The following is a 57,671-nucleotide window of genomic DNA, read 5'->3' as shown; positions in this document are numbered from 1 at the left end:
CGACTGGTGTATTGCACAGCTTGCAAAAGAATTGAACAAGACTGATATGGAACAAGTGTATTTGGCCAAAAGTCAAGCTTACCGAAAGATATTTGATCCGGAAAAAGGCTGGTTCAGACCCCGGAAAAGTGACGGATCATGGGAAGAATGGCCCGAGAATGCACGCACTAAAGAGTGGTATGGTACCATTGAAAGTAACCCATATCAACAGGGCTGGTTTGTGCCCCATGATATTTCGGGCATGATCGAGTTGATGGGTGGGAAAGAAAAAACCTTAGCGGACCTAACAGATTTTTTTGAGAAAACGCCTGAGAATATGCTCTGGAACGACTATTATAATCATGCCAATGAGCCGGTGCACTTAGTCCCATTTTTGTTCAACCACCTGAATGCAGCTTATCTAACCCAAAAATGGACCCGTTACATCTGCGACAAAGCATATAGTAATGCTGTAGAGGGGATCGTGGGAAACGAGGATGTAGGGCAGATGTCGGCCTGGTATGTGCTGGCCGCGTCGGGAATACATCCCTCTTGTCCGGGATCAACACGTTTTGAAATAACAAGCCCAATATTCCAAGAATTGTCTTTTCAGCTGGATCCTAATTATTTCTCGGGTAAAAGGTTTCGAATTGTCGCTCACGATAATTCGATGGATAACAGGTATATCCAGCGGGCAAACCTGAATGGAAAGCCCTACGCTAAAAATTATATTGACTTTAAGGATATGGTGGCTGGGGCAACTTTGGAACTCTATATGGGGCCTCAACCAAATAAAGAATGGGGGAACGAATGAAAATGAGACTAATCTATCTAACGTTATTGCTACAATGGACGCTCGCTGGGTATGGTCAGGTATCTGAGCTGTCGCTCAATAGTGATAATCCAGCGATTCGTTGGGAAATAAAACCGCAGTCGGATCTACCTTATTCGGGGCAGGAAATAGCACAACCCAATTTTCGGATCAAAGACCCCGTACGCGGTATTGTCCCGGGGGTCGTCTTCACGGCCTATGTGGATCAGGGACTTGTACCGGATCCCAATTTTGCAGACAACATCTACCGTGTGGATGAACAGTTATTCAACCGTCCGTTCTGGTACCGTACAACTTTCCGCCTGCCCACACAATATAGAAAGGGGCAGCGTGTATGGATTCATTTTGACAATACCAATCGCTATGCCGATTTTTTCTGCAATGGCGTGAAACTATCGGGCACAGCTGGCTCTACCAAAGATGTTAGTGGGCATATGTTGCGCAGCAAATTTGATATCACAGATCTCGTGCGTGTGGGGGAGGACAATGCAATTGCGGTGTTGATTACCGATGCCGACCAGAAAAAAACACGTACGGCGAAAGAACCTTTTGGCGTAACGGCGAGCCCAACGTATCTGGCTGCAGCTGGCTGGGACTGGATGCCTTATGTGCCGGGACGGTTGGCTGGGATTACTGGCAATGTATCGTTGCGGTTTGTTGGCGACGTCAGTATGGATGACCCTTGGATGCGGTCCGACCTGGAAAGCAATGAGTTTGCCTACCTGGACTTTTCAACCGATCTAAGAAATGCGGGTGATCAACCCAAAGAAATAACGCTGGAAGGGATCATCAAGCCAGGAGATATTCGATTTTCTAAAAAAGTAAGGGTCGCCCCGCACAGTGCACAAAAGGTATATATCACCCGCAAGGAGGTGAAGGAATTTTTGATCAAACAGCCTTTGCTCTGGTGGCCAAATGGTTATGGGGAACCGAATTTGTACAGTTGTGCGCTTACCGCAAAAATTGGTGATGAGATCTCAGATCAGAAGCAGATCCAATTTGGTATCCGTAAATATGAGTACCATTATGAGCGCAATAAAGCGGGATGGCCGGTGCTGAATTTCTATATCAACGGAAAAAAGATCTATCTCAAGGGTGGGAATTGGGGAATGAGTGAATACTTGCTCCGCTGCCAGGGCGAAGAGTACGGTGTCAAGGTCAAACTTCATAAGGATATGAACTATAATATGATCCGCTTGTGGACAGGCTCGATCACGGACGATGCTTTCTATGATTATTGCGATCGCTATGGGATTATGGTATGGGATGACTTTTGGCTTTATGTCGCTTATAACGATGTTGCCAATGATGAAGACTTTAAAGCAAATGCGCTCGATAAAGTAAAACGATTGCGAAATCATGCCAGTATTGCGATCTGGTGCGGAGCCAATGAAACGCGTCCGAAACCCGAATTGGATAATTACCTGCGTGCTATTGTGGCTTCGGAAGACCATAATGACCGGCTGTATAAGTCTAGTTCCAATCAGGATGGGCTTTCGGGAAGCGGATGGTGGGGCAACCAACCTCCGCGGCACCATTTTGAAACTTCGGGAAGCAACCTGGCCTGGAACGATCCTCCTTACCCTTATAGCAGCAACTATGGCTATGGCCTACGTACGGAAATCGGAACGGCTACTTTCCCTAATTATGAAAGTATCGTGAAGTTTATTCCGAAAGACAAGCTTTGGCCATTGCCTACGGACGAACAGCTCAAATCGGAGGACGACAATGTGTGGAATAGGCATTTTTTTGGTAAGGAAGCTTCTAATGCCAGTCCTATACAGTATAAAGATGCGGTCAATAAACAGTATGGTGAATCGACGGATCTATCTGCATTTGCTGAAAAGGCGCAATACCTTAACCTGGAAGTCATGAAGGGCATGTATGAAGCCTGGAACGACAAGCTCTGGGACGACGCGGCAGGCATGCTGATCTGGATGAGCCAGTCGGCCTACCCTTCATTTGTATGGCAGACTTATGATTACTATTACGATGCAACGGGCGCCTATTGGGGAGCGAAAAAGGCCTGTGAGCCGGTACATGTACAATGGAATGCATCCAACAACAGCGTCAAGGTCATCAATACAAGCTTAAAGAGCCTTGATTCGGTATGGGTTTCGGCGCAGGTCTTTGATATGAGTGGCAAAGAGATCAAAAAATATGGCCTGCAAACCAGCGCTACCGTACAGTCAAATGTGGCGATGGAGGTCTTCCGTCTAAATTTTGATGGCGAACAAGGAGCTATAGCTTTGTCGGATCTGCATTTCATAAAGCTTACCCTGAAGGATAGAAAGGGCGTTTTGCTGTCTGAAAATTTCTATTGGCGAAATGGTCGTAAAGAGCTGGATTATACCAGCCTAACTAGCTTACCGAAGGCCAAGCTTGAATTTGACTATAAAAAAGAAGCGGGCACCGACGGTATTGTACTCCGGATCGTTAACCGTGGAACGTCGGTATCATTTGGTAATCGCTTGCGTCTGGTCGATGCAGCAACAAATGAACGGATTTTGCCGCTCATGATTTCGGACAATTATTTTACCCTGATGCCGGGCGAGGAAAAGTTTGTCCGGCTTACGGAATCTCATGTACGGCAATTGAAGAATGCGAAGCTGCTATGGAAGCAATACGGTCATGCTGAAAAGGAAACATTGAAATTAAAGAACATCTTTTAAAGATGATACAAATTTAAATAGCTGTAATTATGAAACGAAGATTATGTATTTATCTGACCACGCTTTATGCGATGTTAAGTCAGGTGTATGCGCAGCAGGTAGACCTGGTAAAGTATGTGAATACCCTCCAAGGAACGGATTCTGAATGGAGCCTGTCCTATGGAAATACTTACCCTACGGTAGGATTGCCTTTTGCGGTGCATTTCTTTTCAGCTCAAACGGGGAAAAATGGGGATGGCTGGAAATATCAATACAAAGCAAACAGCATACGGGGGTTTCAGCAGGTTCACCAATGCAGTCCCTGGATGGGCGATTATATGGTTTTTTCTTTGATGCCGGGCCTTGGAAAACTGGAGGTCAATGAGGAGCGCCGGGCGCTCTCTTTTAAGCATGAAAATGAGATCGCCAAGCCACATTATTATGCGGTTAATTTTGATAATGGTATCAAGGCAGAATTGAGTCCAGTGGAAAGAGGGGCGCATATGCGCTTTAGCTTCCCGAAAAAGGAAAAAGCTTTCTTGTTATTGGATGGTTTTTTGGGCGATAGCGAGATTAAGATTATACCCGAAGAACGCAAGATTGTCGGGTATGTACATAATGGTCGTTTTGTGCCCGAGCATATGAAAAATTATTTTGTGCTGACTTTCGATCAGGACTTTAAAGCTTACGGCACTTGGGAAAATGTGAAGGGCACCATCCAGGTTGGGCAGCAATATGATGCGGGGAAAGGTAAAGGTGGGTATCTGGAATTTCGCCCTGGGGCCAAAGTGGAGGTAAAGATTGCTTCATCCTATATTAGTCCGCAGCAGGCAGATCTTAATTTTAAACGCGAACTGGGTGGACACAATACTTTTGAGGTAAGTAAAAAGAAAGCTTTTGATACCTGGAATGCATTGCTGAATCGCGTACGCGTAGAAGGGGGGACGGAAGCGGAGATGGCAACATTTTATTCCTGCATGTTCAGGGCCAATTTATTTTCACGGAAGTTCTATGAAATGGATCCGGAGGGTAACCCCTATTATTTCAGCCCTTACGATGGGAAGATTCATAAGGGATACATGTTTACGGATAATGGTTTTTGGGATACCTTTCGTGGGCAATTTCCTTTGAGCAATCTCTTGCATCCGGGCATGCAGGGTCGTTATATGCAGTCCTTGTTGGATGCGCAAAAGCAGGCCGGATTTTTTCCGACCTGGTCCAATCCGGGGATGTCGGGCGTGATGATCGGCAATCATGCTATCTCGCTATTGGCAGATGCCTGGGTGAAAGGGATCCGAACCTTCGATGCTGATAGTGCTTTGGCGGCCTATTACCATGAAGCGACCAATAAGGGAATGTGGGGTGGATCAAATGGGCGAGAAGGGTGGAAGGCGTATTTTACCAAAGGGTATGTCCCTTATGGCGATATTCACGAAAGTACGGCAAAGACGTTGGAATATGCCTATGATGACTTCTGCGCTTATCAGCTGGCAAAGGCTACGGGCAATATATTCTATGAAAATATTTTTGCCCGCCAGATGTATAACTACAAGAACGTATTTGATCCTAAGGTAAACTTTATGCGCGGCCGGCTAGATAATGGGCAATGGCGCGAACCCTTTGACCCTGTCGAGTGGGGTGGCCCTTTTACCGAAGCGAATGCCTGGCAATATAGCTGGTCGGTGATGCACGACGTGAACGGATTGATCAACCTGATTGGTGGAGTGGATAAGTTTAATGCAAAACTGGATACGTTCTTTACCATGGAACAGCGCGTCAACTATGGTAGCTATAAACAGGAAATCCATGAAATGCGCGAAATGTTGTTGTCAAAAATGGGGCAATATGCGCATGGCAATCAGCCTACGCAGCACGTTCCGTATTTGTATAATTTTAGTGGCCAACCCTGGAAAGCGCAAAAATATACCCGTATGGTGACATCAGGTCTATACAATGCGACCGAAAAGGGCTATCCGGGAGACGAAGATCAAGGGCAGATGTCTTCCTGGTATGTCTTGAGCGCCATGGGGATCTACAGTGTCTGTCCCGGAACGGATGAATACGTTTTTGGAAGTCCGGTATTCGAAAAAGTGACGATTAGTCTCGATAATGGAAAAACATTTATCATTAAGGCGGACAATAATAGTCCGCAGCATGTCTACATCCAATCAGCAGCGCTCAATGGAGCAGCCTACGACAAAAATTTTATTCAATATGAAGATCTGCTAAAAGGAGGGGAGCTTCATTTTGTTATGGGTGATAAGCCCAATTATAAAAGAGGAGTTTCGACGGATTCAAGACCATTTTCCCTGAGTTCGATCGATTAGATTATTTGAAAAATTCGAGGCCAGTGAGCTAGGCTCGCTGGCACAATGATATCATAACCAATTATTTTACTGTTTTACAAAAAATTATGAACAAAAGCCAATTGACATTTTGCGCACTGGCCTTCCTGGCCTGTACGGCTTGTAGTAAACAGGGATTTTTAGATCAGACGCAATCATCAGACCTGAATGAAGAGGTCGTCTTTTCGGATAGTACCTATACCATCAACTTCCTGTCGGGAATATATGGTGATATCGGGTTTGCGACTTGGCCCAAGCGCTTTGGTGGGGGCGGACTTGATGCCAGCACAGACGAAGCAGAAGGCGCTGGACTGGGCAGCATCAATACCTTTATCCAGTTTGCAACAGGTACCGTCAACTCCAATATTATCACCAATGATGCTTGGGCAAAACCCTATACCAATATTCGTAGGGCAAATATTATGCTTAAAAACCTGCATAGGGCACGCTTTGGTACGAATATTAAGGTGCGGGTGAAGGCAGAAACCCGGTTTTTAAGGGCCTATTATTACTTTATCTTGCTGGAACATTATGGTGGCGTGCCGCTGATGGGAGACAGTGTTTACACGGCCAGTGATGCGATCCCTGCCAAGCGGAATACGTTCGACGAGTGTGTGCGCTACATAGCAGCTGAATGCGATGCTGCCGCGCAGGATCTCCCTTGGGAACATGCAGGCGAAGACTATGGACGGATCAACAAAGCGGCCTGTTACGGACTGAAGTCCCGGCTGCTACTATATGCTGCAAGCCCGCTGTTCAATGGTAGCCCGGTGACAACAGAAGGAACTTTGAAGGACGTCGTTGCCTATCCCGCTTTGGATGAAACGCGCTGGCAGCTGGCCGAAGCGGCAGCAGCGGAGGTCATTGAATCGGGTCATTACAGTTTGTATGTCAACAATGATCCTGAACCGGGATTTGGCTTCTATCAGCTGTTTCAACTGCGGAAAAACTCAGAATATATCCTCGCCAGAATGCAAGATTCCAACCGGGATCTTGAAGGTATCTGGAATCCGCCAACTTTTGGCGTAAGCAACCCCGGAGCTTATCCTTATCTGGAAACGGTGGATGCTTTTGGGATGCGTAATGGTTTGCCTATTAGCGATCCGAATGCTGGATACGACCCGAAATCTCCCTATAAAAACCGGGATCCCCGCTTGGCGAATACCGTGACCCGGGATCAGTCTTTGGTCTTCCACCGGGATGGATTGGCCCGGAGACCAGTCAATATCTATATCGATAAGACCAATCCAAATAACGTGACTTCGGGACAGGATGCGATCTACCGGGGCACGCCTACAGGATATTATACCTATAAAATGGTCAATCGGGATGTAGCGGCGGATTGGTTTAATACCTATACGCCACGCTGTCTGCCAATCATCCGATATGCCGAAATCTTGTTGAACTATGCTGAAGCACGCAACGAATCGCTCGGGATCCCGGATCAGAAGGTCTATGCGGCGGTGGAGGCAATCCGAGAAAGGGCAGGATTGGATCCTTTTGTATTGCCTACTGGCTTAAACAAACAAGCTATGCGCGAGATTATCCGGAATGAGCGACAAAAAGAACTGGCCTTTGAAGGACACCGTTTTTTTGATGTACGCCGTTGGAAGCTGGCTGAATCATTGGAAAATAAACAGCTGCATGGCACAGAACCTGTCCGTACGGCATCGGGAACAACCTACAATACCATCAATGTACGAAAACGTGTCTTTGACAAACGTATGTACCTCTGGCCTATCCCGCAATCTGAAGTAGCGAAGTCCTTAGACTTGATTCAAAATCCAGGTTATTAAAAAATTAAACGGATGAAAATATACAAGATACTCTCATGGCCCTTGATGCTGGTCCTATGTTGGGGAATAAACTCCTGTAAGGATGAGCTGGGCAATATCCCCACTGAGGAGGCGGAAAAAGATATTACCGGAAACTGGAAAGTAACACAGCTGACCCGGAATGGAGAAAACCTGAGTAAGCGGTTGAAATTGGAAAACTTTAAGATCGATTTCAATGCCGACGGCACCTATTCCATTGCTGATGATCTTCCTTTTGTGGTCAGCGGATCGGGAAGATACCGTCTGGATGATCCACAATATCCCTTTAGTGTTGTGCTTAGTCCAACGGAGGGCAAAGAAGAGGTGGTCCTCAAATTCCAATTCCCTGTGGTCAATGGCAAACGCCAGCTCAGTTTAGTCATGAGCCTTGGTTGCAGCAGCAACACCTATCAATATGATTGCGAACGTTTAAACGGGGGAATATGAAAAAGAACACACATTATTCGACATATATCTACTGGGCAATGGGTCTCTTTTTGGCTATATTCTTAGCTCAATGTGGCCTTAAAGCCATCTCAGTAGTTGTACCAAAATCTGCAAAGGCAAATCAGCGGGTGACTTTTACGATGCATTGCGGAGCCGAGCCCCGTATCCAGGGGGGAGGTAGTTATAGCACCCAGCTGGTCGCGGGTATCATGGTGCCCAAGGGATGGAATGCACGCAAAAACCTAACCATGTCCTTTACCAGTCCAAAAGGAAATGGCACCATGCGTATTATTCCGGACAGTGAACTGGAACCTGTATCTGGGTTGAGCTGGCATCAGGCCGCCAAGAAGATGTTCGGGATCGGCCCCAATTTGGTGGACGATATGGAATGGATTGTTTTTAGGAGTACGCAGGCCTATTCCTTTGTCAATAACGAAGATATTGATTTTACGGTGAAGGCGGAATGTAACGTTGGCGCCGAAAATATGTTGGTGTCTTTGGGATTCTATATCGGTTCTTCAATCGAAAATCTGCGTCCAGAGGATACAGATTATAAAAAGTTTACGTTCTCAAATGCTTTCGAGGTAACCGATGGTGAGGGCGATCTTATCGATTTTATCAACCCACAGTTGGGTACGGTACAACCGGTCAAAAGTCTGGACAATGATATCATTACGTTGACTTTCGATGGCGGGGTTACCAATACGGTTCTGGATCATGAGTCTGCTGTCTACCTACATGTCAGGGCAATGGATGAATCAGGAAAGCTAATTGCCGAAATCAAGAAACAGACAGCAGATACCAAACTGACGGACATCGGTGGTAAAAAATACCTTATCGACATCTGGCCACGTGGATTTTTTAAGGTCGATAAAGATAGGCACATCGCCCGTCTGGAATACTTCTATACAGACATTACGGGAACTAAAAGTGTCGGCTATGGCAATACGGATGAGCCTTTTAAATATACCTTCCGCTGTGAGTGATTGCTAACCTTATAAACGAATGACAAATGTTTAACCATTATATAAAATTAAGTGTTGTCGGTGTACTGTTGGTGATTGCCGACAAGCAGACCGCACAGGCTAGCTGGTATCCACGGCTCCGTGAGACAGTCTCAGGGAATGAGGAGCGGGCGATAGGGAAATTTCCGAAAATTGTGGATGAATATGGTAAGCCAATTTCAGGTGCTAAGGTCTATGATGCCGGGCAGCAGCTTATCGGTGAGACCGATGAAAATGGAGATTTCTCCCTGGCAGGCCATGTTACGCATGAAGTCTTATGGGTGGAATATCCAGGATATTATAGAAAGCGGATAAAGGGAGGTGCCGAAAAACTAGCGTCTCTGGTGCCTACCGTACTTCAAAGTGCAGACTCCTTGCGTATAGGCTATGAAAAAAAGAAAAGTTCGGAGCTCTTGGGAGCCGTTTCGGTAGTCTATAACAGTCAGATCAAAGATGTGCCAACACCTTTGTATTTGAACGCGCTAACTGGTCGTATGCCGGGGCTGTTTACGCAGGAAGTCAGCGGGTTTCGATCACCGAGCATGACCGCAATTACCTCAAATGATCTGGCAGGATCCCTCCCTTCGGATGCCGTGAAATATCGTTCCAGTATCGGTGACAATACCGAAATTGGCTTTAACCTAAGGGGACAAAGTCCGGTGACTTTAATCGACGGTGTACAGCGGGATATCTATTCCATAGATCCCGAAAACATCGAATCGGTGACCGTCGTCAAAGATGCGCTGTCCAGTATTTTATTGGGACAACGGAGTTCTAGGGGGATATTGCAGGTAACGACGAAAAAAGGACAGGCAGGACCACCAAGGATCAGCTTTACAGCACAAACAGGTATCCAGCAATCGTTGAAAATGCCGCAGCCCTTGAACGCCTATCAGTATGCCTATCTCTACAACGAAGCACTACTCAATGCAGGGCGACAACCCGTGTATAGTTCGGACGATTTTAAGGCCTTTAGGGATGGAACCAATTCCTTGTTCTTCCCGGATGTCAACTGGTATGATGCTGTTGTACGGGACAATAACCCGACCACCAAATATAACCTTGGTGTGAAGGGCGGAATCAAAAATGCACGTTATGCCCTTTCGCTAAGCTACCTGAACCAATATGGTCTATTTAAATCGGATGATAAATTTGACTACGAGACCAACGTACAGAATAAACGTTATCTCATCAATAGTGCAATTGATGTGGATGTAACTGATGACTTAACGATTGGACTACAGTTTTTTGGAAAAATCCAGGATGGCAGACAGCCGGGGGCAAAAACAGGAACGATCTTATCGACCTTGTACAATACACCGAACAACGCGTATCCAATTTTTAACCCCGACCAATCTTATGGTGGCTCCTCGGTGTATCGGAGCAATTTGTACCAGCTTACTACGGGATCGGGCTATCTTTTGGACAATACGAGGGACCTGCTGGCTAATCTGGATTTTAATTACAAGCTTGACAAATTTGTTCCTGGACTGTACGCAAAGGGTAAGCTAAATGTTTCATCAACTTCGTCGAGCCTTATCGACCGAAATCGCCAACAGCCGGTGTATGACTTAAGCTATAACGAGCAGAAAGAACTCGTGTATGTACGTTATGGAACGATAGCGGATCAGCCTAATTCATTTGCGACTACTTCTACAGCAAATTTTTTCTATTTCCAGGGAGCGCTGGGGTATGACAAGCAGGTGGGTGAGAAACATCGTGTCGGAGCCAAACTGTTTATGGACAGACAAACGGCCAATTATCAGTTTGACTTACCTGCCATCTATACCAACTTTGCAGCGACAGCAAACTATTCCTATCAGGATAAATATTTTGCTGAAGTAGCCTTAAACTATTCAGGATTCAACCGTTTTATGCCGGGAAACCAATATGGCCTGTTTTATGCTTTTGGCTTGGGCTGGGATATGTTGCAGGAAGACTTTCTGAAGGAAAAAACGGATTGGCTTTCTCAACTGAAATGGCGCGCTACATTTGGGCGGACGGGAAATACCAACGAGGCCGCCCTAGGCTATTACAGCTGGCGAGCTTCTTATGGACAGGACGGAGCGAACGGCTATGACTTCGGCTCAGAATATGCTTATACCAATAGCTTGATCGAAAAAGGGCTAGCCAACATTGAGGGAACCTGGGAAAAGGGAAATAAATTTAACATCGGTTTGGATGCCGCATTCTGGCGTTCAACACTGAAATTGACCGCCGACTATTTTAGAGATACTTATTTTGACCTATTGCAACAGCGCGGATCGACCATTGACTTGATCGGTATTGGATATCCGAATGAAAATATTGGTAAAAACCGTTATGAAGGGCAGGAAATCAGTTTGACCTATCAAAATAATTTGGGTGAGTTTAACTATTTCATTACCGCTAATGCCTCACGTATGAAGACCCAAGTGCTGTATATGAACGAGGTCTTTCAGCAATATAATTGGAACAGGCGTACGGGAATGCCCGTAGGCCAGACATTTGGTTACCGGGCCGATGGACTAATCCAGACGCAGGAAGAAGCCGATAATGCACCATTGCTATCGGGAAATAAGGTGTATCCTGGTGATGTCAAACTGGTGGACCTGAATGGAGACGGTATCATCAACCAGTACGATCAAACGGCCATTGGTAATACAAAGCCGCTCGTATATTTTGGTACTACCGTGGGATTCAATGTTGCGGGGTTTGATTTCAGCGTATTGCTTCAAGGGGTATTAAACCGTAGTTACCAACAGACGGATTATTCCTTTGGAAATACTGGCGACGGACAGGGATTTGATTACATGCTGGGACGTTGGACACCGGAGACCGGTACTGCTGCAACTTATCCAAGGTTGACGCTGGGACCCGATCCGACCAATACACAAAATATTTCGAGTTACTGGACCCGTTCGGGGGAATATCTTCGGGTTAGGAACCTTGATGTCGGCTATACATTGCCCTTCAATTGGACAAAGCGGGCGAAGTTATCCTCGGTACGCATTTTTGCAAACGCGCAAAACCTGTTCACTTTTACCCCCTATGGACGTCTGGATCCTGAAATCTCATCAGGTACAGCTTATCCAGCACAGCGGATCATAAGCTTTGGTGTAAACGTCAAATTATAAACCTTAGAAATCGACAATGATGAAATACCCCTATTCAAAACACATACATGCTGAGGAGCACGAAGTATCATGCAGATCGTCTGAAATGAAACTTGTGTCCAAAGTGGACCGGGGCTTCCGGATGCCCTTTAAATTACAAATCATTTGTATGAAGTATGATCAGCTAAAATGGATGCTCGTAGTCGGAGTTGCGATCGGGATCTTCTCCTGTAAAAGCGACCTAGAGGAAGAGCCTATCGAGCTGCAGACACTGGACCAGGTGTTTGACCGCCGGGATTCGGCCGGCGTAAATGCAAACCGGTTTCTGACCGATTGCTACCGTTATCTGCCCAGCCTGGGAAATCGGGTCGGTGGAGATTTTCTGGACGCAGCTACGGATGATGCTGTTTCCTCCAATCCGACTAACACATCGGTACAACAGTTGGCAACAGGTTCATATACTTCGGATAATTATCAGGATAACCTTTGGGCATCTTGGTATCAGGGGATTCGAAAGACCAGCATTTTTATCCAAAATATTGATCGGGTACCGGTAAAGGGAAAACTGGAGAATGGTACACCCATGCCGCGTGTATGGAAAGCCGAAGCAAAATTTATGCGTGCCTTATTTTATTTTGAATTGGTCAAGCGGTACGGCGGGGTGCCGTTGATGGGCGATAAGGTATACCAGCTGAATGACGATATTGAGCTGCCACGGGCAAGCTTCGAAGAATGTGTCAACTATATTGTGGGGGAATGTGACGCAATAAAAGACAGTCTACGTACCGATCCATTTAATCTGGCTTTTTATGGAAGGCCTACGAAGGCGGCGGCCATGGCGCTAAAATCCCGTGTGCTCCTATATGCTGCCAGTCCATTGTTCAACGGTGGAAATAGCAATGGACAGAATGTTCTTACGGGGTATACGGCATTTTCCGCTGGGCGATGGCAGTCTGCCGAAAATGCGGCCAAAGACTTGATGGACCTAAACCTGTTTAAGCTTGAACCTCAGTTTAAAGATGTCTTTATCACACGCAACAATGAACGGATCTTTGCGAAGCAAGGCGGCAATAATACCAGTTTTGAAAATAACAATGGCCCCGTGGGCTATGCCAATGGGGTGAACAATGGGCGCACTAGTCCGACCCAGGAACTTGTAGACGCCTTTGGGATGAGTAACGGTTTGAAAATTACAGACGAAAATTCAGGTTATGATCCAAACGATCCTTACACAGGGCGCGACAGCCGCTTTTACGCAACTGTTTTTTATAATGGCGCACCTTGGTTAAATCGGCCTGTACAAACCTTTGAGGGGGGATCCGATAAACCAGGTGGATCCAAGCAACAGACAAAAACGGGCTATTACCTCCGCAAGTTTATGGGGAACTTTGAATCCCTTACAAATTATAGTAATGTAAACCATGACTTTATCCTGTTCCGTTATGCTGAAATATTGTTGAATTATGCTGAAGCACGAAATGAACGTCTGGACAGACCTGATGTCAATGTCTATCGTGCTGTTGAACAAATACGACAACGGGCAGGACTAACTCCCTATCAGCTTCCCGAAGGATTGACCAAAGCAGAAATGCGGGAGCTGATCTACCTCGAACGGAGAAAGGAACTGGCCTTTGAGGAGCATCGCTTTTATGATGTGCGAAGGTGGAAAATAGCCGAAGAGGAGTTTAATAAGGAGCTTCACGCCACAGTCATTTATCAAACGGGAACTGGGGCGATCAGGCAGTCACTTCCTATTCTGAAAATGACATTTGATACGAAGATGTATTTGGCTCCCATTCCATTTTCGGAAGTGATCAAAAATCCAAAAATGGTACAGAACCCCGGCTGGTAATTGGCTTATTTACGTAAGCCGAAGAAGGCTGCGCGAATGGTTTTAATCATGAATAAATTAAATATAAGCGGATGAAAAAGAGCATATATCTGTTAACAATAATGGTTTTGACGCCATTTATACTATTGGCGCAATCCATTGTGAATGGTATTGTCAAAAATAGTTCGGGTCCCTTGGTGGGTGTATCGGTGCAGGAGAAAGGAGGGGGAGCCACACAAACAGATCAAAATGGACGGTTTAAATTGGCCTTACGTGGTACTAAGGTCTTAGTATTTACAAGTGTGGGATATAATACCCAGCAACGAGACGTGAAGCAGGGTGAAAATATCGAAGTGATTATGCAATCAAGTAGCCAGGATATTGATGAGGTGGTGGTGGTGGGATTTGGTACGACGAAAAAGCTCACTAGCACGGGCGCAGTCAGTTCAATAAAGGGGGCAGATATCCGTCAGGTACCAACGTCGAGCGTACAGAATGCATTGGCTGGAAGATTGCCGGGATTTGTGTCGGTACAACGTTCTGGCCAACCCGGTAAGGATGCTTCGGATTTTTATATCCGTGGTGTCAGTTCGCTAAATCCAGAAGGAAACCAGCCGCTGATCATTGTCGATGATATTGAATATACCTATGAACAATTGTCGCAGATCAACGTCAACGAGATCGAAAGTATTTCGATCTTAAAGGATGCATCGACGACAGCAGTCTTTGGTATCAAGGGGGCAAATGGTGTATTGGTTGTCAAAACGCGACGCGGTGAATCGGGACGGCCAAAGATCAATGCGCGTGTCGAATCAGGTATGCAGAGCCCGGTTACAAAATTGAAGTTTTTGAATGCCTATGAAAGTGCGCTCTTATGGAATGAAGCGATAGCAAATACGGTAGGAGACAATTCCAATCAACCCTTTAGTGAAGCCGACTTGGCACATTTCCGTTCGGGGGACGATCCTTATGGCCATCCCGATATCAATTGGTATGATCGGATCTTTAAACCCTCGAGCCAACAGTATAATACGAATATTGATATCACTGGCGGTGGTGAAAGTATTAAATATTTTGTGTCGGGTGGTGCTTTCTCCCAAAATGGAAACCTCTACAATTTTGAAAATGAGGGCGACAAGGTTAACAATAATTATTATTATCGTCGTTTCAATTTACGGTCGAATCTGGATGTACAGGCGACAAAGACACTCAAATTGCGTTTGGATTTCCGGGCAAACTTCAATCGCATTAATTCGCCCAGGGCGGGAAATATTGTTGGTGAGGTGTTCAATTTTAATAAGATAAGACCCTGGTCAGCACCTTTTATCAATCCAAATGGTTCATTTACCTATGCCAGCGATACGCAGGAGTTGCTTCCGACCATCAATGCACGACTGGCAGCGGCTGGCTATAGCTTGGATCGGCGCAACGATATCAATATTTTATTTGGCGGGACTCAGGAACTCAATGCTTGGTTAAAGGGACTTTCTTTCTCGACTCGTGTAGCCTATGCCAGCGTCGAGTCAAACGGCCGTGAACAGGCCCGTGATGAAATCCCAGTCTATCGTTATGACCCAAGCTCGGGCAGTTATCTGCTGAAAGGTGGGGCACCTTATGTGCTGGGTAATTATACCCTGCGCGCGTATCAGGGGGATTATAACAGTCGGGTGAATGTTCAGGCCAACTTCAACTATGCGCGAACTTTTGGGGATCATGCGGTGACAGCACTCTTACTGTATAATCGGGAATCCTATAAAACAAAGGGCGATAAGAAAATCAACTGGATTCCACAGAATTTTGAGGGCTATACCTTTCGGGCAGGATACAACTTTAAAGAGAAGTTCTTGTTGGATGCGACGGCGGCATACAATGGGTCGGACCGTTTTCAGGCGGCACAGCGTTATGGTCTTTTTCCGGCGGTGTCAGCTGGTTATAATCTAGCTAAGGAATCGTTTTTCAAAGACGCCTTTAGCTTTGTGGAGCTCTTTAAATTGCGGGCTTCCTATGGAATCGTTGGTTCTGACAAGGTTGCCGGTGATCGTTACTTGTACCAACAAGTATACAATGAGGGTGGAAATTATTCGTTTGGTGAAACCCATCAGCCTTCACTGATTATCACGGAAGGAAATCTGGGAAATAATAATGTCACTTGGGAAAAACAGAAGTCATTTGATGTTGGGCTTGATGTCAATCTTTGGAAAAACAAATTTTCCATGACCATTGACTATTTTAATAATTTACGGTATGATCAGCTCGTTACTTCACAGTCGCTTTTCCAGCATATCGGTGTAGGGGTCTCACCATCAAATATTGCTAAGGTACGGAATAGGGGGGTGGAATTGGAACTGAATGTAAACAACAATATCGGTGCGTTTAATTATAATATCAAAGGGGTATTGACTTATTTCAAAAATAAGATCTTGTTTCAGGATGAACCGGCACCAGCTTATCCTTGGTTGCGGCTGACCGGGCAGCAGATCAATCAACCATTGGGCTATCTGTACGATGGTTTTTATACCGAAGAAAATATCGGTACAAGTCCCAAACCATCAGGAGGATATGAGGTGCAGCCTGGTGACCTGCGGTATAAGGACCTCAATAACGATGGTGTAATTGATGACTATGATCGAACGGTGATCGGTAAACCCAATATTCCGAATACCAGTTTTGGGCTTACCCTGGGGGGAAGTTACAAAGGGTTTAGTTTTAATGTGTTGCTGCAGGGAACTACTGGGTACAGTTTTAGCGTTCAGGGAAGCGGTATTGAGCCCTTCCAAAGCCAGTTTCAACCGATCCACCAAGAGCGCTGGACTGCGCAAACAGCGGCTACAGCTAAATTTCCACGCTTAACGACTAATCCGACAACGATTAATAGCCCATCAACCTATATGTCTGACTTCTGGCTTATTGATGCAACCTATTTACGTTTGAAGACAGTTGAACTGGGCTACCAGTTGCCCAATAAATGGTTACCATTTAAGATGAACAATGCGCGCTTATATCTGAGCGGATATAATCTGCTGACTTGGACGAATTATTCCTTATATCAGCAGGATCCTGAGGTGACCTCCAACAGTGCTGGAGATGCGTATCAGAATCAACGTGTCGTCAATCTGGGTATACAGATCGGGCTTTAACAGTAAGTGATCAGGTTTAAAAATAATAAGCTTACAGGTTTAAAAATAATAAGCGGGACCAAATAGTTTTGGTCCCGCTTATTATTTTGATGGCAATTTGGCGGATCCGGATTACCCGCTTATAATCTTTCAATAGTTGGATTATTGGTGGTAATTGATCGTGATATCCTTAATCTCGAATCCTTCTGGTGCCTTTACAGTCGCAGTACTTCCAACCGGAAGGGTAATATCTAGCTTTAATTTATGCTTTTTGATGGACCAATCTACTTTAACCTCGCCATAAGGAGTCTCAATGGCTGTTTTTGCCCAAGTAAGGCCTTTGGGAATCTGCGGATTAATTAGGATATGTTTATAGCCTGGTTGTTTTTCATCAACACGGATTCCACCGAGAGCTTGGTAAAACCAAGTTCCGATACCATTATAACAATTATGGATCCGGCTGCGCTCTCCACTCCAATATTCCCAGGTCGTGGACGCACCGTGGTCAAGCATAAAAAGGTAGCCGGGATAATCCCGCTGCTTGAGCATAGTATACATAAAGTCAACAGCATTGTTGTCCGTGGCCCATTGCGTGAGAATTGGTACGCCAACGAGCCCTACAGCGATATGGTTGTTGTATTTTTCGGCACTTTCTCTTAAGAGCTGTTGTTTTACTGTCGTATAGGAAGCTTTGGGCGTGATTCCGAGCAGCATGGGATAGCTCATGTCAAGTTGAGAGCCTGTAGCATATTGGTTTGTCTCTTCATTAAAAAATACCTGATGGATCAAAGTGTCCAATTTTCCTTTTCGTGTGGCAAAGTCCTGTGCTTCTTGTGGGAGCTGGAGGACTGTGGCTATTTTCTCCATCGTAGCCAAGCATTCGCTCACGACACAATTGCTGACTAGGTCGACCGAGCGAGCAGCTCCCGCATCTACGCCAGCTGGGGCAAGCCAGTCTCCTAAAAACCAATCGCGGTATTTGGTATCTGGCCAGCGTGTAAGGAGCCCTTCTCTGCTATAGCGCTCTACATAAGAGAGCCATTGTTTCATGGCAGAATAGTGGCGTTGGATCAACCGCGGATCTTGATAGTTGACATAAGTACGCCAGGACGCCATAATGAAAAAGCTGCACCAATAAGGCCCGCCGCCACCTGCACCAGGATTGGGTGCTACATGTGGTAGGCTGCCTCCCTCGCGCATGCTATCCGACCAGGCCTGTAGCCAGTTGACAAATAGTGGCGAACTTGCAAACATGGTTTGTAAGGTATTGGTGGATGAATTTCCGTCGCCACCATATCCGGCCCGTTCCAAATGTGGGCAGTCGACCATATATCCACTGAAAGAAAGACAACGCATGGTGTATTGGATCATCGTGTGGATGGCATTGAGGTCCGGATCCGAACAGATAAAAGAAGAGGTCTGGCGAAAGTCAGTATGGATTAAATGCGCTTTAACGTCTTTCTTTTTGGGGCTATGTCCGAGGTTGGAAATTTTGATGTATTGGAATGCATGGTGATTGAACTTGTTGCGAAAAGTTTCGCGATGAAGTCCCAATGCAATGTAGCTATCCTGTTGTCCCTGAGGTATAAAATTACCAGCAGTGTCCAAGGCATCGCTATAATCGAAAACAACGGTCTGATCTTTCTTTAAACCAGTCATCTCCAGTTCGAACCATCCATTTAGTGCTTTTCCGATATCAATCAGCCAACTGCTATCGCTGAGCTGTTTGATTGAGGTGGGCCGGTAGGTCGCTTGAATGCTATTGGGCTCGGTCATTTGTGGGCTAGCCTGTATATCGGGAAGTGCTATCGTGGATACTGGCGACCAGGAGCGATGGTCTAAGGCAATAGCGTCCATATCTGTTGGATTTAGGCTCGCATGGACACGCTCGCCTCCAAATTGCAGTGCCTGCCAGGGCCCTGTATCGGCATACCCAGTTACTGAACCTTGCCAGGAGGAGTCGGAGACAAATTTTGTTTGCCAGTGACCCCTGTTGCGAATGTCGAGCTGAGCCCGGACTAATGCGCCATCGAAAGCAACGTTAAAACCTGTGGTTTTCTTGTACCAGCCCGTGCCTAGCCAAAGTACTATGCTGTTTTCACCCTTACGAAGATAGCTGCTGATGTCATACGTATTGATCAATGAACGATTGTTCAAATGGGATACGGCAGGAGAAAGTACATCTGAGCCCACCTTTTTCCCATTGATATATACTTCATAGTATCCGAGCGAATTGATATGTAAAAAAGAGAGTGCCACGGCATCCAGATGAAAGTTTTTTCGGAGCAAAGGGCTCTGCACACCTTTTAATCCAATATACTCACCTTGCATAGGCTGATCCTTCAGAAGTCCAATTCCAAACCGTTGGATATCACTCCAGTCGGATTGCTCGCCTTGGTTGCTCCATATCCTCACTCGCCAATAGCAAAGGGATCGAGACGCAAGGGGCTTGCCTGCATAAGGCACCATGACGGATGCGTCGGAGGCTATCTTATTTGATTGCCAGAAATCTGCTTGATGATTTTCAAGTAAGGTTATGCTATCGGATGCAACTTGAATTTCGTAAAACTGTTGGCTCATTTCTCCTCCGTGGGACTTTATTTTCCAACTGAAATGGGGACTGGTATTATCCAATGCATTTGGATTGATCAGGTTCTCACATCGAAGATCGTATAACTTGATGTTTTTGGATTTGCCGTAACCAACAGAGGTCAATACACTAAGTAGGCATAACGATAATAGGGCAAACGAATTGGTCATTTGAGGTCTAGTATTTGGTTTCCATAAAGGTAGTGAGCAAAGTGAGTGTTTTTCAGTAGCGTAAATCTGTTGGTAAACTTTTTAAAACTTCTTGTTGGTTTATATTGTTGTTAGTTAGGGTTTTATAGGTGTTTTTGATTTTTGGTTTGGTAGATGTATGTATTCTTTTTTATGCTGAAAATAAAAACAAAATGCTGGATCTGTAAGGTTAGTTCTTGTTGAAAAGTTTGGCTAAAAATTGTTGTCCATCAATTTTTAGCTATCTTTATAAGAGTACTAAGCTATTGGATCTTACGATTTAAGAAAGGATATGTTTTGAACGCTCAACGATGTAAACAATGAAAAAGATCGAATTTATTCCACTTGTAGGAATTCATATTGAAGACTTGGGGCGAGTACCCTTCGGCATGGACCAAGCGCAGGTACAGGAATTTCTGGGTGCGCCATCAGACGCCCTTGACGGCCAGTATTATTATGATGAGCTCGAATTAAGGTTGGATTTCAATGACCTGGGGCAGCTTGAATTTATCGAAAGCATTAATGGCCCTTATCCCCAAAAGACCGAAGTCAGCATCTACGGGGTTAACCCCTTTCAGGTGGAAGCCGACGAACTGCTCCATATATTGAGTGAAAAAAACAGTGGACCTGTCGATGATGCTGAGGCGGCTTATTGTTATGCCTTTTTGAATAGCTCAGTCGGTGTTTGGCGACAAATGACTGTAGAGGATATCCAGGAGGATATTGAAGCGATAAAGGCTGAAGGGGAATACGAAGAGAATGTGGATATGCTGCTCGAAGACTTGGAGAAAGCGAAGTTTTTTTGGACAATCGGAATTGGTGTTGAAGGATATTATGCCGATTAATGGCATCGCTAGAATAGCAAAGACTCAAGGCTCTAACGGTCTATGGATTGGAGGAAATAGCCTAAGATCGATCGGTTTTTCCAGATCATGCGAGCAAACTGGTGAATACGGATGATCTGGATGTTTGCAAGCCGTACTTATTGAAAGGCCTGCCTAAATTCTACGGGGCTCTGTTGCGTGTTTTTCTTAAAGACTTTACTGAATGACTGCGGGTGCTCAAAGCCTAGCTCGTATGCTATTTCGCTGATCGATAAGGCGCTGGTACTCAATCTTAGTTTGGCGTATTCGATCATTTTGTGTTGTATATGCTGCTGGGTATTTTGCTGCGTATAGATACGCAGTAGGCTACCGAGATAGTTTGGGGAAAGATTGAGCTGCTGGGCAAGCACGCTTACTGTTGGAACTCCTTTTGTGATCAGGCTGTCGTAGCTAAAATGTGCCGATAGTATATTTTCGAAACGGGTCACCAGCTCCTGAGTGGATTTTTTTCGTGTGATAAATTGACGTTCGTAATATCGTTCTGCATAGATGAGCAACCGTTCGATCTGTTTGATAATCAGTTCGCGGCTGAATTTGTCGATGTTGGATTGATATTCTTTTTCGATATTCTGGAGAATGTCTACAATTACCGCCTCCTCCTTTTCGGAAAGAAAAAGTGCTTCGTTGACTTCGTATTGGAAAAAATCGTATGTATGGATATGCTTCGCCAGTTCGCTGTTCCACAAAAAATCGGGATGTATCAAGAGAATCCAGCCACTTGGTTGGGCACGGACCTCTTGATTAATCTCTACTTTCAAGAATTGTAATGGTGATATAAAAGTAAGTACACCCGAATCAAAGTCATATTGTTGCTGCCCATAATTGAACCTGGCATTTACATTTCGCTTTAAACCAATCGAATAAAAATGCTGTATCCAACTTAATTTGCTGTCATTAATAGGATAGTGCACTTGACTATAATCAACCAAACTGATTAAGGGATGCTCTGGTTGGGGCAGCCCGCAAAAGCTGTGGAACTCCGAAAGGGAATGAAAGCGAAATGTATTCTCCATAATTGTAAATTTAGTTATTTTCTTTTTTTTAATGTTGCTGATTTTTCCTTGCTGTCAGTTCTAACTTTAGGCTATTGTGCAGTCTGTTCAAAACCTGTGGATACGGTATAGCTCTTCCATTTTTCGATCTCGGCAGTCAACGTGTTAATCTTGTTTTTGGCTAGTTCAAAGGCATCTTCACCCATTAGGAAATGGACTGGCGGGTGCGCCAAAGTGCTGAGCTCGATCAATAAAGTAGCTGCTTTTTGCGGATCGTTTGTCTGATTGCCATGGATCTGGTGTAAGTGCGCAGCTTCATTTTCCCTTGCAGTGACATAAGCTTCGATGGGATTGGCTGCGGTTTGGATTGATCCATCGGATAAAAAATCCGTTCTAAAATAACCGGGATAAACCAGGGTCGTGTGAATACCAAAAGGCTGCATTTCAACAGCGAGCGCTTCCGTAAATCCGGATACAGCAAATTTTGTGGAACAATAGATTCCAAAACCCGGAAAATTGCCGGCAAGGCCACCAATGGATGCAATGTTAAAAATATGTCCGGATTGCTGACGTCGCATATGTGGTGCGATATGCCGGATAGCATTGAGTGATCCAAAGACATTCACGTCAAAATTGCGTCGGGCTTCGGAGTCGCTGAGTTCTTCGACACTGCCTGTCTGCCCGTACCCTGCATTGTTTACCAGGACGTCGATCCGCCCGAAATAATCAATTGCCGACAGTGCTGCCCGTGCGACGTCCGCATCATTGGTGATGTCGACTTCAAGGGGAAGGAAATTTTCATTTTCACCGATTTCTCGTTCCAGGGCTCGTTTCGTACGCGAGGTTGCTACAACAAGATAATCTTGAGCTAAAAGTTCCTTTACCAAACTTAACCCCAGTCCTTTGGAGGCACCGGTAACAAACCATACTTTTTGTGATTTCATGTGTTTTACTTTAAAAATAAATTGATGCTACAAAGTTGATGATTTGGTATTTTTGGGATGTAGGCAGATCGACGGATCTCGTAGCCAAATCGTGGGTTTGATGTTTTTTTATAAAATTGTATTTTCGATAGGCAATCCCTACGACCTGTACCGATGAGAGAAAAGATAGATAGCCGGCATAAGTATATCCCGGTTGTGTAAATGTAAACTTTTAACAAATAATAACTATGGAAAATCAGGGAGCCTCTGTCGTTATAACACATCATATTTTAGATGACAAGCAATTGGAATACGATCAGTGGTTAGCGGAGGTTGTTCCGCTCACCAAACATGCGAGAGGATTTATAGACTTACAGATCATTCGTCCTATCCCGAAATTGACGTTTGTCTATACGGTAATTATCCGGTTTGATACTGTCGATAACCTAAAAAATTGGATGAAATCGGACACGCGTCGAAGCATGATCGAGCAAGCTGCTCCCTTATTTCGGAAGCAAGACCGCTATCAGATCAAATCAGGCCTCGAGTTTCTTTTTGAAACAGCAGAGCAAGCCCATCAGGTGCCGCGGCGCTGGAAACAATATCTTGTTACCTGGTCAGCAATTTACCCGCTGTCATTGATCATACCAATAATTCTACTGCCTGTTCTCCGGTATTTTCATATTCCTCAAAATCATTTTTCTGATGGTTTATTGATCTCCGGATGTATCGTTTTTTTGATGGTTTATCTGGTCATGCCCAATTACACGAGGATGATCCGTAAATGGTTAAACAAGTAACCGAGAGGATGGAATACAGCTGAATTGGGGCGTAAAATTGAGCGGCTAACCTGCACTGTATTTATTTGGTCGCAAAGTAAATAAAACAATTTTTCCTTTATAACACTTTGTTTATAGGTAGGGGCCAATGCGATAAATAGCTAAATCGGATTGCGAGCCTGGGTAATGGTTAAATTTTAAATATCTTAATATGCTACAGAAAAATGATGTTGCGCCTGATTTTACCTTGTATGCGACTCCAGATCAGAAAATTAAATTGTCGGAATTTAAAGGCCATAATGTAATCCTTGCTTTTTATCCTGCTGACTGGAGCCCGGTATGTAGTGATCAAATGGCACTTTACAATGAAATGCTTAAATATTTTAAGAAATATGATGCAGAGATATTAGGTATATCTGTGGACAGCAAATGGTGCCATCTTGCTTTTGCACAATCCAGAAAATTGCACTTTCCACTGCTGGCGGATTTTGAGGCAAAAGGTGAAGTCGCGAAAAAATACGGGGTGTATGATGAGGAGGAAGGAGAATGTAAACGTGCTCTTTTTGTGATCGATAAAGAGGGTGTTATTCAATGGAGCTACCTGTCGCCAACAGCAGTAAATCCAGGAGCAGATGGGATAATAGAAGCATTGGAAAATCTTAAATAGAAATTTATGTCATTAAAGCCAAGAGTAAACGATAAGGATCATATCCAGGGTAATGGCAATGCAGAGGTAACGATTGTCGAATATGGGGATTATCAATGTCCACATTGTGGCGCTGCTCATCCCATATTGAAAAAGATGATGGCCGAATTGGGTAGTCAAATCAGGTTTGTATTTCGCAATTTTCCACTGTCAGAGATGCACGAATATGCGCGGCCAGCGGCACTTGCCGCCGAAGCAGCGGGGCAACAAGGTAAATTTTGGGAGATGCATGATGCAATCTATGAAAACCAATCAAGCCTGAGTACGAGGTTGTTTATGGATCTCGCCGAACAACTCGGTCTCGATGTCGACAATTTTAAAAACGCTATGCAAGACCAACGTTTGGACGAAAAAGTAGAGGGTGATTTTGAAAGTGGTATGATGAGCGGGGTAAATGGCACACCTACATTTTTTGTCAACGGCGAGAAATTCGATGGTGGTGCAGAGGATCTTGTCCAGATGCTACACGAAAATTGATAATTTAATTCTTGCCTGACTTAGGATTGAGCTGATAAGGTAAAGCCTGTCGCAAGTGTTGGGAGGCTCGGGGACAACCGATCAATAAATTAAACAATTAAAAATATAAATTATTCATCATGGCAACATTCAAAGTTCAAGACGGAACTGAAATTTACTACAAAGATTGGGGTACAGGGCAGCCTATCGTTTTCCATCATGGTTGGCCTTTGTCAAGCGACGACTGGGATGCACAGCTGATGTATTTCCTTGACAAAGGTTATCGCGTAATTGCGCATGACCGTCGTGGTCATGGACGCTCTACACAGACTGACCAAGGGAATGACATGGATACGTATGCTTCTGATGTAGCACAATTGGTAGCAGCATTGGATTTAAAAGATGCGATCCATATCGGCCATTCCACCGGTGGTGGGGAGGTGATCCGCTACATAACCAATCATGGGACCTCACGGGTCGCAAAAGCGGTATTAATCAGTGCCGTAACACCGATAATGGCTAAGAGCGAAACAAATCCTGACGGTGTACCCATGGACGTGTTCGATGAAATCCGATTGAATACAGCGACACGCAGACAACAATATTTTCAAGACTTTACCCTTGCTTTTTATGGCTATAACAGGGATGGAGCCAAGGTGCAACAGGGCGTGATGGATAATTGGTGGCGACAAGGAATGATGGGGGGAATAAAAGCGCACTACGACTGTATCAAAGCATTTTCTGAAACAGATTTTACGGAAGAACTTAAACAAGTAGCGGTTCCTGTTTTGGTCTTACATGGTGAGGATGACCAAATTGTACCGCTGGATATTACCGGTAGAAGAGCAGCACAATTGGTGAAAAATGGTACCCTGATCACTTATCCTGGATTCCCGCATGGAATGCCGACAACTGAAGCAGAAACAATCAATAAAGATATCCTGGCTTTTATCACAAAATAAAATGTGCCACGGATTAAAAATAGTTTTTAAATAGTAGTGGGGCTGTTCTTTTTTAGGAACGGCCTTTTTTGTGTTTATTCTTTTAGGGATATGAATTTCTTACTTATACCAAGCTTTTTCATTTTGGATACGCTGACATACATAATATGCTTCTACAGGCTATTATGAGGTTTAGAATGTTTGTAAGTTAATTTTTTATTAAGTAAAAGTATGTTAAACCTCTTTAGTAGGAATTCAGGTGGTTATTAATTAAATATTTCTTAATATTAAGGTAAATTATAAACCAAGTGAAAGCATCAACTTTGGTGCTGAATTCTAAACCAGACTAAAAATGCAGAAAACATTACTAATCAGTATGGCATTGGGTCTCTCATATCCCACGTGGGCGAATGTAGAGCGTAATTATGTCAAATTGAATGAGAAAACGCAAGCTATTGCGATTCAGTCTACCGTGAGAGGTGTGATAAAAGACAAAAACGGTGCAGCTATGGCCGGTGTCACCATTACCAATCTATCCAGTCAAAAAACGACATCTACCAATGCATCCGGAGCGTTTAGCATCGAGGCTACTATTGGCCAAAAACTGAAGCTTACTCTTGTAGGGTATAGCGAACAGGTGGTGACCGTAAACGCAACCCAATTACAACTTGTGATCGAGTCGAAAGATACCGAGTTAGAGGAAGTTGTCGTGGTGGGGTACGGAACCCAGAAGAAAGCAAATTTGACAGGGGCTGTGGATCAGGTGGGGTCAGAAGTGTTTGAGGGACGTGTTCTTGGCAATGCGAGCCAAATGCTCCAGGGTGTTGTCCCCAACCTGAATATCATCCCTGCCGATGGTAAACCAAATCGTTCTCCCAGTTTTAATATTCGGGGAACAACCTCGATTGGGCAGGGAGGAAGCGCCCTGATTTTAATAGATGGTGTCGAGGGCGATCCCGGTTCGATCAATCCAAATGACATTGAAAGTGTGTCTGTACTCAAAGATGCTTCCTCTGCTGCAATTTATGGTTCCCGAGGTACTTTTGGAGTAGTATTGATCACAACGAAACGGGCCAAATCGGGAAAGACCTCGGTGAACTATTCAGGGAGTGGATCTTTCCAAAAACCGGTTACAATACCAAAATTCGTAACAGATGGTTATGAATACGCTTCTCATTTCTTTGAGGCATACAACGCCTGGAACAACTATACCTTAACACCTAGTAAACTGAATAAGACCCAGATTTTCACCAAAGAGTGGTTGGACGAATTTAAACGTCGCAAAGAACAGGGTATAACAGAAGACGTGACTGTCGATAAGGATGGTAACTATGTTTATTATGGTAATGAAGATTATTATGGCACTTTGATAAAGGACAATACTTTTGTGCAGGACCATAATCTTTCGATCAGCGGAAACACCGAAAAGTTAGATTATTATATCTCGGGGCGTGCTTATGATTACAAGGGTATGTACCGTTATAACACAGACAAATATCAAAACTACAATACGCGGGCTAAGGCCGGACTGCAAGTGACGGATTGGTTGCGGATTGCTAATAATATTGATTTTAGTTATGCCAAATATTGGGATCCTTCCACTGCAGGAGAAGGCGGTAATATATGGCGGAATATTGCGGATGAAGGACATCCCTCGTCGCCAATTTTTAACCCGGACGGCTCTCTGAGTTTCTCTGCTGCGTATACCGTAGGCGATTTTATTTATGGTAAAAATGGAACCAAAAGTGGTAATCAGGATCTGCGGAATACAACCTCGTTTGAATCTAAGTTTTTTAATAATACGTTTCGTGTAAAGGGTGATCTCACCTTCAGAAGCCGTGATCTTAATTCACTGCGTGTTAGGGTGCCAGTACCTTACAGTACAAAGGAAGGGGAAATCGTCAAACTGACGACAAATATGAACGATAACCTCTATCAGGTCAACGAAAACTGGCGCTATTTGTTCGGCAATATCTATGGTGAGTATGAAAGGACGATAGGAGATCATTATTTCAAAGGTTTGCTGGGCTATAACTATGAGCAACGTGCTTATAATGCGAGTTATATCACCAAAAACGGCCTGCTCAATGATAACGTGGAGAATATCAATCTTGCAGTGGGTCAAAGTACCACCGCAACGGCCAAATACAATAAATATCGAAATGTAGGTGTGTTTATGCGGGGCAACTATATTTTTAAAGACCGTTATCTATTTGAATTTAATGGCCGCTATGATGGATCTTCGAAGTTTCCGATCAACCAACAGTGGGGGTTTTTCCCTTCGGCTTCGGTAGGCTGGCGTGTTTCGGAGGAGCCTTTCTTTCAGGTGGATAAGAAAGTCTTGTCTGACTTAAAGCTACGTGCTTCTTATGGTTCTTTGGGAAATGGTAACGTAGACCCTTATTCGTATCTTGATCTTTACGAGATCAAGGTCATGGACCGTTTATTAAATGGAGAAAAATCGACCTACACTTCGGTGCCAAAAGTTATCCCTGACAATCTGACCTGGGAAACAGCGCGTACGGCAAATATTGGACTTGATTTTTCATCAGTCAATGGAAAATTGACTTTTACTGGTGATATATATCAGCGTAAAACGTTGGATATGTATACTTTGGGTATGGCGCTACCGGAGATATTTGGTGCGGAATCACCAAAAGGAAATTATGCTGATATGACAACCAAAGGTTTTGAAGTCAGCCTGGCGTATCGCGATCAATTTGAACTCAGCGGAAGTCCCTTTAACTGGTCTGTCAAAGCGACATTAGCAGATTATAAATCGAAAATAGATCGCTACGATAACAAGGAAGGGATCATTAAGGATGGATACTATTATGAAGGTCAGCAAATCGGAGATATTTGGGGCTATGTGACACAGGGATTGTTTCATAATCAGGCGGAGATTGATGGTGCGGCGAAACAAAAGTTGATCAAATCATCCAATAACGGAACGATTTATCCTGGAGACATACGTTTTGCAGATCTCAATGGAGACGGGGTTATAGATTATGGTAACAATACCGTTTATAGCCACGGTGACCGAACAATTATCGGGAATTCCGAACCCCGTTATATTTATAGCTTTAATATTAACCTGGACTGGAAAAATGTATATTTTTCTACTTTCTTTCAGGGAGTGGGCAAGCAAAATTGGTATCCGAATAATGAATCTCTATTTTGGGGACAATATAATAGACCTTATAACAACCTACCGGAATGGCACCTGAATAACTATTGGACAGAAGATAACCCAGATGCTTATTTCCCGCGCTACGCTGGTTACAATGAGTCACTAAAAGTGACACCACAGACCCGTTTCTTGCAGAATATCGGTTATCTCCGGATGAAAAATATTCAGATCGGCTATAATTTTCCAAAATCTGTAACCTCTAAACTGAAAATCCAGAATCTACGTGCTGGTCTTTCTGGTGAAAATCTACTGACATGGTCCCCTTTTTATAAACATACCAGAGACTTGGATGTCGGTAATGTGGGGAAATCAGATCCTACTGTAGAAACAGGTACACGTGATGGATTTAACTATCCGATCATGAAAAGTGTGAGTTTTAACTTATCCATTGGTTTTTAATATTTAGTATAATGAAAAAGATATTTTATTTATCGGTTTTAACCTTGTTGTTCGCTTCCTGTGAATTGAAGGAATTGCCAAAATCGGAGGCAACTGAGGAGGATATTTTCGGAAGCGAAAAGGGACTGAAAAACTATAGCAATTCTTTTTATCGGAATATTACGTCAGGTAGCGATGCCTACAAAGGGGATGCTATGGCCGATTATGCGGCTGTGAATCGGGTGAATGACTTTATAATCGAAGGTGCATATAGCAAAGAAGTGGAGGAATTAAAGGGACTCTGGACCTGGACAACACTGCGTAATATCAATCAGATGATCGCCAAATGTACAAGCCCCAATTTAAGCGATAAGGTTAAGAATAATTACATTGGTTTAGCTCGTTTTTTCAGGGCCTGGTTTTATTACGAGAAGGTGGTTCGTTTTGGTGATGTGCCTTGGGTGGACCACCCTTTAACAGTTGATGAAACGGACATTTTAAAAGCACCCCGCGATTCGAGAGAAGTGGTCATGAAACATATTATGGAAGATCTGGATTTTGCGTATGAGCATATAACAGATGCTCCCGGTGATGGAACGACGGTAAACAAATGGACTGCATTGGGACTGAAAACACGGATCGCTTTATTTGAAGGTACTTTTCGTAAATACCATCAGCTGAATCTGCCAACAAAGCCCGAAACTTTTTTTCAATATGCTGTGGACGCTGGTAAGATCCTGATGGAAACGGGGCCTTATCGCCTTCATATTGCCGCTGATCCTAAAATTTCACAACGTGAGCTTTTCATTAGCGAACAACCAATGAAAGACGAGGTGATGCTGGCTATTGCATTTAGTAAAAATCAGGCTTTGATGAATGATGCAAACTGGTGGTGGACTTCGGCCACGTATGGTCCGCGGCTGAGCCTGGTACGCCCATTTATCAATACGATTTTGAACGCTGATGGGTCATCTTATACCGATCGTCCAAATTATGAAAAGGAAGAGTTTTATGAGGAATGTCAAAACCGGGATTTGCGTTTAGCCCAGTTGATCCGCACTCCAGGCTATAAACGGGGCGGTAAGGCTGCGCCACCCAATTTCGCAAGTTATACTTATACCGGCTATCAACCAATCAAATATGCGCTGGATGATCCTTATTATGACAATGGTGGATTCAATACGAATGCCTTACCTTTGATGCGGTATGCAGAGGTGTTGCTGAATTATGCCGAAGCAAAAAAGGAGTTGGGGACATTTAACGATACAGACTGGGCAAAGACCGTCGGCGCGCTCCGTACACGCGCAGGGATCTCCGCTGGGGCTAATACACTTCCAACCAAAGTAGACACCTATCTGAAAAATACATTTTTCCCCAGTATCTCTGATCCTGTTCTCTTAGAGATCCGCCGCGAAAGACAGGTCGAATTGGCGTTGGAAGGATTTCGTTTTAATGATCTGAAACGATGGAAATCTGGTGAACTGATGGCTAACCTACAATGGACGGGTATTTATATACCTGCTTTGGAAAAACCAATGGACCTGGATCGTGACGGTACTCCTGATGTATTGTTTTATGATGCTAGTAAGCCCGAACCTACCGTACAGGGAGTCACCAAGGTCAAATTGGGTGGAGACAAAAACTCCCAGACGATAACGACGGATAACCATTTGCAATGGGGGAAAACCATGAGTCGAAAATGGTATGATAATGATAGACAATATCTCTATCCCATTCCTTCTTCAGCGCTTGTCTTAAATGGTAAGCTAGGACAAAATCCGGGCTGGGAATAGGATATAGCCTTAATTAATCTATATACCGAAAACGGGGACTGGAGTTTAGCTCGAGTCCCCTTTTCCTTTACCGCCTTTCTTGGTAAAGACCCACTTCATGTAGGACGGCACGTTTATTTTTGGGTTGGATGCTGAAACGTAATTTTTGCCCCACCACCTCATCAAAACGAAAAATCTTGATGCGTCCCTGTACAACTGGTGTCGTCGAAAGCGTATACCATTTGCCATCTTTGAGATAAGTGACCGTATAGGTGGCAGGATTATCCTTGCCTTCGGTGATAACAATGGTGTTAAATGTCTTACTGCGTTCAAAATCCAGTTCATACCAGACTTCGCCCATAGCCGAGGGATTGGATACCCAAGCGCTGCCGAAATTGTCATCATTGGCGAAATCCATAATACTCATATCTTCACTCCAACTGCTATTGGAAGGGACCTGGCTGGCGATATTGTGGTCTAGGATGGGGGCTTGGTAGCTTGGTAAAGCGTTGTAATTTGGCGTTTTCTTGTAAAGAGTACCGATGGTTTTTAGCGCTTCCAATGCGTTTTCATCCATCTGGCCATCGCTGTTGGGGGCCACATTGAGCATGAAATTACAATAGGCATCGTTGTAGGGAATAACGAATTTCTCTACAAGTTCCTTCACATCTTTGACTGCTGTTGTGGGGAATGATTTTTTCCAGAACCAATTTTGCTGCAAGGGCAGACAGGCCATAGCTGGTAACTTGTTATGCTCTTTGGAAATAAATTGCCCTGCACCTTGTTCGTAAGATTTTATATCGGTGTAAAATAGCGCATCACCGGGATATTTTGCCGAATTAAGATCCATCAATAGGCATTTGGGTTGCAGGGATTTGACCAGGTGATAAATGTCATCAAAGGGAATATCATCATAGGAAATACGTGACCAAGGGGCATCCCAACCGTCGATCACCAGCGCATCAATCTCACCATATTGCGTCAGCAATTCCGTTAGCTGATCTTTGATCAATTGGATATGGGCTTTGGTAATCGTATGTGGACGTATCCCCTGATGCATGTCAAGGATGGAATAATAGAGCATCACACGTAAGCCATTCTTGCGGAATGCTTCTGTAAATTCCTTGACCACATCGCGGTGCAATGGGGTGTTCATGACGTTGTAATCCGTGGTTTTGGTGTTCCAAATGGGGAAACCGCTATGATGTTTTGTTGTGAGACAGCCATAGGTCATATTGGCTGATTTAGCCGCCTTCGCCCATTGATCCGCATTGAGTTTCGGTGATTTGAATAATTCCAAAGGGGCATTGGGATCGGACCAGTCTTGTTCCATAAAGGTAGGCATGCCATAATGGATAAACATACCAAACCCTAGGTTGACAAAATCAAGCTGGCGCTGCGCAAGAGTTTTAGAGGAATTGGACTGTGCAAATAGGGCGTTGTTCAGTAACAGGTAACCTAAACTGTAAAGTAAGAAAAGAGAAATTCTGGACATAATCTGATAATTTGTTATCTGATAAAGGTACGATGTCAAAGACATCAATGTGCTTAATGGAAACCTAATGAATGCCTAATAAAAGCTTAATGCTTACCCCGAATACATAAATAGATGTTAATTTTAAAATATGAACAGCGCCGATAAAAATATGCACCCCTGGGCATTTGGAATAAGTTTTTTGATTTTGACGGTCGTGATCGGTTTCTTGATCTTCAAAACCTACCAGCTCGAAGATAAGAATTATCAGATCGGACAGCTCAATTTGATCCAGAATGCTTACGGTGCCGCGATCATGGACGACAAAATCTTCCCGGGTGGGGATTCGGTATTTCAGACGGCATTGGTGCCTTATTTACCTGCCTGGTTTAAGAAGGTAATGAATAAATCGCCGGAGGCGAAGCTGTATGGTGAGCAACGGATGCAACTGTTTCTCGAACGCTTGCGCGAACAGCAATCGTTGGATAGTATCTTTGAGCAGATCGTCCACCAGCAGCAGCTCGATCCGGCGTTGCTCTACTTGTTCCATTTTGATAAGCTAGAGCTCTACAATCCGACCGATAGCACATGGAAGGTATTTTATGATAGCTCTGGTGGTAATAAAATGACGAGCATCAGTGGCTCGCTCAAAAATCGCTCGCCCAACAATCGCGTGTTCCAATTGGCTGTCAGCGATAAGCTCCCGATCCCTTACCGCTTTACCTATAGTCTCTATGTGGATTATGAAAATCGGAATTGGCGGATCATCCAACAAATGGTACCGGTATTTTTGCTGTCCTTGACCTGCATTGCTGTTATTGTACTATTGAGCTACCGAACGTATAGAGATTGGGTCAACCAACGCAAACTGATCGATCTGAAAACGAGTTTCCTAAATCACATGCGACATGAATTTAATACGCCCTTGACAACAATTCTAGTCAGTGCTCATAGCCTTATCGACCGGGATGATGGCCCTGACAATAAAGAGGTGATTCAATTGGGACGCATCGTGGAACGTCAGGCTAAACGCCTTAAGGACTATTTTGAACAGGTAATGGGATCTGTCGCTTTACAGGAACAGCAGCCTGCAATCGTAGAGGTTCCTGTTGACTTATTCACCGAAGAGATCTTGGAGGCACTACGCATGCGCTACCAAGGGGAAATTGAAATCTGCTATTCGCCACTTGGCAGGGATGTAACGCTGCGGTTGGACGAAGCTTATTATCTCTCTATTTTGGATAATCTAGTCTCCAACGCTATTAAATTTAATGACCATACAGCCAAGACCATTCGATTGACCTGGGAGCAGACCGTTGATCGACATTGTCTCAAAATTGAAGACAACGGTTATGGGATTGCTCCGTCGGAACGGGATGCGCTATTTACCGCATTTTACCGTGGACAGTCTTCGGAAGGTAAGCCAGGACTGGGATTGGGATTATATTATGTAAAATTGTGTTTGGATCGCTTAGATTGGACAGTTCGCCTGGAAAACGGAGCAAGTGGTGGTACTATTTTTTATATTTACATTGACAATGGGTCTTTTAATATCAAAGAACAGAATTGACATTCTGCTGATCGAAGACGAACCCGATCTAGGTGAGGTTTTCTCGCGCTATCTCCGCTACAAAGGATTTAGTGTCGTTTGGGCGTGCACAATGAAAGCTGGCTTGGAAGCTTTTGAAGAAAATGGGGCTAAACTGGTAATTGTTGACGTGCAATTGCCGGATGGAAATGGATTTGATCTTGCTCATGAAATTTTGCAGCGTAAAGCCGGACAGCCCATTTTCTTTTTGACAGCGCTACACCAACGGAATGCGCGCCTCAAAGGTCTTTCTATGGGAGCGGTGGATTATATTGCCAAACCTTTTGATATGGATGAAATACTACTCAAGATCCGTAACTTATTGGCCGTAGCCGCAGCTTCTACACCTGATACAGTGCCCAATACCGGATTACGGATCGGCCAGCTGTCATTGGATATGGCGCGCTATAATCTGACCGATGGTCAAGGAAGAGCACAAAAGCTGACCGTTCGTGAAGCGGAACTGCTCGGGCATCTGATTCTAAATAAAAATCTGCTAGTCAATAAGAAGGATCTCTTATTGCTATTTTGGGGAAATACAGATTTTTTTAATGGGAAAAGCTTGGAGGTTTTTATCTCGCGTATTCGTAAATTGCTCCAGGCCGATAATAAGCTCCATATAGAAAGTATCTATGGGCTGGGTTATATTTTACATGAAAATAGGTAGGTTTAATAAATAATATGATGTACGAAAATATCCTTAAAAATGTATCCAAGTGTATAACGCTGACGCAGGAAGAGACAGAGCAGTTCACCGAGTTGCTGACGACGCGAAAAGTACCAAAGAAAACCTTGCTGTTGCAGGAAGGGGAAGTCTGCCAGTTTGAAGGATACCTCCAAAAGGGATGTGTACGCATCTATTATCTTGATGAAAATGGATTTGAGGTCACGCTGGCCTTTGCGGTCGAAGATTGGTGGATCAGCGATATTGCCTCTTTCCATTACCATACTCCTTCGAGCCTGTATATGGAGACATTAGAAGAAAGCGAATTCCTTATGCTGACACCCGAGACCAAAGAAAAATTACTGGACACTGTCCCGAAATTTGAACGTGTATTTCGCATGCTGGTGCAGCGTAGGCTCGCCGTTCTACAAAACCGCCTGATCCATACCATGGCGAAACCTGCTGCTGAACGGTACCTTGAATTTATCGACTTATATCCGACAATATCGCAACGGGTACCGCAGTATTATATCGCATCATATCTTGGTGTTTCGCCCGAATTTGTCAGCATTATACGTAAGCGGCTTGCAGCAAAAAAATAAATGTTAACCTTGCTAAAGAAAAAACGATGATGAAAATCGATGAAAAAGATTTTGGAAAAGCTTTCTTGTATTCCTGTTATGTGGAGAAAGTTTTTGGCCATGAACAGTTTATTCCTGAGCATGTAGTCCTGTTTCAGCTATCTGGAGAAACACATTTTGACCTGGAAAAGGGAAAGTTGACCACCAGAGCCGGACAGATACTGGTCGCACGCAGAAATCAATTGGCAAAAGCGTTTAAATATCCTTCGGAGAATCTGGCTTATCAGTCTATTTCAATCATGCTGCATGCGGATCGGCTGAAAAAGTACGCGCTGGACCATCAGCTCTCCGCGGATAGAAGGCAGCAGGCGGACACAAATATTCTCCTAGAAGGAGATGTCTTCATCAAAAGTTATTTTGAATCGCTGGCGCCTTATGCAGAGGCTGCCGACCGGGTCAGTCCGCAGATGGAAACCATCAAAATCTATGAATTGATTACTTTATTGCTGGAAAGATATCCCGCTCTGAAAGATCTTTTGTTTGATTTCTCCGAACCGCATAAGATAGATCTCGAGGAATTTATGCTAAAGAACTATAAATATAATGTCCCTTTAGAAAATTTTGCCAAATTATCCGGTCGTAGCTTGGCTAGTTTTAAACGTGATTTTGAGAAGATGTTCCGCACCTCGCCCCGTAAATGGTTGAAGGAAAAGCGTCTTTCCGAAGCTTATTATCTGATCGAAAATAAACGGAAAAGACCTGCGGAAATCTACTTGGATCTTGGATTTGAAAACCTTTCGCATTTCTATGCTTCCTTTAAAGAAAAGTTCGGAATAACGCCAGCGGCAATCAATTCAATCGCTTAATCAATTTTTCCACCAATAGCTGGGAGCGTTGTGAGCAAGATCGAGATCGACAACCTCACCGATGCGTGGTGTGATCAATGCTTGATGCTGCCTCGATGCTTCTTTTGAGATGCGCTCCAAGGGTTCGTACCAGGCATGGTTGGCAAGGACAAATTTGGAGGAGTGAACGGGTAATAGCTTTGCAGCCTGCAGATCTTTTGTAGCTTGAATGACTTCTTCGGGCATCATGTGGATGTATTTCCAACTGAGGTCATATTGACCATTCTCAAGAATAGCCAAATCAAATGGCCCCAGTTTATCGCCAATTTCTTTAAAATGGGTATCATAACCACTGTCACCGCCAAGATACAGCTTTTGGGTCGGTGTTTCTAAGGCATACGAAGCCCAGAGGGTATTGGCAGACCATATGCTGCGGCCTGAAAAATGCCTGGCCGGTGTGACCGTAACATGGAATCCATCGCCTAGGTCTATTTGTTCCCACCAATCTTTTTCGATAATCTGATCATCTCTGTAGCCCCAATATTCCAGGTGTTCACCCACGCCAAGTCCAACGATAATCTTGCCGACTCGGGGTTGTAGTGTTTTGAGCGTTTTATAATCCATATGATCGTAATGATCATGTGAGATAAAAAGGTAGTCGATGGCTGGTAGGGCATCAGCTGTTGTGACCTCGGATCCGGCAAAGGCTTTACCACTGCCTGGTATGGGAGATATACTGCCACTTAGCACCGGGTCGACAAGGATTGTTTTGCCATCTGTACGCAACAGATAGGAGGAATGCCCCAGCCAGATCAGACCATGGGATTTAGCAAATAGGCTATTCCAATTAACAGGAACAGAAGAAATCTTGTTTTTAGGACTGGTCTCGGTAGATCTTTTACAGAAAAAATCTGTTAGGGCCACCCTCCAGCTTTGTGTCAATTGTGGCGTCGGGTTGCTGTTACGAAATTTGCCGTCCTTGAATTGTTTTGATTGTTCAATACGCTTAAGCCTTTCACCGGAAGGCCGCTTGCCAAATTGGGGATGCATCATATACAGGGAGATTAATCCAATGACAACAATAAGCACCAAGGCTGACCATTTCAGAAACCGCAAGAAACCTTTAACCTGGTGTTTTGTTTTCATCTTAAATTGTTTATAGGACAAAGATAGGCGGGCGGGATAACGATTTTTTTTGTAAAAAGCTCAAAGTTTATGTTGTGTACGGCTCAGGTGATGAAAGTGCGCCTTCGTGAGGTTATCAAATCAATACCGATGAAGGTAAATTTGAGCAAAAAAAATTAACTTTAAGGACGAAGCGGATATTTTGTCCTTAAACCATTAATCACTTAATCATTCAGCATGCAAAACAAAAATATTAAATTGAAACCTAAAGCCTTCTTACGGACCATATGCTGTTGTTCTTTTTTGATAATCTTTTTGCTAAAAGGTTTTTCTCAGACTAAAAAGTTAGAGAACTTTGTTGATTATGTCAATCCCTATATGGGCAATATCAGCCATTTGTTGGTGCCAACATATCCAACCGTTCATTTACCAAATAGTATATTACGGGTCTACCCCGAAAGAGGGGATTTTACCTCTGACCGCCTGTATGGTCTTCCGCTTATCGTCACGAGCCACCGTGGATCGTCCGCTTTTAACCTGAGTCCAATGCTGCAATTGCCTACCGATCTTAAGCCAGTGCAGTTGTACAGCTATGATCAGGAGGAGATCAAGCCTTATGGCTATTCCGTTGTGTTGGATCAGGAAGATATCCAGGTGTCATATGCTTTGTCGCACCAGTCGGGAATGTATGCCTTTACTTTTCCGAATGCAGAGACAAAATATTTGCAATTCAATTCCCGTGACGGAGCACTAAAGTGGGACGGACAGGCACTTTCTGGAATACAGGAAATTGGCAACGGCACACGTGTGTATATCTATGCTGTTCCGGAAATCAAACCTAGCGCTGTCAGCACGCTCCAAGGGCAACAGCTAGCAAAAGGTATGGAAGCAAAAGGCAGAAATGCTTGTCTTGTGCTGCAATTTGACCAGGCTGGGGTCAATTTAAAGATGAAGTACGGTGTTTCATTTATTGACGTCACACAGGCTAAAGCAAACCTGAACCGTGAGATTGTTGATTTTGATCAAAAGAAACTGGCAGAAAATGGCCGTAAAATCTGGAATCAAGCACTTGGAAAGATTGCTGTGGAAGGCGATAGTGAATCGGATAAACATGTTTTCTATACTTCCTTGTACCGCACCTATGAGCGTCCGGTCAATATCTCCGAAGATGGGCGGTATTTCAGTGCATTTGATGGCAAGGTTCATTCGGATGAAGGCAAACCTTTTTTTACAGATGATTGGATCTGGGACTCCTACCGCGCGCACCACCCACTGCGCGTGTTATTGGAGCCGGCTGCTGAATCGAATATTCTCCATTCCTTTGTACGGATGTCGGAGCAGATGGACAAACCTTGGTTACCGACTTTTCCGGAAATCACAGGAGATAGCCGAAGGATGAATTCAAACCACGGTGTTGCGACCTTATTGGATGCTTACCGCAAGGGGATCCGGGGCTTTGATATTCAAAAAGCCTATTTGGCTGCAAAAGCAGCGATTATCGAAAAAACCTTAGCACCATGGTCGGATAAGCCCGCTGGAAAAATGGATCAATTTTTTAAAGAAAAGGGATATATCCCGGCTTTGCACCCTGGAGAACAAGAAGTTTATCCGGAAGTGCATGGCTTTGAAAAACGTCAGCCAGTAGCTGTTACGCTAGGCACCTCCTATGACCTGTGGTGTCTGGCACAATTGGCTAATGAATTGGGCTTAAAAGCGGATTATGATTTGTTTATGAAGCAATCTTTCAATTACAGAAATCTATTCAATGAGCAAACCAAATTTTTCCATCCCAAAGATGAAAAAGGTAACTTTATTATGCCTTTTGACTATGTATTTGCGGGCGGGCAGGGAGCTAGGGAATATTATGGTGAAAACAACGCTTGGATCTACCGTTGGGATGTACAGCACAATATTCCTGATCTGATCAAATTAATGGGCGGAAACCAGCTTTTTATACACTATCTCGATGAAATGTTCCAACAGCCGCTGGGACGTTCCAAATTTGATTTCTATGCACAGTTGCCGGATCATACGGGCAACGTTGGGCAGTTTTCTATGGCCAATGAGCCGGCGCTTCATATTCCCTATCTGTATAATTATGCAGGACAGCCCTGGATGACACAAAAACGTATCCATAAACTAATAGGCGAATGGTTTAGAAACGACCTGATGGGTGTACCGGGTGATGAAGATGGTGGTGGTATGTCGGCTTTTGTCGTTTTTTCACAGATGGGTTTTTATCCTGTTACACCTGGACTGGCATCTTATAGTATTGGATCACCATTTTTTAGGAAAACGACGATAAGCCTGCCAAACGGGAAGTCTTTTGTGGTTATCGGAAAGAATGCTTCTGCAAAAAATAAATATATCCAATCGGCCACGCTCGACGGAAAGCCGCTAAACAGTACGCAGCTGAACCATGCAGATATCCTTAAAGGTGGTACGCTTGAATTTGTGATGGGAAACAAAGCTCAAAAAAACTGGGGAAATTAAAATAAGCCGGTTTTTGCTCAATGATCAGGTGATACGGCATTGGTTTTTAAGACCATGATGTATTCGAATCCCTTTCTGCTTCAAAAAGGTCCGTTGGTCGATAGATCAACGGACCTTTTTTGCATCTTAGCACGATTTGATGGATTGCCTTAATGCTATAAGCCGTTGCACAGGCGGGCGTCATTTGCATAGTCAGGTTAATCGAAAACTCTCCGTGCGATCTTGGTAATACACAGGAGACCGAGTGACATAAGTTTCATTTTCCTGCATTAGACAATCGATTGCGTGAACAGCGCAATCGATTTCGTTTGTCCAATACTTTTTTTCCAAGGGATATCCCTCTAATTTAAGGGACTGAACTAGTCAATCTTAAACTGAAAAAACTGACTGACTAAATAATAACTAACTATTTAATTATGATTTCAAAATTTACAAGTAACCAAAAGGTAAGCCTGCTTGCTATTGCTCTTCTTGTGGCGTCTTCGCAACATACATTTGCGGTAGATCGACCAGCTGTATTGATGAATATAGGGCATGTCGTCGAACAAAACCCAATTGCAGGTAAAGTCACGGCGGAGGACGGACCATTGGCGGGGGCGACGGTTTCTGTGAAGGGTACCTCAGTATCGACATCCACGGATGCAAAGGGTGGATTTTCGATCAAGGCAAAGACCGGTGATATTTTGGTTGTAAGTAGTGTGGGCTATAAACCCAAAGAAGTGACTGTTAGCGGGAATACAATTTCCATTCAGTTGGAAAGTGATAATTCGGCGTTGGAAGAAGTCGTCGTGGTCGGTTTCGCTAAACAAAAGAAGGTAAACCTCACTGGTGCTGTACAGGCAATTACGTCAAAAGATTTACAGGATCGCCCCGTGACGAACGTATCATCGGCTATTCAAGGTAAATTTTCCGGTGTAACCATTACACAGAATTCTGGTCAGCCGGGTAAAGACAATGGCACAATACGGATTCGCGGTCTGGGTACGATCAACAACGCCAATCCCTTAGTGATTGTGGACGGAATCGAAAGTTCGATGAATAATATCAACCCAAATGATATTGAAAGTGTATCTGTATTGAAAGATGGCCCGAGTGCGGCAATCTATGGTTCGAAGGCGGCAAACGGAGTCATTTTAATTACTACTAAAAAAGGCGGTAGTGGCAAACCGCAATTAAATTATACAGGATACGCTGGTATTCAGGATCCAACACGTCTGCCGGAATATATGAATTCTTATGATCATGCCGTGATCCTTAATGAAGCGCTCAAGAATGAAGGAAAAACGACTCGCTTTACAGCGCAAGACCTTGAGCTTTTTAAAAATGGTTCGGATCCAGATGGACATCCCAATACAGATTGGTTAGGCTTATTGTACAAGGGCTCGGGCTTCCAACAAGCGCACAACTTGCAAGTGACGGGTGGCACAGAAGATGTGCAATACATGGCTTCTGGTGGTTACTTGGGACAAAAAGGTGTGATTAAAGTAGCAGGTTCAGACCGATATAACTTGCGCACAAATGTAGGGGCAAAAGTATCGGAAAGATTACGCTTTGATCTGGGATTGGCCTACAATTATCAACGTATTACTGAGCCAGTAAACCCGTATACCGGTGATATGGCACAGATCTTTAGACAAGTCAACCGGATTCCAAATTTTATTCCCTATAAATATAGCAACGGTGTGTACGGCCGTGGCAGCGATGGTAATCCCATTGCTTGGATGGACATGGAGTCTAAAGATAATATGACCTATAAACATACACAGGTAAATTTCTCGGGTGAATTTAAAATCTTGGAGGGATTGAAAGTGAAACAAGTGATTGGATTTCAGCCCATAGATAATATGTCGTCTAAGTTTGTTAAAGATATTCAATACTACAATCAAAATGGCGAACCTGGCCCTAAACAGGGGATAAATAACTTGACAGTTTATAACTTCCAATCAGAACGATTGACTTTTCAGACTTTATTGACCTACGATAAAAAGATTGGAAATCACCAGTTCAATGTTTTGGGTGGCTTTATGGATGAGACTTTTAGAGCTGACTATTCAAGCGCTTATGCGCAAGGTTTTTTAAATCATGATTTTCCGGAACTCAATTTAGGTAGCAGAGATGGCATGAAAGTAGACGGCGGTGCCAAAAAGCTGATCTTACGTTCATTCTTTGGCCGGATCAACTATGCTTTTGCAGACAAATATCTTTTAGAGGCCAATGTAAGACGTGATGGGACTTCGCGTTTCTTTGGGAATAATCGCTGGAGTACTTTCCCTTCATTCTCTGCAGGATGGCGTATTTCGCAGGAAGATTTTTTCAAGGAATCCGCGTTGGCTGAAGGAATATCAGAATTGAAATTAAGAGGAGGATGGGGTAAATTGGGAAATCAGCAGTTGTCTGCAACATCAGACAATTTATACCCAACGGGAGATGCATTTTATCCAGGAATATTTACAATTGCTCCAGGATTTAATTATCCTTTTGAAAAAGATAAAGTGAGCTCTGGAGGAGCTACAGCACAATCGGCCAATCCATTACTGCGTTGGGAAGCGACCACAAGTACCAATATTGGTTTGGATCTGAACTTGAAGAATAACCTAGGTTTTGTATTTGAATATTTTGACCGTCGTACCGATGGAGTACTCTTAAAATTGCCTGTTTCAAACCTTTATGGTCTTCCGGCACCTTATCAGAATGCGGGGAAAGTACAGAATAATGGGGTAGAGTTACAAATCAATTACCAAAATAGTATCGGGGATTTTAAATATAGCATCGCTGCTAATGGATCCTATATCAATAATCAGATTAAAAAATGGGCAAGCGATGAACCACAAGTGAATGGAACGTTTTATGTCTATGAACAAGGCAGCCCCATTCGTTCATTCTACGGCTATGAGAGTATTGGGATCTACCGCTCTAATGAGGAATACACGAATAGTAAAATACAGGGTGTAAATGATAAGATCGGTGCTGGAGATCTGATCTATAAAGATCAAAACGGAGATAAGAAGATTGACGGCAACGATCGGGTATATTTAGGATCGCCAGATCCAAAATTCATCTTTGGCTTAACCTCAAATATGAGTTATAAAAACTTTGATCTGAGTCTTTTTTTCCAAGGAGCAGCAAAGGTACAGGGATATCTATGGGGCGAAGCCATTGGCGGGATCTCCGGATCGGATAAACCGACTACCATCTACGCCGATCGATTTAATGCCGAAACCAATCCAAATGGATCGATGCCACGCGCATTAACGAGTTGGACACAAAATAGCCCTTCGGGTACCCCTTCGGACTTTTGGATTCAAAACGCGAGTTACGTACGCCTAAAAAATATCACTTTTGGCTATACGCTGCCAAAAACATTTACGGATCGAATTGGAATCAAGGGGGCCAAACTTTATTATAGTGGTCAAAATCTGTTGACATTCACTGGATTTGCTAAAGGATTTGATCCAGAGGCGCCAGCAGACTCACGCGGTAATTACTATCCGCAAGTAAAAACAAATGTCTTTGGTCTTAACGTAAACTTTTAATTGTAAATCATGAAACTTAAAAATATAACCATAGCACTAAGTGTTGCGACACTTTTATTTTCGTGTCAGAAACTGGATCAAGAACCTTTAGATGCCTATAATGCTGATAATTTTTGGAAAACAGAAGCGGAGGCGGACTTTGCTGTGACTGGATTGTATAGTGGAACAAGTGATGGGGACGGAAAAATGAACGAGGGTTCTGCCTGGGAAGATGGAACGCAAATCTTTTATATGGACTGCACTTCAGATAATTCCAATAGCGATTTTCCATGGGAGGGCTTTCAAGGTCTAGGAAACGGTACAGCAACACCAACAAATTCTGGAAATGCCGAAGCAAGGTATACCTATGAGCATATTCGTCGTGCAAATTATATTCTTGAGAATATTGATAAAGCACCGATGGCTGTGGAAAAAAGAAAAAAGTTGATAGCCGAAGTTCGGGTGATCCGTGCTTACAGATACTTTGATATGGCCACCTTATTCGGCGCTGTGCCAATCATTACTAAAACATTAGCTAAAGAAGATGCTTACATTCCAGCGAATACCCAAAAAGAAGTGCTGGAATTTGTGGAAAAAGAATTAAAGGAAGCTGCTGCTGATTTGTCTTACGCAAGAGGCGGTGCGCGAATGTCCAAAGGTGCTGCCTTAGGGCTTTTGGCTCGTTGTTATGCCTTCCAGAAAAAACATCAGGAGGTAATCAATACTACCGAAGAAATCATTTCTGCAGGAACCTATAAACTTTTTGATGACTATGCTACTTTATTTGAGGAGGCAAATGAAAATAACAGTGAAGTGATGATGAACATTGAGTATATAGCCAATGTACAAGGGTATACCATGCTTGGCATTATGCTCCCCAATTCCATGGGGGGATGGGGATCAATTGTGCCTACCCAAAGTCTGGTAGATGCATTTGAAACGGCAGATGGAAAAACCATTAGTGAATCGACAAATTATAATCCTGCAAATCCTTATGAAAATAGGGACCCGCGCCTGGGAGCAACTATTGTTTATCCTGGAGCCTCGTACAATGGCAAATATTTTGATCCGCTGAACCCAAAATCAGACGATTATCCTTCCGGTCCTGATAATGCATCCAGTACAGCTTATAATTACAAGAAGTATATTCAAAATCCAAGCAGTTACATTAACATATGGAATGTAGGAACCAATATTATTGTCATGCGTTATGCAGAGATGTTATTATTAAATGCTGAGGCAAAAATCGAACTGGGAAAGATTGATAACAGTGTATATGAAAATATAGATCTGGTACGCGAACGCGCCAAAATGCCAAAAGTTGATAAGGCTGTATATGCCGGTCAGGGCAAATTACGTGAATTGGTACGCCGAGAACTCCGCGTCGAACTGGCGGGTGAAGGACGCCGTCGTTTTGATATTATCCGCTGGGGAATAGCGAAAGATGTGTTGAACGGTCCAGTGAATGGTGCTTTGTCAAAAGGAACGGTTGATCCAGAAACAGGCAAGGTAACCTACACTTCGCTGACTGACCGCTTTTTCTCCGAAAACAGAACATTCAAAGCTGACAAAAATGAATTATGGCCAATTCCACAGGCTGTCATCGACAACAGCAAGGGAACGCTGAAACAAAATCCAGGTTATTAATCGCACATTTGACACGATTTGGGAATACCTTTTGAGTGTGGCGATGGGTTGATTGAAAACGGTTAAACACTAGTTGCTTAACCGTTTTTTTTATTTTCGAGTTATTCTATATCTCTTTTGCAGATTTATTTATGGAAATGATAAAAATTATCATCTTATAGTAAAGGTGTGTGAAATAACGTAAATTTTAGATCTATTTCCACTAATATAAACCGAATTAACATGAAGGATGAAACGTATACTTCTCGCAATAATAATGGCCATAGCCATTATTTTAATTTTTAATACGCTTATTTATGATGATCGACCTATGCTAAATGGCCAGGCATTGCGTAGGGAAATAGATCGTTATAAGCATGTAATTAATAGTATTTCGATGAGTGATACTAATTTTTTGGAACTGACTCTAATCGACAGTATTTTAAAAAATAATCGGATATTGATGCTGGGTGAGATGAGGCATGACGATGGGGAAACCTTTCGGGCTAAATCGAGGTTGATTCGTTATTTGCATGAAAATTTAGACTATAATATCGTTTTGTATGAAGCAGGACAATATGATATGTGGGTGATGAATGGGGAAATGGATAAATCAACCATGGGGTTACCGAAAGCAACAATGGCAGGCCTGGGTTTGTTTGATTTCTGGTGGCGCAATGAAGAAACCAATGCGCTAATAGATTATTACCATAAGTCGAAATCAACACATAAACCAATGACACTGGGTGGATTTGATATTCAGTTTTCGGGTCGAATACTTGCTAATAAACGTGCAAAACTACTAACAGACTTTTGCGATAAAAATAAAATCGATTTAAAAGATTATCCCCAATTAACAAAGCAGCTTACTAAGCTGGAGCAATTAACCTTTGCAGGCAATGTCAACAGAAATCTCGAACCAACGGAAAAGAAGCAATTATTAAATGAGTTAAACAAATTGGAAAATGCGATAGCGGCTTTGGGCGGCGGAGAGGAACAGCAGGTATATAGCCGGTACCTCAGGGATATAAAAGGGAATTATGAAAAATCTTGGTTGTTTGCTCCGGGAACGATGCAGAGCATGCATCGACGTGATTCGCTGATGGCCCAAAATCTGCAGTACCAAATAGACTCTTTATATGCTGGAAAGAAGATTATCGTGTGGTGCGCTAATATCCATACTTTTTCCACAGCATATAATAAGCAATACCTTCCCTTGGGTGCTTACATGAAAAGAAGATACGGTCATCAGGCTTATGTGCTTGACTTTAGTTCTTATGGACGAAAAAATGAAGATGGAAAAATAGTGGATAAACCGGGCAGATTGGCAATTGAAAATATATTCCATGAAACAGGATCACCTTACTTCTTTTTGGATATGCGGGGACTGCCAGATACTGCTCTGCTCATAAGAACCTTTGTCTCAACCATCAATCAGGGCATGGAAGAGGAAAGAAAATGGAGTGATTATATTGATGGCATTTTTTATATAGATATAAATAAAAGACCGACCTATCTCGAACGCTAATGGAAAGTATCCTAACACAACAACTCAACTTTAAAATTGGTTCAAAAACCATTTTAAATAACATTGACCTTCATGTTCCAGACAAAAGTATCTATGGTTACCTTGGACGAAATGGTGCCGGAAAGTCCACAACAATTAAACTCCTGCTTGGCCTTTTGCAAGAAAATGCCGATGCTATTTTTATTCAGGGACGAAGTTTGAAGACCAAGCGTAGTGATATTTATGCCCATGTCGGCAGTCTCATCGAAGCCCCATGCTATTATACGAAATTGACTGTTTTTGAAAACTTAAAATATTTAGATATTATTCACAAAAAAGGAAACAAGCGAATAGATACTGTACTCGAAATGCTGGGTTTGGGGCAGGAGAAAAAGAAAAAGGCCAATGCGCTATCTATGGGAATGAAACAGCGGCTTGGAATTGCCATGGCTATTTTTCATGATCCGCAGCTGCTGATTTTGGATGAGCCGTTAAACGGGCTTGATCCACAGGGAATTGTGGCGATGCGAAACTTGTTTCGTTTGCTCAATGACCAGGGGAAGACGATTTTCCTCTCTAGCCATATTCTGAGCGAACTTGAAAAGATTGCTACGCACATTGGTATCATTGAAGGTGGAGAAATGATCTTTCAGGGAACTAAAAGCGCGTTGCTGCGTCAGGTGCAACGCGAGGCACTATTGCGGACTTCAAATGCTGCGCGGACAAGCATGGTTTTAAGTAATGCTGGGTTTTCGGTGTTAAGAGCAGAAGGTCAGGTAGCTGTAGTGAGAATTTTAGATGACAACCACTTTGATCAGATGATTAAATGTTTGGTACAAAACAACGTTGAAATCTATGAGCTGGAGTCCAACAGCGCAGATCTAGAACAAATTTTTATAAATTTAATTGCACGTCCAAATGACTAATACATTTTATACGGCTTTCTTGTCTGAAAAATACAAACTGTTTAGAAATAGGCAGCTTTTTGGTGTCCTTATTGCCCCGGTATTGCTTATTTTAGCGATTGATGGATACATTATTTACGATATCATCCGATCGGAAACGGTAAGCGCTGTACCAAATCCCTGGAAGGTAATACTAGGAAGATATGTATTTCAGTTTTTTTATTTGTTGTACCCAATTCTTGTAGCACTATTCGTTTATGCCTGCTGTGATGTTGAGTATAAGAATAATAACTACAAAATACTTTTTACATTACCGCTAGACAAGTCAAAAATTTTCTTTTCAAAAGCTGTGTTTATGCTGCTTACTGTACTTTTTTCCATATTGTTTGCTTACGCTGCCTTCTTGATTAGCGGCTATATACTAAGTGCGATCTATCCGGTAATTGGCTTTCAAAATCACGATTATAGGTTGGTGATTTTCTTTACGTTCTTGAAGCTTTTTATCACGCTGTCGGCTATTGCAATGATTCAATTGGCATTGAGTCTAATCTTCAAAAGCTTTATTTATCCCATTGGCGTTTGTATGTTTATGTTGGTATTTTCGGTATTTGTGGCTCAAAAGAGTTTTTCAGACTTTATTCCATTTACCGGTGCCTACCACGCGTTGACGAATATTCTGAGTGAAAGCGACAGCTTTACACGACTTGATTATAGTAACATGCTGATGATTGTCTTATTTATGTTTGTCAGCTGCTATCTTTTCAAACGTAAAGGCAAGTTTTAGCTAGCCGAAATCTTATTTTCTATCCAGCTCTTTTTTAAAAGTGCTTGGCGATTGTCCATATCTCTTTTTAAATGCTGAAGCAAAATAGGAAGCCGATGAAAAACCGACACTGCTAAAGATCTCATTGATATGGAGGCCATCTGCCATCAGGCTTTTGGCTTTTTTGAGCCTCCTTTCGACAATATATTCGCTGATGCTACAGTCGAGCAACTGTTTAACCTTTCGATAGAGCTGTACGCGCGATAAGTGGAGTTCGCTGGCAATATCGTCGACGCTCAGCCTTGAATCGGATAGCTTTGATTCGACAATCGTCGAAAAACTATTGAGAAAGCGTCTGTCGTTGTCGTTAATGCTGTCAGACTGCGAAGTATCAAATTGCTCCACAGTGCTGCTATATTTTTCTTTCAGCTGATGCCTCGATTGTAGGATATTGGCAATCCGAACCTTAAGGAGGGCTGCATTGAATGGTTTGGTGATATAGTCATCTGCCTTTAAAAGGCTTCCCTCAAGGATAGTCTCTTCGTTGGCAAGTGCACTCAACAGAATGACTGGAATATGCGCGGTCTGATAGAAGGTTTTAACATCTTTGAGGATATCTAGGCCACTGCCGTCAGGCAGCATAATATCGGTGAGTACCAAATCCGGGAAATGCGTTTTCATAAAATTATTGGCTTGACGCGAATCTCTGGCCAATAATAAATTGTAGTCCCTTTCTAAGATAGATCTGAGGTAGTCCCTGATTTCATCGTTATCTTCGACAATCAGAATACTTTTTGATTTATCAGAATGAAAGGAAAGATTCTTTTGGGGGGACTTGATCTCAGGCTCCAGATATTCTTGCTGCTTGAATATGGGTTTTATGCCAGATTCATCTTTTAGGAGCTCTTCTTGCTCGTAATGGGCATTGCCTATGGGCATCCGTAGTGTAAAGATCGAACCATGGCCTAATTTGCTGCTGGCCGTGATCTGGCCATGATGTAGCTCGACAATCTGTTTGGCGTAAGCAAGACCAATCCCAGAGCCATTCCTGCTACCTGTTCCTTGATAGAAAGGATCAAAAATATGCTCTATATCAATAGGGGCAATTCCTAAACCATTGTCCAATACGCGTAAGTAGAAGTAATCTTTGAAGCTATTTTCTTCCAATGAAATTTCAATTCTTCCACTGGCTGCAGTATGTTTTATGGCATTGGAAAGGAGGTTGGATAGCACCTGTTCCATCAGGTATTCGTCAATCCATACTTCTTTTAATATACTTTTGTTAACGTAGCTGACGGATATTCTGCTTTTTTTGAGCAGCGGCTTGAAGCTGTTGATTACCTGTTGTATAAAAGGGTCAATCTGTACTGCTGAAACTTGAAGCTTGATCTTTGCTTTGCTGATGCGATGGATATCGATGAGATCGCTTACCAGGCGTTGCAATTTTTTCGCACTTCGTTTGACACGTGACAACTGATCTTTGATATCGTCGGCAAGATCCTTCCGTGTTTCGAGATCCTCTATTGGCGCCAGGATAAGGGTGAGGGGAGTTTTGAACTCGTGGGAGATGTTGGTAAAAAAATTGTTTTTAATTTCCGCTGCCTGCTGAATCTGACTGTTCATCTCAACGATTTGTTGCTGCTGGGACAAGATTTCGCCATTTTTGATTTCGAGATGTTTGTTTTTCTCCCAATTGCTTTTGATGACAATGACGGAAACACCGCCAAAAACGACTGCGAGCACCAGACTGACAACAAGGACATTGAGTACAGACTTTTGATTCTGATAAATACGGTTCTGTTCGGTAATAAATTCCTGTCTTTTGTCGATATCTATTTGTTGCTGTTGGATCTTATGGGATTGCAGTGCGAGTAGTTCTGCATTTGTTTTGTCAATAACGGAGGTAGCAAGGATGTTCTCGCGTTTATAAGGCTGATTGTTGATAATCGCTAGCGCTATTCGGATTGCTTCAGTGCCGCCTGTGGGGTACAGCATGGAAGCGTACATATGGCCTTGCATAATCTGTTCCAAACCATTGCCTGGTCCGGGCAGCGCATCTACACCGATGATTTTAATATCTTTTTTGGACTGCGCTTCGTCCAGGGCTTTTTTTACGCCCATGGCCATTTGGTCATTGAAAGTAAAAATGACATCGCTTTGCGCCATCTGACTGATGTGCTTTCGCGTTTCGGCATAGGCAGTATTTTTTTCCCATCCCCCGTGGATAATACCGTTTATTTGCAGGCCAGATGCTGCCAAAATACTTTGTTTAAAGCCCTTTTCACGCTCGATGGAAGCCGATGTCCCCGATAGTCCGGTCACTAATCCGACCTTGCCTTTGCCTTGAAGGACAGTTTGACTATATTGACCTGCAAGTTTACCAATAGCCAAGTTGTCTGCCCCTACGTATGCATTATATTGACCCGAAGAGGTTTTGCGGTCGGTTACGATCACAGGGATATGAAGCTGGTATATGGAATCAACAATGGGAGTAAGCGGCTCGGCCTCATTGGGTGAAACGATCAAAAGGTCGATATCTGCTTTGGCAAGTTCGCGTATCTGGTCAATTTGCAGCGCATTGTTGCCATGGGCATCCCGGTATAGGAATTCAATGTCGGGATTAAAAGAAAGTTCGCGTTTCATTTCCTCGAGCATAGTCTGTCTCCAGGCATCATTCCCAATGCATTGCGAAAAAGCGATGACCCGCTTCTTTTTTTGGCTTACTGATTGACAACCCAAAAAAAGGAATAGGATCAATAGGCCATAAACGGTGTGTCTCCCCATGATTTTTTTTCCCTTTACAATCCGAATATACATCATTTCACTTTTTTTAGATAATCAGTATATGGTTCGTGTATTTATTACACTAAAACAGATTGAGATAAATATGTATCATTTTCTATAGGATATGTCCAAAAACTAAAAGTTTGAAAAGATGAATTTACTATAAAATATTGATATATAAGTATTTAATGTATTTTTAAAAATGTTACATAAATACATGTTTTTGCTGTGTCCAAATTTAAGTTAGCATGAATCCTGAGTTAAATTTGAGTTAATCAATTATAGGGAAAACATGAACAAAAACACCGTATTAGCCTGGTCATTTGTAGTGGCGTTGGGCGGATTCTTATTTGGCTTTGATACAGCAGTGATTTCTGGGGCCGAAAAGGCAGTACAGGAGCATTGGCATTTGAGCGAGTTTCAGCATGGGCTTACAATGGCTATCGCTTTAATAGGTACTGTTGTCGGTGCTGCATTGGGGGCGTTGCCTTCGGATAAGCTTGGTCGGAAGAATACATTATTTGCTGTGGCGGCACTTTATTTTATTTCCGCCATTGGGAGCGCATTGGCGAATGACTGGACTGTATTTATTTTATTCCGTTTTTTGGGGGGAATCGGGGTCGGTGTGTCTTCGGTGACGGCGCCAATTTACATTTCCGAAATTTCCCCTGCGGCTTCAAGAGGCAAGTTGGTGGGCCTCTTTCAGTTTAATGTGGTATTGGGAATTCTGATTGCCTACTTATCCAACTATTTTATCGGACAATTGGGGGAAGAGTCCTGGCGCTGGATGCTGGGTGTGCAATGCTTTCCGTCGCTCTTGTTTTTTATATTGATCTTCTTTATTCCCGAAAGTCCGAGGTGGCTGTTATTACATAAAAATAATTTGTCCGAAGCAACGAAGATCATGAAAAGAATAAATTCTGAAGGTTACGAGCTTGAAATCGAGAAAATCCAGGAATCTAACGATAGGATGGCGGGCGAAGGTAAATTATTTATACGTGAAAATGCCAAACCGATTTTGTTAGCCCTCTGTTTTGCGTTATTCAACCAGCTTTCGGGTATCAATGCGATTATTTATTATGCGCCGCGTGTCTTTGAGATGGCTGGCCTCGGCTCGCAGAGTTCGCTGCTATCCACAGTCGGTATCGGTGTTATCAATTTTATTTTCACCTTGGTGGCGATCAATTTTATTGATAAGGTAGGACGCAAAAAATTGATGCTTGTGGGTTCTCTGGGTTTGATCGTATCGCTAGCATTGGTCTCGCAGGCTTTCTACACCGAACAGACAACAGGATTCGCCATTACCATTTACCTGATGAGTTTTATCGCTTTTTTCGCCTTCTCGCAGGGAGCAGTGATCTGGGTGTTTATTTCCGAAATTTTTCCAAATGATGTAAGGGCCAAAGGGCAGACATTTGGTAGCCTGACGCATTGGGTGATGGCAGCAATTATCACTTTTTGTTTTCCAGCACTGACGGAGATTCTTGGCGGTGGTGGCACCTTTCTGATGTTTGCCCTGTTTATGGTATTGCAGCTTATTTATGTAGTGAAATTTATGCCCGAGACAAAAGGACGGTCTTTGGAAGATATGGGGCAGACCATCAATCTGCATTAAATAGGTATTTGTAAGGGAAATTAAAATAATCAATTCGGTACACTGTTTTGGCACTCAGCCAAAGCGCTGTATAAAAAAGAGTAAATATGAGAAACGGAGATAAATCAATACAAGGTATTTGTTTTGGAGAGGTTCTTTGGGATAATCTACCTACTGGCAAAAAATTGGGTGGCGCTCCTTTGAATGTAGCGTATCACCTGAATAAATTGGGCGTTGTGACGCGTATGCTGACACGCATAGGGCGTGATGAAAATGGAAGCGAACTGCTTTCTGCGTGTGAGCAACTGGGAATTCCGACAACATTTTTTCAGTTTGACGACAGTTTACCCACCTCAACGGTCGAGGTTACGATTGATGCGGAACGCAATGTACAATACGAGATCGTTTACCCTGTTGCTTGGGATAGAATTGCGGTGGATACTGTTGTGCTGGAAGAGGTTGCAGCCGTAGATTTTTTGGTATACGGTAGTTTAGCCTGTCGGGATGAGGTAAGTTTTCAAAGCTTGTTGTTGTTACTGGAAAAAGCACGTTTCCGCGTGATGGATGTCAATTTGCGCGCTCCATATTTCGGTCCTGAAAAAATACATAGCCTTTTAAAATATGCTGATTTTGTGAAAATGAATGCCGAAGAACTGCACATTATTTCGGACTGGAATGGTGCTACAGCTACCTCTACTGATCAGCAGCGTGTAGATCTAATCATGGAACGTTTTGCAATTCAGGAAGCTATAGTAACGTATGGTGCAGACGGAGCAGTGTATCATTTTAAAAGAGACAATATAAGTTATCATTTTCCGGCATTGAAGGTTCAGGTAGAGGATACGATTGGAAGCGGGGATTCATTTTTGGCAGCTTTCCTGGCCAAGAGGTTTCAGATGCAGAATGGTGTTCAACTTGAGGAAGTACTGGAATTTGCGGCTACGCTCAGTGGTTTTGTGACGCAGAGCAGCGGTGCATGCCCCGCTTATAGTCCTGAAGATATCAACCGCTTCCATTGGCTGAATCCAATCTTTCGCGATAGTGACCTAAGCTGAAACAATAGCTGTTTATGACACGAAAAAAATAAAATAACCAACAGCAAGACAAATAATCTAATTAATAATCTACTTATAATAACCAATTATGTTTACAAGACAGCAAGTTATGTTGCTCCCGTCTTTGGCGCTCTTTTCGGTAGCTGCTTTCGCGCAGCAGACAGAAATTCGGGGGCGGATTTCGGACAGCGGAACAGCAGCTCCCATCGCTGGAGCGTCATTAGTGGTCAAGGGAACCACTCAGGCAACCAAATCGAATGAAAAAGGGGAATTTGTGTTGCAGGTATCGGGTAACAAAGGTACTTTGGAAATAACCTATGTAGGCTATGAACCTCAGACTATGCTATTGGGTGATCGGAAATTTCTGGATATCCGATTGATCAGCACCGAAAAGGGACTTGATGAAGTGGTTGTTACAGGCTACCAGACCGAGCGCAAGAAGGACCTGACTGGGGCGGTAAGCGTCGTCAATGTGACAGAAATGATGAAAGCGCCTGAAAACAATCCAATGAAAGCACTTCAGGGACGCGTAGCAGGTATGACGGTAACCTCTGACGGTAGTCCCAGCGGAGCTGCCACGGTACGGATGCGCGGTATCAGTTCGATCAACAGTAGTCAAGATCCGCTCTATGTCATCGATGGCGTACCTACACAGGGTGGAATGCATGAGCTTAATGCTAACGACATCGAGAGCATTCAAGTCCTGAAAGATGCCTCATCAGCAAGTATCTATGGATCACGCGCAGCAAATGGCGTTATTGTGATTACAACCAAAAGAGGAAAACCCGGCGCACCAAAACTTACGGTTGATGCCTATGCAACCAGCACACATTTTAACAACCGCATGAAGGTGCTGAATGCCCAGCAGTATGGACAGGCGCTATGGCAGGCTACGATTAATAGCGGTGGTAATCCGAACAGCAATAATATTGGTTATCAGTTTGAGTGGAACAATGACGCCAATGGTCTGCCACAGCTAAACAAGGTCGTTATACCACAATATATCGACCGCGAGCATACCATGTATGCCGCAGATACGGATTGGTTCGATGAAGTTTCCAAACCAGGTCTGCTCCAATCCTATAATGCCACTTTGAGTTCGGCAACGGATAGGTCGAGTTCATACTTCTCCTTGGGTTATCTGCGTAATAACGGAACTCTTCGTTATACGGATTTCCAGCGCATATCAGCTCGGATGAATGCCGATTACAAACTTTTTGATGGTAAGCTGGTTGTCGGGGAGAATTTTACGGTGAACAATACAGGCGAAGTACAGGTACCCGGAGATGTGCTTGATCTATCCCTGAAAGCATTGCCTATCATACCGGTACATACTGTTGATGGCATTGGTTGGGGCGGTCCAGCGCTGGGAATGAACGATCGCCATAATCCGGTACGCCTGCTGCATGACAACAGAAATAATAAATACAACTATTGGCGGTTATTTGGGAATGTCTATGCCGATTTGCAGCTTATTAAAGACTTGCATCTCCGGACAAGCTATGGGATAGATTATGGTAATTATTATAAACGTAACCTGCAAGTTTCCTACCGTTCGGGTTTTATGAACAGCGATAGAAGTGCTGTCAATATGGAACAGTCACATGGAATGAAATGGACTTGGTCGAATACGGCAACCTACCGAAAAGAGATTGCTAATCATACGATAGACCTATTGGCTGGTGTTGAAATGAATCGTCAGAATGATATTAATTTTAACGCTTATACCGGTGGTGATGGGGCTTTTTCTATCGAAACACCTGAGTATATGTGGCCTGGCGTAAGCACTGGAATTGCTGCCGTCAGTGGTACCTCGACAGGCTTTTCACTCCTGTCATATTTTGGAAAAGCAAACTATTCTTTTGATGACCGTTATTTGGCTTCCTTTACAGTGAGACATGACGGCTCTTCCCGTTTTGGCAAAAATAACCGCTTTGCAACCTTTCCGGCTGTAACAGCAGGCTGGCGGATTTCATCCGAACGTTTTATGGCGAATACCAAAGATTATATTTCTGATCTTAAATTACGTGTGGGCTGGGGGCAGACTGGTAATCAAGGGATTGGTAATCTAGCGACTTATGCACTTTTTGTGCCTGAGTATGGAGTCGGTGACCCAACATGGAATATCATCGACGGTACGGCTTATGATCTTTCGGGTTCGGGAACTGGAATCTTACCTTCGGGATACCGGAAAATTCAGACAGAAAACAACGACCTAAAGTGGGAAACTACGACGCAGACCAATATCGGTTTGGACTTCACGCTGTTTGGCCAAAGTCTTTACGGGTCGGTTGACTGGTATGTCAAAGCAACAAAAGATATGCTGATTAATCCCGCCTATATTGGTGTTGTAGGTGAGGGGGGGTATCGCTGGGCCAATGGGGCTTCGATGGAAAACAAAGGCCTGGATTTTACTTTGGGATACCGCAATAAGACCGCTTTTGGTTTGGAGTATGATGTGACCGCTGTCTTATCGTCGTATAAAAACAAGGTAACGCACTTGCCTGTAGCCGTGGAAAACTCCTACGGTGGACGCCAGGGGGATAATATTATTGGTAGGCCGTTGGGTTCGTTTTATGGTTATGTAACCGATGGGATCTTTCAAAATCAGATGGATGTTGACAATCATGTCAACCAAACGGGGAAAGGGATCGGGCGATTGCGCTACGTAAATGTATACGATGCAGATCAGCAAATTACAGACATGGACCGTACCTGGATTGGAAACCCACACCCTGATTTTTCCTATAGTTTGAATATCGCACTGAAATATAAGGGCTTCGACCTTTCAGCCTATTTTCAGGGGGTGCAGGGGATAGATGTTGAAAATTGGCTAAAAAAACAGACTGATTTTTGGAGTGTAGATGATGTAAACTCCAACAAGGGTGTGCGCCTGCTCAATGCTTGGACACCGCAGAATCCAACTTCGACAATTCCAGCATTGCAGACGACAAACAATAATGATGAAGGCCGACTGTCTAATTATTTTATTGAAAATGGATCCTATATGAAACTTCGAAACCTGTCCATTGGATACACGTTACCCACCGCAACCGCTTCTCGTTTGCGGATGAGCCGATTACGCGTCTACCTTACTGGACAGAATCTGTTTACTGTCAAATCGAAGAATTTTACAGGTGTAGATCCGGAGAATGTAGGCTGGGGCTATCCTATCCCTACGACATGGACCGCGGGAGTAAATATTGGCTTTTAGCAAAAAGAAACCGGGAATCCTTAAATAATGGACAAAATAACCAAAAGAATAATCCATCCATATGGAGCATGTTAATAAATAGAATTCCAATGAAAAAAATAACCAATAAACTAGCGATAATAATGATGCTGTCAACCGGTCTACTGTCCGGATGTACTAAGTTTCTGGAGCAGACCCCGAATGCTGTACTCAGCTCCGACCAGGTAAAGGAACCTGAAAGATTACTGACGGCTACGTATGCTGCTTTGGGCAATGACCATTATGATGTACCTTTTAGCCTCTGGCCTTATGGTACAGTAAGGTCTGATGATGCGTACAAAGGTGGTTCGGGGCCGCAGGATATACAAACGTTCCATTTTTTGGAGGTATCCAGCAATATTACGACCAATTTTGCGGAGTTGGATAAACTATGGTTTCAGCTGTATGTAGCCATTTCACGTGCCAATACGACGATCAAAACGATTCAGGAAATGAATGGTTTTGAAGGAAAGGAGGAGAAATTGGCCGAAGCAAGATTCCTGCGTGGGCACTTCTATTTTATGCTTAAAACGCTCTTTAAGTATGTGCCCTATATCGATGAAAATGTGCCGATAGATAATTATGAAACGGTATCAAATCGAGCGTTGAGCAACGATGCACTTTGGCAAAAAATTGTCGACGACTTTCAGTACGCGGTAGATCATTTGCCGACCGCGCAAACGGAAATTGGTCGTGCCAACCGAATTGCTGCTGCTGCGTATCTTGCGAAAACATACCTGTATAAAGCTTATCGTCAGGACAATGCCGAGCGACATGCCGTAACAGGAATTAACTCGGACGATCTGAATAAAGTGTTGGAAAATACAGACATTGTACTTGCCTCAAATCATGCACTTGAAGCGGACTTCGCTTTCAACTTTTTGCCCGGGAAATATGAGAACGGTACAGAAGCAATTTTTTCAGTTCAATTTTCAAAAGATGATGGAACTAAGTTTGGCCGTGTGAATTTCTCGGATGTGCTCTCTGTGCCAATGGGTGTGGGCTGCTGC

Annotated in this window: 36 protein-coding genes (2 of these 36 running past the window's edge); 30 read left to right on the top strand and 6 right to left on the bottom strand. The window is 43.5% G+C overall.

Annotation, left to right across the window (positions count from 1 at the left end; all coding sequences use genetic code 11):
* From B4A24_RS09945 to B4A24_RS09905, 9 genes are all read left to right on the top strand, one after another.
* Nucleotides 1-793: the 3' portion of a GH92 family glycosyl hydrolase gene (locus B4A24_RS09945; protein WP_293944631.1), read on the top strand. Its footprint begins 1,547 nt before the window's first position; only the last 793 of its 2,340 coding nucleotides appear in the window; its start codon lies beyond the left edge, outside the window; its stop codon occupies nucleotides 791-793.
* Nucleotides 790-3,483, top strand: coding sequence for a glycoside hydrolase family 2 protein (locus B4A24_RS09940; RefSeq protein ID WP_293944630.1), 2,694 nt, complete (start codon nucleotides 790-792; stop codon nucleotides 3,481-3,483). Before B4A24_RS09945 ends, B4A24_RS09940 begins: the two co-directional genes overlap by 4 nt.
* 29 nt (nucleotides 3,484-3,512) lie before the next feature.
* Nucleotides 3,513-5,789 carry a GH92 family glycosyl hydrolase gene (locus B4A24_RS09935; RefSeq protein WP_293944629.1) on the top strand — a complete coding sequence of 759 codons (2,277 nt, stop codon included), beginning with the start codon at nucleotides 3,513-3,515 and terminating at the stop codon, nucleotides 5,787-5,789.
* A gap of 86 nt (nucleotides 5,790-5,875) precedes the next feature.
* Nucleotides 5,876-7,603, top strand: coding sequence for a RagB/SusD family nutrient uptake outer membrane protein (locus B4A24_RS09930; RefSeq protein ID WP_293944628.1), 1,728 nt, complete (start codon nucleotides 5,876-5,878; stop codon nucleotides 7,601-7,603).
* Nucleotides 7,604-7,615: 12 nt separating this feature from the next.
* Nucleotides 7,616-8,068, top strand: coding sequence for a DUF5004 domain-containing protein (locus B4A24_RS09925; RefSeq protein WP_293944627.1), 453 nt, complete (start codon nucleotides 7,616-7,618; stop codon nucleotides 8,066-8,068).
* A complete protein-coding gene (locus B4A24_RS09920; RefSeq protein WP_293944626.1) occupies nucleotides 8,065-9,054 on the top strand; it encodes a DUF4961 domain-containing protein in 990 nt (329 codons plus the stop codon). The genes B4A24_RS09925 and B4A24_RS09920 overlap by 4 nt, the downstream gene beginning before the upstream one ends.
* A 26-nt stretch (nucleotides 9,055-9,080) precedes the next feature.
* Nucleotides 9,081-12,188 (top strand): SusC/RagA family TonB-linked outer membrane protein, encoded by a 3,108-nt coding sequence (locus B4A24_RS09915; RefSeq protein ID WP_293944625.1) that lies wholly within the window; start codon nucleotides 9,081-9,083, stop codon nucleotides 12,186-12,188.
* 148 nt (nucleotides 12,189-12,336) lie between these two features.
* Entirely contained in the window at nucleotides 12,337-14,019 is a 1,683-nt protein-coding gene (locus B4A24_RS09910) for a RagB/SusD family nutrient uptake outer membrane protein (protein WP_293944624.1), read from the top strand.
* Nucleotides 14,020-14,090: 71 nt separating this feature from the next.
* Nucleotides 14,091-17,135: a SusC/RagA family TonB-linked outer membrane protein gene (locus B4A24_RS09905; RefSeq protein ID WP_293944623.1), complete on the top strand. Its 3,045-nt coding sequence runs from the start codon at nucleotides 14,091-14,093 to the stop codon at nucleotides 17,133-17,135.
* 141 nt (nucleotides 17,136-17,276) lie between these two features.
* On the opposite strand, the gene B4A24_RS09900 is transcribed toward B4A24_RS09905, so the two are convergent.
* A complete protein-coding gene (locus tag B4A24_RS09900) occupies nucleotides 17,277-19,874 on the bottom strand; it encodes a family 78 glycoside hydrolase catalytic domain (RefSeq protein WP_293944621.1) in 2,598 nt (865 codons plus the stop codon).
* Between the two features lie 338 nt (nucleotides 19,875-20,212).
* On the opposite strand from B4A24_RS09900, the gene B4A24_RS09895 reads away from it, so the two are divergent.
* On the top strand, nucleotides 20,213-20,737 hold the full coding sequence (locus tag B4A24_RS09895) for a hypothetical protein (protein WP_293944620.1): 525 nt from the start codon (nucleotides 20,213-20,215) through the stop codon (nucleotides 20,735-20,737).
* Between the two features lie 137 nt (nucleotides 20,738-20,874).
* Here the strand turns inward: B4A24_RS09895 and B4A24_RS09890 are convergent, their stop codons facing one another.
* Both B4A24_RS09890 and B4A24_RS09885 read right to left on the bottom strand, forming a co-directional pair.
* Nucleotides 20,875-21,789: a helix-turn-helix domain-containing protein gene (locus tag B4A24_RS09890; protein ID WP_293944618.1), complete on the bottom strand. Its 915-nt coding sequence runs from the start codon at nucleotides 21,787-21,789 to the stop codon at nucleotides 20,875-20,877.
* Between the two features lie 71 nt (nucleotides 21,790-21,860).
* On the bottom strand, nucleotides 21,861-22,712 hold the full coding sequence (locus B4A24_RS09885) for an SDR family NAD(P)-dependent oxidoreductase (RefSeq protein ID WP_293944617.1): 852 nt from the start codon (nucleotides 22,710-22,712) through the stop codon (nucleotides 21,861-21,863).
* 227 nt (nucleotides 22,713-22,939) lie between these two features.
* On the opposite strand from B4A24_RS09885, the gene B4A24_RS09880 reads away from it, so the two are divergent.
* The 6 genes from B4A24_RS09880 to B4A24_RS09855 all read left to right on the top strand — a co-directional run bounded on the left by B4A24_RS09880 (nucleotide 22,940) and on the right by B4A24_RS09855 (nucleotide 30,934).
* A complete protein-coding gene (locus tag B4A24_RS09880) occupies nucleotides 22,940-23,491 on the top strand; it encodes a hypothetical protein (RefSeq protein WP_293944616.1) in 552 nt (183 codons plus the stop codon).
* A gap of 190 nt (nucleotides 23,492-23,681) precedes the next feature.
* Entirely contained in the window at nucleotides 23,682-24,137 is a 456-nt protein-coding gene (locus B4A24_RS09875) for a redoxin domain-containing protein (protein ID WP_121122479.1), read from the top strand.
* A gap of 6 nt (nucleotides 24,138-24,143) precedes the next feature.
* A complete protein-coding gene (locus B4A24_RS09870) occupies nucleotides 24,144-24,653 on the top strand; it encodes a DsbA family protein (RefSeq protein WP_293944614.1) in 510 nt (169 codons plus the stop codon).
* Between the two features lie 119 nt (nucleotides 24,654-24,772).
* On the top strand, nucleotides 24,773-25,594 hold the full coding sequence (locus B4A24_RS09865) for an alpha/beta fold hydrolase (RefSeq protein ID WP_293944613.1): 822 nt from the start codon (nucleotides 24,773-24,775) through the stop codon (nucleotides 25,592-25,594).
* 331 nt (nucleotides 25,595-25,925) lie between these two features.
* On the top strand, nucleotides 25,926-29,162 hold the full coding sequence (locus B4A24_RS09860; RefSeq protein WP_293944612.1) for a SusC/RagA family TonB-linked outer membrane protein: 3,237 nt from the start codon (nucleotides 25,926-25,928) through the stop codon (nucleotides 29,160-29,162).
* Nucleotides 29,163-29,173: 11 nt separating this feature from the next.
* Entirely contained in the window at nucleotides 29,174-30,934 is a 1,761-nt protein-coding gene (locus B4A24_RS09855) for a RagB/SusD family nutrient uptake outer membrane protein (protein ID WP_293944611.1), read from the top strand.
* A 67-nt stretch (nucleotides 30,935-31,001) separates the two neighbouring features.
* Here B4A24_RS09855 and B4A24_RS09850 read toward each other — a convergent pair whose 3' ends face one another.
* Nucleotides 31,002-32,408: an alpha-L-fucosidase gene (locus B4A24_RS09850; RefSeq protein ID WP_293944610.1), complete on the bottom strand. Its 1,407-nt coding sequence runs from the start codon at nucleotides 32,406-32,408 to the stop codon at nucleotides 31,002-31,004.
* Between the two features lie 130 nt (nucleotides 32,409-32,538).
* On the opposite strand from B4A24_RS09850, the gene B4A24_RS09845 reads away from it, so the two are divergent.
* The 4 genes from B4A24_RS09845 to B4A24_RS09830 are packed head-to-tail and all read left to right on the top strand — an operon-like array spanning nucleotide 32,539 to nucleotide 36,086.
* Entirely contained in the window at nucleotides 32,539-33,957 is a 1,419-nt protein-coding gene (locus B4A24_RS09845; RefSeq protein ID WP_293944608.1) for a sensor histidine kinase, read from the top strand.
* Nucleotides 33,926-34,642: a response regulator transcription factor gene (locus tag B4A24_RS09840; RefSeq protein ID WP_293944607.1), complete on the top strand. Its 717-nt coding sequence runs from the start codon at nucleotides 33,926-33,928 to the stop codon at nucleotides 34,640-34,642. The genes B4A24_RS09845 and B4A24_RS09840 overlap by 32 nt, the downstream gene beginning before the upstream one ends.
* A 14-nt stretch (nucleotides 34,643-34,656) precedes the next feature.
* Nucleotides 34,657-35,241: a Crp/Fnr family transcriptional regulator gene (locus B4A24_RS09835; RefSeq protein ID WP_293944606.1), complete on the top strand. Its 585-nt coding sequence runs from the start codon at nucleotides 34,657-34,659 to the stop codon at nucleotides 35,239-35,241.
* A 26-nt stretch (nucleotides 35,242-35,267) separates the two neighbouring features.
* A complete protein-coding gene (locus tag B4A24_RS09830; RefSeq protein ID WP_293944605.1) occupies nucleotides 35,268-36,086 on the top strand; it encodes a helix-turn-helix domain-containing protein in 819 nt (272 codons plus the stop codon).
* Here the strand turns inward: B4A24_RS09830 and B4A24_RS09825 are convergent, their stop codons facing one another.
* Complete coding sequence (locus tag B4A24_RS09825; RefSeq protein WP_293944603.1) at nucleotides 36,087-37,211, bottom strand: MBL fold metallo-hydrolase; 1,125 nt, start codon at nucleotides 37,209-37,211, stop codon at nucleotides 36,087-36,089.
* A gap of 216 nt (nucleotides 37,212-37,427) precedes the next feature.
* On the opposite strand from B4A24_RS09825, the gene B4A24_RS09820 reads away from it, so the two are divergent.
* The 6 genes from B4A24_RS09820 (at nucleotide 37,428) to B4A24_RS09795 (ending at nucleotide 48,017) form a co-directional block, all read left to right on the top strand.
* Nucleotides 37,428-39,683, top strand: coding sequence for a GH92 family glycosyl hydrolase (locus B4A24_RS09820; protein WP_293944600.1), 2,256 nt, complete (start codon nucleotides 37,428-37,430; stop codon nucleotides 39,681-39,683).
* A 416-nt stretch (nucleotides 39,684-40,099) separates the two neighbouring features.
* Nucleotides 40,100-43,216 (top strand): SusC/RagA family TonB-linked outer membrane protein, encoded by a 3,117-nt coding sequence (locus B4A24_RS09815; RefSeq protein ID WP_293944597.1) that lies wholly within the window; start codon nucleotides 40,100-40,102, stop codon nucleotides 43,214-43,216.
* Nucleotides 43,217-43,225: 9 nt separating this feature from the next.
* Nucleotides 43,226-44,842, top strand: a complete 1,617-nt coding sequence (locus B4A24_RS09810; RefSeq protein ID WP_293944594.1) for a RagB/SusD family nutrient uptake outer membrane protein — start codon at nucleotides 43,226-43,228, stop codon at nucleotides 44,840-44,842.
* Nucleotides 44,843-45,071: 229 nt separating this feature from the next.
* Nucleotides 45,072-46,349, top strand: a complete 1,278-nt coding sequence (locus B4A24_RS09805) for an erythromycin esterase family protein (RefSeq protein ID WP_293944593.1) — start codon at nucleotides 45,072-45,074, stop codon at nucleotides 46,347-46,349.
* Nucleotides 46,349-47,254 (top strand): ABC transporter ATP-binding protein, encoded by a 906-nt coding sequence (locus tag B4A24_RS09800; RefSeq protein ID WP_293944592.1) that lies wholly within the window; start codon nucleotides 46,349-46,351, stop codon nucleotides 47,252-47,254. Before B4A24_RS09805 ends, B4A24_RS09800 begins: the two co-directional genes overlap by 1 nt.
* The gene (locus tag B4A24_RS09795; RefSeq protein ID WP_293944591.1) at nucleotides 47,247-48,017 is read left to right on the top strand and encodes an ABC transporter permease; all 771 of its coding nucleotides are present in this window, start codon (nucleotides 47,247-47,249) and stop codon (nucleotides 48,015-48,017) included. The genes B4A24_RS09800 and B4A24_RS09795 overlap by 8 nt, the downstream gene beginning before the upstream one ends.
* Before the next feature lie 12 nt (nucleotides 48,018-48,029).
* Here B4A24_RS09795 and B4A24_RS09790 read toward each other — a convergent pair whose 3' ends face one another.
* Nucleotides 48,030-50,816, bottom strand: coding sequence for a substrate-binding domain-containing protein (locus B4A24_RS09790; RefSeq protein ID WP_293944590.1), 2,787 nt, complete (start codon nucleotides 50,814-50,816; stop codon nucleotides 48,030-48,032).
* Nucleotides 50,817-51,072: 256 nt separating this feature from the next.
* Between B4A24_RS09790 and B4A24_RS09785 the strand changes: the two genes are divergently transcribed.
* The 4 genes from B4A24_RS09785 to B4A24_RS09770 all read left to right on the top strand — a co-directional run.
* Nucleotides 51,073-52,395: a sugar porter family MFS transporter gene (locus B4A24_RS09785; RefSeq protein WP_172395527.1), complete on the top strand. Its 1,323-nt coding sequence runs from the start codon at nucleotides 51,073-51,075 to the stop codon at nucleotides 52,393-52,395.
* 86 nt (nucleotides 52,396-52,481) lie between these two features.
* Nucleotides 52,482-53,429 carry a carbohydrate kinase family protein gene (locus B4A24_RS09780; RefSeq protein ID WP_172395528.1) on the top strand — a complete coding sequence of 316 codons (948 nt, stop codon included), beginning with the start codon at nucleotides 52,482-52,484 and terminating at the stop codon, nucleotides 53,427-53,429.
* Between the two features lie 88 nt (nucleotides 53,430-53,517).
* Nucleotides 53,518-56,643, top strand: coding sequence for a SusC/RagA family TonB-linked outer membrane protein (locus B4A24_RS09775; protein WP_293944589.1), 3,126 nt, complete (start codon nucleotides 53,518-53,520; stop codon nucleotides 56,641-56,643).
* A gap of 89 nt (nucleotides 56,644-56,732) precedes the next feature.
* Nucleotides 56,733-57,671 carry the 5' portion of a RagB/SusD family nutrient uptake outer membrane protein gene (locus B4A24_RS09770; protein WP_293944587.1) on the top strand. Its footprint extends 747 nt past the window's final position, so 939 of the gene's 1,686 nt are visible here — the first part of the coding sequence; it begins with the start codon at nucleotides 56,733-56,735; its stop codon lies off the right edge, out of view.

This window comes from Sphingobacterium sp. UBA7249 (genome assembly GCF_002472835.1).
Lineage (GTDB): Bacteria > Bacteroidota > Bacteroidia > Sphingobacteriales > Sphingobacteriaceae > Sphingobacterium > Sphingobacterium prati.
The sequence above is the reverse complement of the archived record's forward strand: the minus strand, read 5'-3'. Positions and strand labels throughout refer to the sequence as shown.

Coding starts and splice junctions, on each gene's coding strand:
- B4A24_RS09940 (WP_293944630.1), top strand. CDS start 790: ATGAAAATGAGACTAATCTATCTAACGTTATTGCTACAATGGACGCTC.
- B4A24_RS09935 (WP_293944629.1), top strand. CDS start 3,513: ATGAAACGAAGATTATGTATTTATCTGACCACGCTTTATGCGATGTTA.
- B4A24_RS09930 (WP_293944628.1), top strand. CDS start 5,876: ATGAACAAAAGCCAATTGACATTTTGCGCACTGGCCTTCCTGGCCTGT.
- B4A24_RS09925 (WP_293944627.1), top strand. CDS start 7,616: ATGAAAATATACAAGATACTCTCATGGCCCTTGATGCTGGTCCTATGT.
- B4A24_RS09920 (WP_293944626.1), top strand. CDS start 8,065: ATGAAAAAGAACACACATTATTCGACATATATCTACTGGGCAATGGGT.
- B4A24_RS09915 (WP_293944625.1), top strand. CDS start 9,081: ATGTTTAACCATTATATAAAATTAAGTGTTGTCGGTGTACTGTTGGTG.
- B4A24_RS09910 (WP_293944624.1), top strand. CDS start 12,337: ATGAAGTATGATCAGCTAAAATGGATGCTCGTAGTCGGAGTTGCGATC.
- B4A24_RS09905 (WP_293944623.1), top strand. CDS start 14,091: ATGAAAAAGAGCATATATCTGTTAACAATAATGGTTTTGACGCCATTT.
- B4A24_RS09900 (WP_293944621.1), bottom strand. CDS start 19,874: ATGACCAATTCGTTTGCCCTATTATCGTTATGCCTACTTAGTGTATTG.
- B4A24_RS09895 (WP_293944620.1), top strand. CDS start 20,213: ATGAAAAAGATCGAATTTATTCCACTTGTAGGAATTCATATTGAAGAC.
- B4A24_RS09890 (WP_293944618.1), bottom strand. CDS start 21,789: ATGGAGAATACATTTCGCTTTCATTCCCTTTCGGAGTTCCACAGCTTT.
- B4A24_RS09885 (WP_293944617.1), bottom strand. CDS start 22,712: ATGAAATCACAAAAAGTATGGTTTGTTACCGGTGCCTCCAAAGGACTG.
- B4A24_RS09880 (WP_293944616.1), top strand. CDS start 22,940: ATGGAAAATCAGGGAGCCTCTGTCGTTATAACACATCATATTTTAGAT.
- B4A24_RS09875 (WP_121122479.1), top strand. CDS start 23,682: ATGCTACAGAAAAATGATGTTGCGCCTGATTTTACCTTGTATGCGACT.
- B4A24_RS09870 (WP_293944614.1), top strand. CDS start 24,144: ATGTCATTAAAGCCAAGAGTAAACGATAAGGATCATATCCAGGGTAAT.
- B4A24_RS09865 (WP_293944613.1), top strand. CDS start 24,773: ATGGCAACATTCAAAGTTCAAGACGGAACTGAAATTTACTACAAAGAT.
- B4A24_RS09860 (WP_293944612.1), top strand. CDS start 25,926: ATGCAGAAAACATTACTAATCAGTATGGCATTGGGTCTCTCATATCCC.
- B4A24_RS09855 (WP_293944611.1), top strand. CDS start 29,174: ATGAAAAAGATATTTTATTTATCGGTTTTAACCTTGTTGTTCGCTTCC.
- B4A24_RS09850 (WP_293944610.1), bottom strand. CDS start 32,408: ATGTCCAGAATTTCTCTTTTCTTACTTTACAGTTTAGGTTACCTGTTA.
- B4A24_RS09845 (WP_293944608.1), top strand. CDS start 32,539: ATGAACAGCGCCGATAAAAATATGCACCCCTGGGCATTTGGAATAAGT.
- B4A24_RS09840 (WP_293944607.1), top strand. CDS start 33,926: ATGGGTCTTTTAATATCAAAGAACAGAATTGACATTCTGCTGATCGAA.
- B4A24_RS09835 (WP_293944606.1), top strand. CDS start 34,657: ATGATGTACGAAAATATCCTTAAAAATGTATCCAAGTGTATAACGCTG.
- B4A24_RS09830 (WP_293944605.1), top strand. CDS start 35,268: ATGATGAAAATCGATGAAAAAGATTTTGGAAAAGCTTTCTTGTATTCC.
- B4A24_RS09825 (WP_293944603.1), bottom strand. CDS start 37,211: ATGAAAACAAAACACCAGGTTAAAGGTTTCTTGCGGTTTCTGAAATGG.
- B4A24_RS09820 (WP_293944600.1), top strand. CDS start 37,428: ATGCAAAACAAAAATATTAAATTGAAACCTAAAGCCTTCTTACGGACC.
- B4A24_RS09815 (WP_293944597.1), top strand. CDS start 40,100: ATGATTTCAAAATTTACAAGTAACCAAAAGGTAAGCCTGCTTGCTATT.
- B4A24_RS09810 (WP_293944594.1), top strand. CDS start 43,226: ATGAAACTTAAAAATATAACCATAGCACTAAGTGTTGCGACACTTTTA.
- B4A24_RS09805 (WP_293944593.1), top strand. CDS start 45,072: ATGAAACGTATACTTCTCGCAATAATAATGGCCATAGCCATTATTTTA.
- B4A24_RS09800 (WP_293944592.1), top strand. CDS start 46,349: ATGGAAAGTATCCTAACACAACAACTCAACTTTAAAATTGGTTCAAAA.
- B4A24_RS09795 (WP_293944591.1), top strand. CDS start 47,247: ATGACTAATACATTTTATACGGCTTTCTTGTCTGAAAAATACAAACTG.
- B4A24_RS09790 (WP_293944590.1), bottom strand. CDS start 50,816: ATGATGTATATTCGGATTGTAAAGGGAAAAAAAATCATGGGGAGACAC.
- B4A24_RS09785 (WP_172395527.1), top strand. CDS start 51,073: ATGAACAAAAACACCGTATTAGCCTGGTCATTTGTAGTGGCGTTGGGC.
- B4A24_RS09780 (WP_172395528.1), top strand. CDS start 52,482: ATGAGAAACGGAGATAAATCAATACAAGGTATTTGTTTTGGAGAGGTT.
- B4A24_RS09775 (WP_293944589.1), top strand. CDS start 53,518: ATGTTTACAAGACAGCAAGTTATGTTGCTCCCGTCTTTGGCGCTCTTT.